This is a genomic window from Pseudomonas sp. BB438 (assembly GCF_057180225.1).
Genome location: NZ_CM170001.1, coordinates 1,049,211 through 1,106,699, shown reverse-complemented (window position 1 = coordinate 1,106,699; position 57,489 = coordinate 1,049,211). Strand labels below are relative to the sequence as shown.

Genomic DNA, 57,489 nt, shown 5'->3' with positions numbered 1-57,489 from the left:
CCGCCGCCCCTTTGGCGGCATCGCATTGCCCGGCTCCGGCCTGCCCCCATCCTCTTTTTTCGTTTCATTCCTCATGGGATTGGACAATGGGCAATTGCATCCAAAATCTGTCCGACGGCATCACGCTGATCGCTGCGGACGACACCTGGATCGAAGGTAAAGCGATCCAGCAACTTGAAACCACCGCCCGGCTGCCGGGCATGCAGCGGGTCGCCGGCATGCCGGACCTGCACCCCGGTCGCGGCTACCCGATCGGCGCGGCGTTCTTCTCCACCGGCCGCCTGTATCCGGCGCTGGTGGGCAACGACATCGGCTGCGGCATGGCGCTGTGGCGCACCGATATCGCCACCGCCAAACTGAACCTGGACAAGCTGGAAAAGCGCCTCGGCAACCTCGATGGTCCGCTGGACGATGACTGGAGCGAGCGCGTCGCACGCTTCGGCCTGCCGCCCTGTGGCCACGAGCATTCGCTGGGCACCATCGGCGGCGGCAATCACTTCGCCGAGCTGCAGCAACTCGATCAGCTCTACGACAAAGCCGCGGTGGAAGCCCTCGGTCTCGACCGTCGCCACCTGCTCCTGCTGGTGCACAGTGGCTCGCGCGGCCTGGGCGAAACCATCCTGCGCGAGCAGGTGGACCGCTTCAGCCACCAAGGCCTGGAAGAAGGCACCGACGACTGTGCGCACTACCTGGCGCGCCACGACGGGGCGCTGCGTTTCGCCGAAGCCAATCGCCAGCTCATCGCCCTGCGCATGCTCGACCGCCTGCGTGCGGACGGCGCGCAGGTGCTGGACGTGAACCACAACCTGGTCAGCCGGGCGCAGGTCGACGGCGTCGACGGCTGGTTGCACCGCAAGGGCGCGACACCGGCGGATCGCGGGGTGATGGTCATCCCCGGCTCGCGCGGCGACTACAGCTACCTGGTGGAGCCGGTGGCCGACTCGCGCAGCCTCTTCTCCCTCGCCCACGGCGCGGGACGCAAGTGGATGCGCAGCGAGTGCAAGGACCGTCTCTCGGCGCGCTACCGCGTCGAGCAACTGGCCCGCACCGCGCTGGGTAGCCGGGTGATCTGCGGCGATCGCGGGTTGCTCTACGAGGAGGCGCCGGAAGCCTACAAGGCCATCGATTCGGTGGTCGGCGCGCTGCGCGAAGCGGGGCTGCTGCGGGTTCTGGCGCGGCTGAAACCGGTGCTGACCTACAAGACCGGCGGGGAGTGCTGCTGATGATCCTGCTGCAACTGTCCGCTGCCCAGGGGCCGGATGAATGCGCGCTGGCCGTGGGCAAGGCCCTGCAGCGGCTGCTACGCGAAGCCGACGCCAACGGGACCGAGGTCCGTGTGATCGAGGAAGAACCCGGCCCGCGCCGAGGCACCCTGCTCTCGGTGCTGCTGGCGCTGGACGGCGTCTCGGCAGCAGCCCTGGCCGACGACTGGAGCGGCACCCTGCAATGGGTCTGCGCCAGCCCTTACCGGCCCAACCACGGGCGCAAGAACTGGTACTTCGGCGGTGCGCGATTCAGCGCACTGCCGGCCAGCCTCGAAGGTGAGGTGCGCTTCGACACCTTGCGCTCCTCCGGTCCCGGCGGGCAGCACGTCAACACCACCGACTCGGCGGTGCGCGCGACCCACGTCGCCAGCGGCCTGAGCGTGAAGGTGCAAAGCGAACGCAGCCAGCACGCCAACAGGCGCCTGGCGCTGCTGCTGATCGCCCGCAAGCTGGAAGAGCGCACGGAGCAGGCAAGCAGCGAACTGCGCGCCGAACGCCGGCTGGTGCATCACCACCTGGAACGCGGCAACCCGCGCCGGGTGTTTCGCGGGGAACGCTTCGAGGGCTGACCTCAGCCGGAGAAGAACCGCAGGAAGGCGCTCAGGTCCGCCTGCGCCTGTTCCACACTCGCCTGGGTGAATCGCACCTCGCTGTGCGCCGGGCATTGCGCCAGGCGGCCGATGTCCAGCGGGTGCAGTACGCCCAGCAGCGGGTAGCCGCCCATGGTCTGCCGGTCGGCCAGCAGGATGATCGGCTGGCCGTCCGGTGGCACCTGGATGGCGCCCTCCACGATCCCCAACGACCATTGCCGACGCGGCGCGCTCAGCGCCGCGCCGCGCAATCTCACGCCCATGCGATCGGACTGCGGGCTGATTCGCCACGTCTGTTCGAAGAAGGGCTGGCGCTGCTCCTCGCTGAACGCATCGGGACCGGGCAGCACACGCAGTGTCGGGGTCTCGCGGTAATCCGGTCGATAAGGCCAGGGCACGCTGGCGCCTCTGGCAAAGCGTTCGCCAAGGCTCGCGCACGCCAGCCGATCACCCGCCACCAGCGGCCGACCATTGCCGGCCAGTCCCCCCAGTTGTTCCCGCACCTGCGTTGCGACGCTGCCCAGTATCGACTTCGCCGGAAAGCCGCCGGCAGCGGCGAGATAGGCACGCTGACCGGCACGGGCGAAGCCCAGTTTAAGGCGCTGCCCAGCCCTCACGGGAAAACGCGACCAGCCCGGCAGCGCCTCGCCATCGAGCGTCGCCGGCACGTCGGCACCGGTCAACGCCAGCCAGGTGTCCGCCTGCACGGCCAACTCCACGCCGCCCAGCGCGATCTCCAACAACGACGCGTCCTGCGCATTGCCGAGCAGGCGCTGGGCCCAGGCCGCCGCGTGCCTATCCACAGGGCCGCCGGGCGAAACCCCCAGGCGCTGCCAGCCCTGCCGGCCACCATCCTGCAGCAGGCACAGCGGGCCACAAGCGATCACCGCCAGGCTCATGGCTCGCCTCCGGCGGCACGATAGGCCGCCTCATCGACGGGCACGAAGCGCACCCGATCGCCCACCGCCAGCGGACACGGCGGCTCCCGATACGGATCGAACAGCCGCTGCGCGGTGCGGCCGAGCAGATGCCAGCCGCCGGGCGAGGCCTGTGGATAAATCGCCGTCTGCCGCTCGGCGATGGCCAGACTGCCAGCGGGCACGTGCGTGCGCGGCGTGTCCCGGCGCGCCAGGGCGAGGCGTGGGTCCAGCTCGCCGAGGTAGGCGAAGCCTGGCGAGAAGCCGATGGCGCCGACGCGGTAGTCGCGGCCAGCGTGCAATTCGATCACTTGCGCGGGCGTGAGCGCGCAGCGATGGGCGACCTCCGCCAGGTCTTCACCGGCGTACCACACGGCGATTTCGTGCAGGTGGCTCGCACTGTCGACGAGGGAATCGCCGGGCCAGTCCGCCAGTACGGCCTGGACGCGGGCCTGCAACTGCGCCAGGTCGATCCGCAGCAGGTCGTAGTGCAGCAGCAGTGTCGTCAAGCCCGGTACGCAGTCGATCAGCAGCGTGCCCAACTCGGCGCGCAACCGGTCGGCCAGGCGGGCGATACGCAACGGCAGTTCGCCGTCGGGCTGCTCGGCAAGGGTGATCAGCAGCGCCGTGGCGCCAAAGGCTTCGACACGGATCATGCCTGGTCCAGCAGGCCACGCAGGCGCCGCAGCACCGCCAGGGATTCGGGGTTGTCGCCGTGCACGCAGAGGCTGTCGGCGCGCAGGCGCAACGGGTTGCCGTCGATGTCTGGGAAGGGTTCGCCGCGGGCGATGGCCAGGGCCTGGTCGAGGATACGCTGCGGCTCATGGTGGACGGCGTTGGGCAGGCGACGTGGAGCGAGCTGGCCGTCAGGCAGGTAGGCACGATCGGCGAAGGCCTCGAACATCAACGGCACATCGGCCGTGTCGGCCAATTGCAGCTCGCGCCTGTTATCGGCCAGGGCCAGCACCATCAACGGCAGACGCTTGCGGTAGGCGGCGCAGGCGTCGAGCACGGCGGACAGCAGCGCGTCATCGCGCACCAGGTCGTTGTAGAGCGCGCCATGGGGCTTCACGTAGGCCACCTGGACACCGGCAGCGCGGCAGAACGCATCCAGCGCACCGATCTGGTAGAGCACCAGGGCGTGGACTTCCTCGGGCGAGCAGCTCATGTGCCGGCGACCGAAACCGGCGAGGTCCGGGTAGGCGGGGTGCGCCCCGATGCTCACGCCCTGCTCCGCGGCCAGGCGCACGGTACGCTGCATGGTCAGCGGGTCACCCGCGTGGTAGCCGCAGGCCAGGTTGGCCTGGTCGATCAGCGGCATGGCGTGGGTGTCATCGCCCATGCGCCAGGCACCGAAGCTTTCGCCCATGTCGCAGTTGAGCAGGATTCGAGGGGTGCGCTCGGTCATCGGTCTGGCCGTCCTTCTGGATTTCCTACAGGGTAAAGCAGGCACTGGCCTTTGGCCTTCGGAGAATACTCAGTCACGTTCAGGAGGAGTACCATTCCCGCTCTATTGACGTGGAATCACCCCCGAATGATCAAAGCCGCCATCCTGGCCGCCTTCGGCCTGAGTATCGTGTATGTCCACCTGCGTGGGCGGGTGCGCCACAAGTTCACGCGCCAGCTGAGCGACCACTCCAGCTTCCTGGCGCCGATCAACTGCATCATGTACCTGTTCTCCAAGGTGCCGAGCCGCCCGTACCTGGCCACCGACGAATTCCCCGAGATGCGCCTGCTCAGCGACAACTGGGAGGCGATCCGCAGCGAAGCCCTGCGCCTGCGCGACGCCGGCAGCATCAAGCGCTCCGACCAGCTCAACGACGTGGGCTTCAACTCCTTCTTCAAGACCGGCTGGAAGCGCTTCTACCTGAAATGGTACGACGACAGCCATCCGTCCGCCGACGCGCTGTGTCCGAAGACCACCGAGTTGCTCCGGCAGATTCCGTCGGTGAAGGCCGCCATGTTCGCCGAGCTGCCGCCGGGCTCGCGCCTGGTGCGCCACCGAGACCCCTACGCCGGCTCGCTGCGCTACCACCTGGGCCTGCTGACGCCGAACGATCCGGGCTGCTTCATCGAGGTGGACGGCGAGCGCTACCACTGGCGCGATGGCGAAGCGGTGGTGTTCGACGAGACCTACATCCACTACGCCGAGAACACCACGGACCACGACCGGGTGATTCTCTTCTGCGACATCGAGCGTCCGCTGAAGTACCGCTGGGCGACGGCGTTCAACCGCTGGTTCAGCCGCAACGTAATGGCCGCGGCCGCCTCGCCCAACGACGCGGGCGACAAGACCGGAGGCATCAATCGCGCCTTCGCCTCGCTGTACAAGATCCGCCTGCAGGGCAAGGCCCTGAAGAAGCGCAACCGCAAGCTGTACTACCTGCAGAAATGGGGCTTCTTTGCGGCGGTGCTCGCCGTGTTCCTTTGGATATGAGCCGCGTCTGAAATCAAAAAGGCCTCCGCATTCGCGGGGGCCTTTTTGTATGCGGAGCGTCCAGGGCGTCGCGGGGTGATCCGCTCGCAGAAGCATCGATGGCCGCGAAATCCCGTGCGGTGGATTTCGGGAGTAACGGCAAGGGCTGTGCGGGGCGCCAATGCCGGCCTTGCCGGCTGATCTCGGGCATGGCCGGCTCCTAACTGGAGCAGACCACGCCCGCGACAGGTAGATCAGTAAACGTCGCGGCGGTAGCGCCCGCTTTCCAGCAGCCGCTCGACCTCGGCATCGCCGAGCAGCTCGCGCAGGGTACGGTCGACGCCTTCGGCCATGCCCTGCAGGCTGCCGCAGACGTAGATTGCCGCGCCACCGTCGAGCCATTGGGCGAGGACGTCGCCGCTGGCGCGCAGACGATCCTGTACGTAGATCTTCTCGGCCTGGTCGCGGGAGAAGGCGACATCCAGGCGCTGCAGTTCGCCGCGCGCCAGCATGCCTTCCAGTTCCTCGCGGCAGTAGAAGTCGTGGGCGATGTTGCGCTCGCCGAACAGCAGCCAGTTGCGCGAGCGGCCCTCGGCCACGCTCGCCTGCAGCAGCGCGCGCAGGCCGGCGATGCCCGTGCCGTTGCCGACCAGGATCAGCGGACGGTCGTCGTCGGTCAGGTGGAAGCTGCGGTTGCGGCGCAGGCGCATCAACAGGCTACCGCCCTCGGGCAGGTACTCGGTCAGCCAGCCGGAGCAGATGCCCAGCGAACCGTCGGCGTGCTGTTCCTGGCGAACGATCAGCTCCATGGCGCCTTCGCTGCGCAACGAGGCGATGGAGTACTGGCGCACCGAGAGCTTGATCAGCGCATCCACCACCGCCTGGCCGTGCTGGCCGACCAGGTGTTCGAGGTTGCCGGGCAGCAGGCAGCCGGCCAGGGCGTCCTGCAGCGGCATCGCCAGGCCGTCCACCTGCACGGTGGTGGCGCCATCCAGACCGAGGCGTTCGAGCCAGCGGTCGACGAGGAACCCCGGTTGGCGCGGGACGATCTCCACCAGGTCGCCGGCAGCCCAATCGATCTGCGAATCATACGGCGCGCTCAGGCGCAGCAGCCAGGTGGATTCGCCCTGGCTGCCAGGGTTGAGGTGTTCACGACCGCTCAGCGTCCAGACCTCGAAGGCCGGTGCGGTGAAGGCCACTTGCGGCGCGGTGCCGGAGAGCTCGGCTAGGCGAACCTGCCAGTCGTGCAGCGCGGCGGCATCGCCGTTATCCACTTCCACGCCGTCGAACAGCGGACGCGCGCCCTGTCCCTGCAGCCAGCCCTGCATGCGCCGGGCGAAGCCACAGAAGTGTTCGTACTGGCGGTCGCCCAGGGCGAGCATGGCGAAGCGCAGGTCGTTCAGGCCGAGGGCCTGGCCGAGCAGTTGGCGTTCGAAACCACGGGCGCTGTCCGGTGCCTCGCCTTCGCCGAAGGTGCTGACCACGAACAGTGCGTTGCGGGTCTGCTCCAGCTGGGCGCGATCCAGCTTGCCCAGCGGCTCGACGCGCACTGGCAGCCCGGCCGCCTGCAGTTGGCCGGCGCTCTGCCAGGCCAGTTGCTCGGCGAAGCCGCTCTGGCTGGCGTAGCCCACCAGCCAGGCGTCGGCGCCGCCTGTGCGGTTATCCAGTTCGCCACGCGCGGCCAGTGCAGCGCGCTTCTTGCGCCGGCGGTCGAGGTAGAGCAGCCAGCCGGTGATGAAGAACAGCGGCATGGCGAGGCTCGCGAGCATCATCAGGATGCGCCCGGTCAGGCCGAAGTAGCTGCCCACGTGCAAGGCGTAGACGCTGGTGAGCAGTTGCTTGCCGGCACTGCTGTCGTTGTAGCGGCGATCCTTGAGCAGCTTGCCGCTGGCCGGATCGATGGTCATCTCGTTGAAGGCGCGCTCGTGGGCGGCGTCATCGAGGAGGTAGAACACGGTGGCCGGCTGGCCCTTCACCGGCGGCAGGCGCAGGTTGTAGGCGGTCATGTTGGGACCACCGGTCTGCGCGATGGTGTTCCAGATGGCCGTGGCATCCACGACCGGCGGCGGGCCTTCAGGTGCCGGGCCGCGTTTGCCGCCGCGCTGGCCGCCCTTGGCCTGACCGGCGGGAGCATCGTCGAGCAGCTTGAACAGGCCGTTGCGGTACCACTCGTAGGACCAGTACAGGCCGGTCAGCGAGGCCAGGAGGTAGAACACCAGGCACCAGGTGCCGGCCACGGCGTGCAGGTCCCAGTTGAAGGCGCGGCCCTTCTTGCGCCAGTCGAAGGTCAGCCAGGTGCGCCAGTTCAGCGCCTTGCGCGGCCAGCGCAGGTACAGGCCGGAGAGGCAGAAGAAGACCAGGATCAGGGTGCAGGCAGCGGTGATTCGCTGGCCGAATTCGCCAGCGGCAAGGAAGCGGTGCAACTGCATGATGAACATGAAGGCGCCCTCACCCACCGGTGCTGGCAGCGCCTCGGCGGTGTAGGGGTCGACATAGCGCGATTCACCGCGGCGCTGACCCGGCGGCGGCGTGAAGAAGATGCGCGCGGACTCCACGCCCTCGGTCTTGAGCCAGAGGAAGGCAACCTTCTTGTCCGGTTCGGCGTTCTCTACCCGGCGGATCAGTTCGTCCATCGGCAGCACGGACTCGGCGCGCTTTTCCACCACCAGGCTCTCGGGGTTGATGGCGCGCAGAATTTCATCCTGGAAGGACAGCATCGCCCCGGTGATACCCATCAGCGCCAGCACGAGACCTGCGCTGATACCGAACAGCCAATGCAACTGGAACAGGACTCTCTTCAACACCGCAGCTTCACCTTCGGATACCCATCACGCCGGGCGGGCATTTTAATGAGAATGGCTCGCAAACGCAGCCGATTTAACAATCTTTACCCTGGGCTTACCTTCGCTAGCCGAAGCCCGGACAAAGAAAAACCCCGGCCGAGGAGCATCGGCCGGGGCAGGTCGCCAGCGGTGCGCGGCCTTAGAAGTGGAAGTTGGTCGACAGCAGCACGGTGCGGCCGGCCGCCTGCGACGCGTAGTGCGCGGCGTAGGCCTTGTCGAAGTACTGCTTGTCGAAGACGTTCTGCACGTTGAGCTGGAAGTCGACGTTCTTGCTCAGCTTGTAGGAAGCCATCGCGTCGTAGCGCCAGTAGTCCGGAACGTACATGGTGTTGGCCACGTCGCCGTAGACCTTGTCGACGTAGAAGGTGCCGCCGCCGATGGTGGCGTTGGGCAGGACGTCGTAGGTGGTCCACAGGCTGAAGCTGTTTTCCGGCGTGTTGGGCATCTTGTTGCCGTTGTTGGACAAGGCGTTGGCCGTGACGTTGCCGCTGCGGCCAGCCTTACCCGCCTTGACCAGCTCGCTGTCGAGGTAGCTGTAGCCGGCGAAGACCTTCCACTTATCGGTAATCTTGCCGCTGGCGGACAGCTCGAGGCCGTCGACGCGCGACTGGCCGGCGTTGTCGTAGGTCTGGTTGGCGACCAGCACGCGGGCGTTGTCCTTGTCGGTGCGGAAGATCGCCGCGGTCAGCTCCAGGCGCTCGTCAAGGAAGTTCCACTTGGTACCGATTTCGTAGTTGGTGGTCTCTTCCGGCTTCAGGTTGTTGTTCACCGCATAGGTGTCGACCGAGTTGGAGGTATCACCGTTGTCCAGCATGCTGCCCGGCGGCGTCGCCGAGGTGGCGTAGGACGCGTAGATGCTGCCGTTGGGCGCCGGCTTGTAGACCACACCGGCCTGCCAGTTCCAGAAGCTGGAGCTGTCGTCGAACTTGGTGTTCTTGGCGTGATCCTTGGCGGTGGTTTCGAAGCTGTCAAAGCGCGCGCCGACGTTGACCTGCCATTGCTCGTTCAGGTCGATGGTGTCGAATCCGTAGATCGCCTTGGTGGTGGCGACGGTATTCAGCGGCGTGTAGTTGCGGACGATGCTGCCGTTCCACGGATCGTGCGGATTCGGGTTCTCCAGGCTGGTGCAGTTGTAACCGCTGGGCGCGCCGACGATGGCCGGGCGGCACTTGTTGGCGCCGGCGCTGGAGCCGGTGTTGGTGTTCACCGTGTAGGCGTCGCGCTTGCTGTCTTCGCGGGTGAACTCCAGGCCGGTAGTGAAGCTGTTCTTGAAGCCGGCCAGGTAGAACTCACCGAACAGGTCGGTCTGGTTGGTCGCGGTGGTGGTGGTGCTGATGCGGTTGTTGTTGCGGCGCCAGACGGTCCCGTTGTTGATGTTGCCCTGGCTGTCGTCGGGCTGGGTCCAGATGTAGTCCTGGTGAGCAGTGCCGTAGCGCGTGGTGTTGCGCAGGCTCAGGGCATCGTTGAAGTCGTGCTCGAAGGTGATGGTGCTGGTGTCGATGCGGCTCTTCTGGAAGTCGCGATCCTCGAGGCCGTAGTAGTTGTCGCGGTCAACGTTCACCGGCTTGTCGGGATTGTGCTTGCTGCGGTCGGCGCTCTTGGCGTACGGGATGCCGGAGTCCGGGGTGTCGTCGCTTTCCAGGTGGTAATGGCTGACGGTGACGCGAGTCGGGCCGTTGAGGCCGAAGGTCACGGACGGCGCGATACCCCAGCGGCTGGCATCCACTGCCTGGCGACCGGCGACGTTCTGATCGTGGGTCATCAGGTTCAGGCGGAACGCGGCGTTGCCGTCGAGGAATTCCTGGTTGGTGTCCAGGGTGTAGCGGCGGGTCTGGTCGGAACCGTAGGTGAAGCTGCCGTCGGTGAAGTTGCCGGCCTTGGCCTGCTTGCTGATCAGGTTCAGGCTGCCGCCGGCCGAGCCACGGCCGCCGAAGGCCGAGTTCGGGCCCTTGCTGACTTCGATCTGCTCGAGGTTGAAGACTTCACGCGATTGCGCGCCGGTATCGCGGACGCCGTCGACGTAGGTGTCGCTCTGTGCGTCGAAGCCACGGATGAACGGTCGATCACCGGTCGGGTTGCCACCCTCGCCAGCGCCGAAGGTGATGCCCGGCACGGTGCGCAGCGCGTCCTGCAGGGTCAGCGCGCCGGTGTCCTTGATCACCTGCTGCGGTACCACGGTCACCGAACGCGGCGTATCCAGCAGCGGCGCGGTGTACTTCTTCGATGCGGACTTCTCGACGTTGTAGGTGGTCGGGTCCTGCTGCTGGCTACCGACGACGGTGTCGGCGTCCAGGGACAGCACGTCCTGGCCGGACTTCTTCTGAGAAGCCTCGTCAGCGTGGGCCAGATGGGAACCGGACATGGCGGTGATCGCCACGCCGACAGCGCTGACTAGAAGGCGCGGCTTGCTGCCGGCGAACTCGGTGGATTGACGCGACATCGAAACTCCCTCCCCAGGGGTTCATGAAGGCCGCGCAATCTATTGCAATTGAGAAGCTGTATCAATTCGCAAGTATTCCCATACGCACATGATTTACAACTTTTACACTTTCCCCCTGTCGGAAGTAGGGGTATGGCGGTTGTACCGATCTGTTGCAAATCATTATCATTGGCAAATTATCGAACCTGATGGAACCGGCCCATGCTGCTGCACATTCCTGGCGTCTTCACCCGTGATGAGGTGACGCGCATCCGCGCCGCCCTGGAGCAGGCCGAATGGGCTGACGGCAAGGTCACCGCCGGTTACCAGTCGTCCCGCGCCAAGCACAACCTGCAATTGCCGCAGGACCACCCGCTGGCCCGCGAAATCGGCGAAGCGATGCTGCAGCGCCTGTGGAGCAACCCGCTGTTCCAGTCCGCTGCGCTGCCGAACAAGGTCTTCCCGCCGCTGTTCAACTGCTACACCGGCGGCGGCTCGTTCGACTTCCACATCGACAATGCCGTGCGTGACATCCAGGGCGGCCGCGAACGGGTACGTACCGACGTGTCCTCGACGCTGTTCTTCAGCGATCCGGAGGATTACGACGGCGGCGAACTGGTGATCCAGGACACCTACGGCACCGAGCAGGTGAAGCTGCCGGCCGGTGACCTGGTGCTCTACCCCGCCACCAGCCTGCACAAGGTCAACCCGGTGACCCGTGGCGCACGCATCGCCTCGTTCTTCTGGACCCAGAGCCTGGTGCGCGAGGACAGCCAGCGCGCCCTGCTGTTCCAGATGGACCAGTCGATCCAGGCGCTGACCCGCGACGTCCCGGACCACCCGGCGCTGATCGAGCTGACCGGCACCTACCACAACCTGCTGCGCCGCTGGGTGGACGTCTGATCTGCCATGAGCTTCGTCCTGCGTCGCACTGAAGAAATCAACGTCGAAGACCTCACCGGCCAACTTGCCGATGACCCGCGACAGACCGCTCGCCTCATCGTGGCGGGTGCCCGCGAGGGCGACCTCGAAGCCCAGGCGCTGCTCGGGCAGATACTCCTCGACGGCCACGGCATCGAGCAGGACGTGAGTCTCGCCCTGACCTGGTTCGGCATCGCCGCCGAGCGCGGCCACGCCATGGCGCGCAACATGTTCGGACGCTGCCTGGAGCACGGCTGGGGCTGCACGAAGGACGAGGCCGGTGCCGCCCGCCATTACGCCATCGCCGCGCAGCAGAGACTCGACTGGGCGATGTACAACCTCGCCAACCTGCTCTCCACCGGCCGTGGCGTGGAACGCGACGACGCCCGGGCGCTGGCGCTTTACCAGAGCGCCGCGGCCCTGGGCCATGCCAAGTCGATGAACCTGGTCGGACGCTTCCACGAGGAAGGCCTGGTCGTGCCGCGCGATCTGGAAGCGGCCCACCAGTGGTACCGGCGGTCAGCCGAGGCCGGCGACTTCCGCGGCCAGTTCAGCCATGCGTCGGTACTCGCGGAACGGGGCGACCTGCCCGCCGCACGCATCTGGCTGGAGCGTGCACTGGACGGTGGCAACCTCAACTTCCTGCGGGTGGCGCGCCACCAACTGGCTGCCTCGATGCCGCCCAGCCTGCGTGAGCTGGCCCTCGCCTACTTCCAGCGCGCCGCCGAGCTCGGCGACGAATCGGATCTCCAGCAACTCGCCCATGAGATGGGCGTTGCCTGACACCTTTGACGTTATTTTCACGCGCTCACTGCTAGCTTCGCCGGCTACCCTGGCTGCCGGAGCGTTCGGCAGCCGCCACGTAACGACGAGGCGCAAGTGTCGAACACCACAACCCCCGCAGCGCGCAAACGCGTGGACTGGGCCGCCCTGGGCTGGCTTCTGCTGTTTTTCTGGTACTTCTCCGGCGTCACCCAGGCGCTGATCCTGTTCAGTGGCATCACCGGCTTCGCCGGCTTCCGTGACGCCTTCTTCCTCAGCAGCCTGTGGCTCGCACCGCCGCTGCTGCTGCCGCGCTTCACCAAGGGCATCGCCGCGATCATCGGCCTGGTGCTCTGGGGCGCCTCGCTGGTGGGCCTGAGCTACTTCGGCATCTACCACCAGGAGTTCTCGCAGAGCGTCATCTTCGTGATGTTCGAGTCGAACACCGCCGAAGCGGGCGAATACTTCAGTCAGTACTTCAGCCTCTGGCTCTGCGTCGCCCTGCTGGTCTACACCGTGGTCGCCGTGCTGCTGTGGAAGCGCATCCGCCCGATCAGCATGCCGGCGTACGCCCGCGTGCCGCTGGCCGTGCTGCTGGTGGTGATGAACCTGTTCTACCCCTTCTACAAGCAGATGGTCACCCAGGAGCGCACCTTCGCCCAAGCGGTGGAAAAGGTGCAGTCGCGCATGGAGCCGGCGGTGCCGTGGCAGTTGGTGGTGGGCTACGTCCAATACCGCCAGCAGTTGGACAACATGCAGAAGCTGCTGCAGCAGAACGCCTCCCTGCCGCCCCTGCAGAACCTCCAGGACAGCAGCGGCGACGCCCCGCGCACCCTGGTCCTGGTGCTGGGCGAGTCCACCACCCGGCAGCACATGCACCTGTACGGCTACGGCCGCGACACCACGCCGAACCTCGACGCCATCGCCGCCAGCGGCCAGGGCCTGACCGTGTTCCAGAACGTGGTCGCGCCGCGCCCGTACACCATCGAGGTGATGCAGCAGATCCTCACCTTCGGCGATGAGCAGAATCCGGACAAGTTCCTCACCGATCCGTCGCTGATCAACCTGATGAAACAGGCGGGCTACAAGACCTTCTGGATCACCAACCAGCAGACGATGACCAAGCGCAACACCATGCTCACCACCTTCTCCCAGCAGACGGACGAGCAGGCGTACCTGAACAACCAGCGCAACCAGAACGCCAGCCAGTACGACGGCGTGGTGCTGGACCCATTCGAGAAGGCCCTGAAGGACCCGGCGCAGAAGAAGTTCATCGTGATCCACCTGCTGGGCACGCACATGGACTACCGCTATCGCTACCCGGAAGAGTTCGCCCACTTCAAGGACCGCCAGGGCGTACCCTCGGCGCTGTCGGATGACCAGGTGGAGACCTACAACTTCTATGACAACGCGGTGCGCTACAACGACTTCGTGGTGTCGAGCCTGATCAAGCGCTACTCGGCCTCCAACGCCAACGGCTTCATGCTCTACCTCTCCGACCACGGTGAGGAGGTCTACAGCTCCGGCAACCACGACCGCCTTGGCCGCAACGAGGCAGACCCGACCCGGCCGATGTACACCATTCCGTTCATGGTCTGGACCTCGCCGAGCTGGCAGGCCGCCCACCCGCGCGACCTGCAGGCGGTGGCCAACCGCTCCTACAGCAGTTCGCACCTGATCCACACGCTGTCGGACCTCGCCGGACTGAGCTACGACCGCTTCGAGCCGGCCAAGAGCCTGGTGAACGATCAGTTCGTCGTCGCCAAGCGCTGGATCGGCGACCCGTACCGGAAGGACGGCCTGCACGAGTTCGACAAGCTGCCGCAGGACCAGGCCGCAGCGAAGCAGGAAGTCGCCAAGGATGCCAAGGCGCCGGCCACGGCCCAGGCTCCTGGGGAGCAGAAACCCAAGGAGGGTTGAGTCTTCCGTAAGGCCATGAAAACGCCCCGCCATTGCGGGGCGTTTTTCATGGTGCCCCAGCAATGGCTGCAACCTGCCGGAGGGCGCTATGACCACGATGGCGACTCTTACAGGTTGACGCCGCTCGCAGCGCGAACCGACCTGAAACGCCGGCCTTGCAGCGGATCGCGAGCATAGCCCTCTCCTACACCAGCGCGCGGCGGATTAAGTCCATCGGCATGGCCCGCGCCAGAAAAGAAAAAGCCCTGCATCAGCGGGGCCTTTTCAGTACAGCAAGACTTACAGGTAGAACGCCTTCAGCGGCGGGAAGCCGTTGAATTCCACCGCGCTGTAGCTGGTGGTGTAGGCGCCGGTGGACAGCCAGTACAGGCGGTCGCCAGCAGCCAGGTTCAGCGGCAGGCCGTACTTGTAGTGCTCGTACATGATGTCCGCGCTGTCGCAGGTCGGACCGGCGATCACCACTTCCTCCAGCTCGCCCGCCTTCTCCACGTGGATCGGGAACTTGATGGACTCGTCCATGGTTTCGATCAGGCCGGAGAACTTGCCCACATCGGTGAAGACCCAGCGCTCGACGGCCGTGCGCGACTTGCGCGCCACCAGCACCACTTCGCTGACCAGGATGCCGGCGTTGGCGATCAGCGAACGGCCCGGCTCGAGGATGATTTCCGGCAGGTCGTCGCCGAAATCTTCCTTGAGGAAGCGGATGATTTCTTCCGCGTAGGTTTCCAGGCTGTTGGTCTTGGCGATGTAGTTGGCCGGGAAGCCGCCGCCCATGTTGATCAACTTCAGCTCGATGCCGTCTTCTTCCTTCAGGCGCTCGAAGATGACCTTCACCTTGGCGATGGCCGCATCCCACACGCCGATATCGCGCTGCTGCGAACCCACGTGGAAGGACACGCCGTAAGGCACCAGGCCCAGGTCGCGGGCCAGTACCAGCAGGTCCATGGCCATGTCCGACTGGCAACCGAACTTGCGCGACAGCGGCCAGTCGGCCGAGGTCGAGCCTTCGGTGAGGATGCGCACGTAGACCTTGGAGCCCGGCGCGGCCTTGGCGATGTTGCGCAGGTCGGCCTCGGAGTCGGTGGCGAACAGGCGCACGCCCTTCTCGTAGAAGTAGCGAATGTCGCGGGCTTTCTTGATGGTGTTGCCGTAGCTGATCTGCTCGGCACGCACGCCGGTCTTCATCACCTTGTCCAGCTCATAGATGGAGGCGATGTCGAAGTTCGAGCCCTTGTCGCGCAGCAGCTCAGTGATCTCGGTGGCGGGGTTGGCCTTCACCGCGTAGTAGATCTTGGCGAACGGGAAGCAATCGGTCAGCTGGTCGTAGGCATCGGCGATGGTCTGCTTGTCGATGACGACGAAGGGGGTCTCCTGCTTGTCGGCAAACGCCTTCATACGCTGGAAGGTTTCGGGGGCGAAGTAATCCTCGACCTTGATGGACATGGTTGGGACTCCAAATGGCAGAACAGGTTATTCGTAGGGGTGAAGCTGAACGTCGAATCCGTTTCCCCACTTTGGTTCGCCTACTTCCCAAGGCATGTCGCCGAGTATCACCGGTACCGGTCAATGGCGCCGGTGCCTCTCGTCGTCAGTACTTGAGCCGGATGGATCGTTTCCAGCATGGACGTTCGGGCGCGAACTTTAGGACCTGAAGTTCGTGAGTTCAACCCTGAATTGCCGCTTTTTCGCATCCCTTTGTCGCACTGCCGGTTGACTGTTTCAGATACTCAACAAAATGCACGGAATACCGCACAGAACGGGGCTTTCGACGCGTTTCTGCATCATCGTCCTACGTCAATTAACGACCGATGACAGAGGGGTGAGTTCAGCGTTTCGGAAGGGGGGTGCGGAGGTTTGTTTGAGGGATGTACGGGGGATCGGCGTTGGGTGTTCCCTCCCCCCTCACCCTCTCCCCGGAGGGTGAGGGGGGAGGGAGAGGGAGCCGCCCGCAGCTGGGTAAGGGAATAGATCCGATCAGGAAGCCTGAGCCACTTCCGCCGGCGACACGATGTTGGTCTTGCGCCCGCGCGAGCGGCCCGAGCTCAGGTAATCGGCGATGGACTCCTGCGTCACCTCGCCGAGGAACTGCCCGTCGGCATCCAGCACCGGCAGCCATGAGCTGTTGAACTCGTACATGCGCGACAACAGGATGCGCAGGTGCTCGTCGTGGCTGGCGGTGACGCGGAACTCGTTGAGGAAGTTGCCGCAGACGCCGTCCTGGCGGCGCATGTCCTTGCGGCGCACGTAGCCCAGGCCCTTGCCGTTGGCGTCGACCACCACCAGGTAGCGGCGATCATCCTCCTCCATCTTTTCCAGCGCCTCGGCGACGCTGGTCTCCGGGTTGGCGGTGACGATGCTGCTGTCGGCGGCATCCTCGGCGCGCACCAGCAGCAGGCGCTTCAAGGTGCTGTCCTGGCCGGTGAAGGCGCTGACGAACTCGTCCGCCGGGTGCGCCAGAAGGGTATCCGGATGGTCGTACTGGAGCAGGCGGCCACTCTTGAACACCGCTACCTTGTCGCCCAGCTTGATCGCCTCGTCGATGTCGTGGCTGACCATGATCACCGTCATGCCCAACTTGCGCTGCAGCTCGAAGAACTCGTTCTGGATCGACTCGCGGTTGATCGGATCCACCGCGCCGAACGGCTCGTCCATCAGCAGCAATGGCGCGTCGGCGGCCAGCGCGCGGATCACACCGATACGCTGCTGCTGTCCGCCGGACAGCTCCCGCGGATAGCGCGACAGGTACTGCTTGGGTTCGAGCTTGACCATGGCCATCAGCTCGCGCGCCTTCTCCTTGCACTTCTGCTTGTCCCAGCCGAGCAGGCGCGGCACGACCATGATGTTTTCCTCGATGGTCATGTTGGGGAACAGGCCGATCTGCTGGATCACGTAGCCGATATGGCGGCGCAGGGTCACTTCGTCCAGCTCGCGGGTGTCCTGGCCATCGATCAGTACACGCCCGGAGGTGGGCTGGATGATGCGGTTGATCATCTTCAGCGTGGTGGTCTTGCCGCAACCGGAAGGGCCGAGGAATACGCAGATCTCGCCCTTCTCCACGGTCAGGCTGACCTTGTCCACGGCGCGGAACTCCTTGCCGTCCTTGAGGGTGAAGGTCTTGGTCAGTTGGTCGAGTTCGATCATGTTCAGTCTCCTGTCTGCGGGCGCAGGCCCTTCGGGGTGAGCGCACGCTGCAGCCACTGCAGCAGCAGGTCGGCGGCGATGGCCAAGAGGCTCACCAGCACGGCGCCGACCACCAGCATGGGCATGTTGGATTGGCTGATGGAATTGAGGATGAGCACGCCCAGGCCACCGGCGCCGATCACGGCGGCAATGGTCATCACGCCGATGTTCATCACCACGGCAGTGCGCACACCGGCGAGGATCACCGGTACGGCGATGGGGATGTCGACCATCCGCAGGCGCTGCCAGAAGGTCATGCCGATGCCCTTGCCGGCTTCGCGGATACCGGGCTCGACGTTGGTCAGCGCGAGGTAGGTGTTGCGCAGGATCGGCAGCAGCGAATAGAGGAACACCGCGGTGATCGCCGGCAGCGGACCGAGGCCCTGGCCGATCTTCGAGTACAGCGGCAGCATCAGGCCGAACAGGGCAATGGACGGGATGGTCAGTACCACGGTAGCCGCGCCCTGCAGCGGCCCGGCGAGCCACTTGAAGCGCGTCATCAGCACGCCCAGCGGAACGCCGACGATAATGGCCAGGCCCACGGCGATGGACACCAGCATCAGGTGCTGCAGCGTCAATTGCCCGACCTGGGTCCAGTCCAGGCGGGAAATCACGGTCATGAAGTCCATGTCAGTTTTCCTCCTGTGCAGGTTGTTCCTCGACAGGCTTGGCCTTGTCGCCCAGCAGGCCGTGCTCGCGCAGGAACTTCTGCGCCACGCGCTGGGGCGGTTCCTGCTCGATGTCGACCTGGGCATTGAGCGCCTGCATGGTCTTGTCGTCGAGCAGATCGGAGATGGGCTCGAACAGGGTCTTCAGTTCCGGATGCCTCTGCAACGCATCGGCGCGCAGGACCGGGGCGGCGTTGTAGAAGGGGAAGAAGTGCTTGTCGTCTTCCAGCACACGCAGCTTGAAGTCCTTCAGGCGGCCGTCAGTGGTGTAGACGAGGCCGACGAACACCTGGCGGTTCTTCAGTGCGGTGTAGACCAGCCCGGCGTCCATCTGCCGCACGTCGTCACGGGTGAAATGGAAGCCATACAGCTCGCTCATCGGCCCGAGGCCATCGGGACGCCCGGCGAACTCCGGGTCCATGGCGAACAGGTGGGCTTTCTTCTCCCCCTGCTCCTTCATCACCCGGGCGAGGTCGCTCAAGGTGCGCACGCCGAGTTTCTCGGCCTGTTCCTCGGGCATCGCCAGGGCATAGGTATTGTTGAACGGCGCAGGCTTGGGCCAGACCAGGCCCTTCTTGCCGTCCAGTTCGCGGACCCTGGCCAGGGACTGCTGGGCATCGAGCTTGTCCTTGACCTTGTTGTAGACGATCAGCGACGAGCCGGTGTACTCCCAGACCAGGTCGAGCTGGCCGCTCTGCTGGGCGCTGCGCGCCAGCGTGCTGCCCAGGCCGTTGGTGACCTTCACGTCGTAGCCCTTGCTCTGCAGGTACTGCGCGGTGATGGCGGTGAGAATGCGCTGCTCGGTGAACGGCTTGCCGCCGATGCGGATCACGTCGGCCGCCTGGGCGACGCCGGTGACCGTGACCAGCAACAGGCCCAGTGCGCCGACCAGGCGGCGTGCCAGGCCGGCTCCCTTCAAATCGATCCCTTTCATTGCGGTCCCTTTCATTGCGTCAGCCCTCGCTCCAGCACGCTGCGGCTGAACAGCACCACCAGGCCATCGAGCACCAGCGCCAGCAGCGCGGTGCACACGGCGCCGAGCAGCAGCTTGGACTGGTCGTCCAGGGCGATGCCGGGGAAGATCAGGCTGCCCAGGCTGTTGGCGCCGATCAGGAAGGCCAGTGGCGCGGAACCGACGTTCAGCGCCAGGGCGATGCGCACACCCCCCATGATCAGCGGAACGGCGTTGGGCAGCTCGACCCGCAGCAGCACCTGGCGCGGTGTCATGCCGATGCCGGTGGCCGCCTCCTTGAGGGAGGCCGGCACGGCGCGCAGGCCTTCATAAGTGTTACGCACGATGGGCAGCAACGAGGCGAGGAACAGGGCGAGAATCGCCGGACCGTTGCCGATCCCGACAATCGCCAGGGCGATGGCCAGCACGGCCAGTGGGGGGATGGTGTTGCCGACGTTGAAGACCTGCATCAGGCGTTCGGCCTGCCCCTGCAGGGCGGGCCGGCTGAGCAGGATGCCAGCGGGAATTCCGACCGCGACGGCGGCCAGCATGGAGGCGAACACCAGGACCAGGTGCGCCTGCAGGTAGAACAGCAGGTCTTCGCGGTACTGCCACAAGGTGGCGGGGGTGATCCAGTGGATCAGCAAAGCCAGAACAACGACTGCAAGGCAGACGCCGAACAGGGCCTTGCCCGTGGTGGTTTTCACCATGGTTGGGGGACTCCCTTCGGGTGCGCGGCGACTGGCATCGCCACGCTCACTTGACGCTCGATCCCGTCCAGAAACCTGATTGGGACCGCGATTAAACGCGACGGGAATCAAGCACTTGCGGATTGCCGTCGCGAAGGGGTGGACCCCGGTCCGTGCCCATCCGTTCAATAAATTTGCCATCCTTCTGCCATCGCGCCACGCCCAGATCGGCGTCAGCCCCCATGGTCCGGGGGCTGCAGCGGTAAACGTTTTTTTCAAAAAAACTCCCATTCAGGTGAACCAACGCACTGCGCCGCTTGCCAAACGCCGAATGCGCCCGGCGATCACGCACGCGGTTTCGCTCAGCGGTTATCATCGGGTCCCTTTCGCGTGCCCCCGACCCATGGATAGGTCACTCGGGGCCGGCGTCTTGCCTACCACGGAGATCCATCACCATGCTTGATCTGGCTGCAGCGTTCATCGCGCTGACCACCCTGCTCACCTACGTCAACTACCGCTTCATCCGCCTGCCGCCGACCATCGGCGTCATGGCCACCGCCCTGGTGTTCTCCTTTATCGCCCAGGGGCTCTCGCTGGCCGGCTACCCCGTCCTGGAAGTCGAGATGCAGGAGATCATCCGCCGCATCGACTTCTCCGAAGTGCTGATGACCTGGTTCCTGCCCGCCCTGCTGTTCGCCGGCGCCCTGCACGTGAACCTGTCCGACCTGCGCAACTACAAGTGGCCCATCGGCCTGCTGGCCACCTTCGGCGTACTGATCGCCACCACGGTGATCGGCTACCTGGCCTACTACACCTTCGCCCTCTTCGGCTGGCACGTGGACTTCATCTACTGCCTGCTGTTCGGCGCCCTGATCTCGCCCACCGACCCCATCGCGGTGCTGGGCATCCTCAAGTCCGCCGGCGCACCCAAGCCGCTGGCCACCACCATCGTCGGCGAGTCCTTGTTCAACGACGGCACGGCCGTGGTGGTCTTCACCATCCTGCTGGGCATCCTGCTGGCCGGCGAGACACCCACCGTGTCCTCCATCGCCTGGCTGTTCGTGCAGGAAGCCATCGGCGGCGTGCTGTTCGGCGCGGCGCTGGGCTACGGGGTATTCCTGATGATGCGCGGCATCGACCAGTACCAGGTGGAAGTCATGCTGACCCTGGCCCTGGTGATCGGCGGCGCGGCGCTGGCGGCCCGGCTGCACGTATCGGCGCCGATCGCCATGGTGGTGGCCGGCCTGATCATCGGTAACCAGGCGCGGCAGTACGCCATGTCCGACGAGACGCGGCGCTACATCGACAAGTTCTGGGAGCTGATCGACGAGATCCTCAACGCCCTGCTGTTCGCCCTGATCGGCCTGGAACTGCTCCTGCTGCCGTTCAACTGGCTGCACGTCGTGGCCGCCTTTACCCTCGGCGGCGCGGTGCTGATCTCCCGCCTGCTCACCGTGGCACCGGCCATCGTCGTGCTGCGCCAGCGGGAAAACGGCCGCCGCCAGGTGCCCGCCGGCACCATCCGCATCCTCGTCTGGGGCGGACTGCGCGGTGGCGTCTCGGTCGCCCTGGCGCTGTCCCTGCCACTGGGCGAGCAGCGCGATCTGATCCTCAGCCTGACCTACGTGGTGGTGCTGGTGTCGATCCTGCTCCAGGGCCTCTCGATCGGCCCGCTGGTGCGGCGCATCTACAAGGGCGCCGAGCCGGTCGCCGACAGCGACCACTGAAGGCCCTCCGAGGGCCCGACGCCTTGCGTCGCCGGGTCTGCCGGCGACGCTGCTGTTTACGCTATAATCCCGCGCTTTTCGGGCCGCTTGCCGCCCGTCTTCACCGAATCGACCAGGCACCCATCCATGAGCATCCAAGCCGCCGAAGTCGCGAAGCGTCGTACGTTCGCGATCATTTCCCACCCCGACGCCGGTAAGACCACCATTACCGAGAAGCTCCTGCTGATGGGCAAGGCAATTGCCGTCGCCGGTACCGTGAAGTCGCGCAAGTCCGACCGCCACGCCACCTCCGACTGGATGGAGATGGAGAAGCAGCGCGGCATCTCCATCACCACCTCGGTGATGCAGTTCCCCTACCGCGAGCACATGATCAACCTGCTCGACACCCCCGGCCACGAAGACTTCTCCGAAGACACCTACCGCACCCTGACCGCGGTGGACTCGGCGCTGATGGTCCTCGACGGCGGCAAGGGCGTCGAGCCGCGCACCATCGCCCTGATGGAAGTCTGCCGCCTACGCGACACGCCCATCGTCAGCTTCATCAACAAACTCGACCGCGACATCCGCGACCCGATCGAGCTGCTCGACGAGATCGAAGCGGTACTGAAGATCAAGGCCGCACCGATCACCTGGCCGATCGGCTGCTATCGCGACTTCAAGGGCGTGTATCACCTCGCCCAGGACAAGATCATCGTCTACGTGCCGGGCCACGGCCACGAGCGCATCGAGACCAGGGTCATCGACAAGCTCGACTCGGACGAGGCGCGCGCACACCTGGGCGACCTCTACGGCAACTTCCTCGAAGAGCTGGAACTGGTGCAGGGCGCCTGCCACGAGTTCGACAAGGACGCCTTCCTCAAGGGCGAGATGACCCCGGTGTTCTTCGGTACCGCGCTGGGCAACTTCGGTGTCGACCAGGTGCTCGACTGCATTGTCGACTGGGCTCCGCAACCGCTGGAGCGTGGTGCCCACGAGCGTACCGTGGCGCCGACCGAGGAGAAGTTCTCCGGCTTCGTGTTCAAGATCCAGGCGAACATGGACCCGAAACACCGCGACCGTATCGCCTTCATGCGCATCTGCTCGGGCAAGTACGAGAAGGGCATGAAGATGCGCCACGTGCGCCTGGGCAAGGACGTGAAGATCGCCGACGCGCTGACCTTCTTCTCCAGCGAGCGTGAGCAGCTGGAAGAGGCCTTCGCCGGCGACATCATCGGCCTGCACAACCACGGCACCATCCAGATCGGCGACACCTTCACCGAAGGCGAGGCGCTGGGCTTCACCGGCATCCCGCACTTCGCCCCGGAACTGTTCCGCCGCGTGCGCCTGAAGGACCCGCTGAAGTCCAAGCAGCTGCGCCAGGGCCTGCAGGAACTGGCCGAGGAAGGTGCGACCCAGGTGTTCTTCCCCGAGCGCAACAACGACATCATCCTCGGCGCCGTCGGTGTGCTGCAGTTCGACGTCGTCGCCAGCCGCCTGAAGGAGGAATACAAGGTCGAGTGCGCCTACGAGCAGATCAACGTCTGGTCCGCGCGCTGGATCGAGTGCAAGGACGAGAAGAAGCTCAAGGAGTTCAAGGACAAGGCCTTCGAGAACCTGTCCGTGGACGGCGGCGGCCACCTCACCTACCTGGCCCCGACCCGCGTCAACCTGAGCCTGATGGAAGAGCGCTGGCCGGACATCACCTTCCGCGCCACCCGCGAACACCACTGAGTTCGCCGCTCACGAAAACGCCCGCCTTGCGCGGGCGTTTTCATGTGCACCAACCTGCTTTCGTAGGAGCGGGCATTCCTTATGGATCGAGCGCCCCGGAGCTCCAGGTGCTCGACGGCGCCGTACCGGTGAACTTGCCCGCGATGGCGCCCTGGGGAATCAGTCGGTCACGGTAGCGGGTGGCGAACAATCCACTCTGCGGCGCCCGCAGGATGTGTTCGCTGCTGGCGTCGCCAGGGCGAGCGATGATGCGCGCGAAGCGCTCACCCGCCTCGATGTGCTCGCCCAGCTCCCGCTCGAAAACCAGGACCCCCGACGCCGGGGCGCACACGGTTTCCATGAAGCCCATGGGCGTGGCGGCACCTGTCCACTCCGGCAACGGCCCGGCATCGTCGACCACACCACGCGCACCGAGGAACCGATAGAGCCCATCGGCATCCTGCTGCGCCAGCGCATCGCTGACGTCACCCTGGCCACGCAGTTCGACCGTCGCCACCAGGCGCCCAGCGAAGCGGCGCTCGGCCAGCCAGGGGGCGATCACCACTTCTTCGAACGCCCCATCGCCGTCGCCTTCCCAGATGATCGCCAACTCTGCGCGTAACGCGGCAGCGAGGTCTTGCGCGGCAGGCCAGAAGCACTCGTGGATGTAGACGTACTGCAGCGCTTCGTCGTCAGTGTGCAGGTCCAGCACAATGTCCGCCGACGCGGCCAGTTCGGCCAGGCGCCTCTGCCACTGCGTGAGGTTATCCAGGGTGCCGCTGGCGGCTGCGGAGGCGATGAAGCCGCGGTTGAAATTGCGCGCGGTCGCGTCGTGGTGGCGTCCGAGAATCCGTCCCTGGCGGAACTGCCCGATGCCGATCGGATTGGCCTGCGGCACCACCGTCACGCTGCCATTGAGTACGCCGCGCTCGGCGGCATCGCGCAGGCGCGGCAGCAGTTCGTGCAGTACCAGCATCCCGGCGATTTCATCGGCGTGCACACCGGCCTGCAAATGCACCTTCGGACCCGGTCTGCCGCCGTCGATACGCCAGGCGCGCACACGCAACTCGGCGCCGGAATCGCCGGGTACGCTGAAGGATACGTCCTCGATCATCTGCACTCCCTCCTCTGTCCTGTCTCTGTCCGAATCGCCCATGGAAATCTTTTTCGGCGCCTCCTAGTATCGAAACCGTTCGCCGCAGAGCGGCACCACGCAACACAGGACGCCCGCCCTTGGATATCCCCCGTCAGAAAGCCCAGCGCGCCACACCCGAGGAACGCCGCGACCACCTCGTGCGCGCCTGCCTCAAGTGTCTGGTCGCCGATGGCCACGCGGGCATTTCGGTGCGCCGCATCGCCAAGGAAGCCGACGTCGCCGTAGGCCTGGTGAACCACCACTTCGGCAGCATCGACGCGCTGGTCGCCCAGGCCTACGAGACCCTCGCCAGCGAGGTTACCCAGGCGCTCTACCAGCAGGTCGACGCGGTTGGCGACGACCCGGCGGCGCGGATGGAAGCCTTCCTCACCGGTTCCTTTTCACCCCAGGTACTGGACCCCGACCTGCTCAGTCCTTGGGTAGTGTTCTGGAGCCTGATCCGCCACTCGCCGCCGGTGAACGAAGCACACGAGCGTGGCTACCACAGCTACCTCGCCATTCTCGAAAAACTCATCAGCGAACTCGCCCGCGCCGAAGGATTCAGCGTGGCCCGCCCGCGCCTTGCCGCCATCGGCCTCTCCGCCATGCTCGACGGGCTCTGGCTGGAGTGGTGCCTGAACCCGACCAACTTCAGCGCCGCCGACGGTCTCGAACTCAGCCGCTGCTGGGTAGAGGGACTTCGCCGCGGCGCCTACGCCTGATCCAGCGCTAGCTCGCCAGATCGTGAGGCGAGCCATGACCTCTCAAACCGCCGTCCTTGCACGACGCTTACCCAGCCAGGAGCGTTGCACCGGTTTCTGCGTCTCACGGCGAACCGGCGTGGCGCGCTCCAGCACCGCGAACAGTGCCTCGATGATGAAGGTCAGGCAGATGTAGATCGCCGCTACCAGCAGCAGCGGCTGGTACACCTGGAAGGTCTGCGCACGCACCACGTTGGCCGCACCGAGCAGGTCGACCACGGCAATGGTGGACGCCAGGGCCGTGGACTTGAGCAGCATCACGCTCTCGCCCGCCAGCGTCGGCAGCAACAGGCGGATGGCCCGTGGCAGCCATACGCGGTAGAGCACCAGCGTGCGGTGCATGCCGAATGCCGACGCGGCCTCCAGCTCACCGCGCGGCACGGCCTTCAGGCCGCCGCGCACCACCTCGCCGACATAGGCACCGACCGAAAGGATCAGCGCGATGACGATGTACCAGAAGCCATCGCGCAGGTAGGGCCAGAGGAAGCTGCCGCGGATCAGCGGGAACTGCGCGAAGAGGCTGCCCAGGCCGTAGTAGAAGATGTAGATCTGCACCAGCAGCGGGGTGCCGCGGATCACGCTGGTGTACGCCAGCGCCAGGCGCGAGACCAGGAAGTTGCGCGACATCCGCGCCAGCGCCACGCCCAGCGCCAGCACGAAGCCCAGCGTGGCGGAAATCAGCAGGATCACCAGGGTGGTGCCCAGCCCCTTGAGCAACAGGGCACCGTAGACGAAAAGCCAGTGTTCGTTCATCGCCGCGCCTCGTTCAGACCGCCGGAATCCAGCGGCGGAAGCGCCGCTCCAGGTAGCCCGCGAACAGGTTGGAAAGCACGGTGAGCACGTAATACAGCGCCGCCGCAGTGAGGTAGAAGGTCAGGTAGTGACGGGTCGAACCGGCAGCCTGCTTGGCCGTGTAGAGCAGCTCGTTGGTGCCCACCACGCTGATCAGCGCGCTGTCCTTGATCAGGTTGACCCACAGGTTGGCCATGCCGGCCAGCGCGTTGGGCGCCATCATCGGCAGGGTCACCCGGCGGAACAGGCCGAAGCCGTGCATGCCGTAGGCGCGCGCCGCCTCGATCTGGCCATAGGGAATCGACTGGATGGCGCCACGGAAGATTTCCGAGGCGTAGGCGCCCTGCACCAGGCCGAGCACAACGATGGCGACCATCATCCCGTTGAGCTTCACCTGGCCGTAGCCGAGCCATTCGAAGAACTGGTTCAGGCCCATGGAGCCGACGTAGAACAGCAGCAGGATCAACAGCAGTTCCGGCACCGCCCGGCACAGCGTGGTGTAACCGCGCGCGAGCATCGCCAGCGGGCGTGGTCCGCCGATCTTGGCGCTGGCCGCGGCCAGTCCGATCAGCAGGCCGACGAGGAAGGCGCCGACGGAAATCTGCAGGGTGACCAGAAGCCCCTTGAGCAGGGCCGGGCCCCAGCCGGAGGGACCGAAGCCAATCAGGTCGAAGATGCTTTGCATGGCCGTCTCCAGAATGGGAGGCTCGGGTTCGTGCCCGCGCGCCGGGTGAGCGCGCGGGCGCGGCTCGCGCCGGGGTCACTGCTTGGGTGCGACGCTCATGCCGAAGTACTTGTCCGACAGCGCCTTGTAGTCGTCGCTGGCGAGCAGCTTGCCGATGGCCTCGTCCATCTTCGCCTTCAGCTCGGTATCGCCCTTGCGCAGGCCGGCGCCGACGCCACGGCCGAACAGCGGGTCGTACTTCACTTCACCCTTGTTGACGATGCCGGCTGCCTGGGCGTCCGGCGACTTGACGAAGGACGCCACGGCGATGCCGTCGGCCATCATCAGGTCGATGCGCCCGGCCACCAGGTCCGCGTTCACCGAATCCTGGGTGTCGTAGTAGCGCACGTCGGCGATCTTCTCGTAGTACTGCTTGAGGTAGTTGGAGCTGACCGTGGAGATCTGCACGCCGATGGTCTTGCCCTTCAGGCCTTCGGGAGTGATCTGCACGTCCACCGCCTGGGGCGCGGCGACGGCGACGGGTGTGTCGTAGTAGGGGCGGCTGAAGGCGATCTGCTTCTCGCGCTCCTCGGTGATGGACAGGGAGTTGAAGATCACATCGATCTTCTTCGCCAGCAGCGCCGGGATGATGCCGTCCCAGGCCACTTCGTCGATCTCGCAGGTCGCCTTCATCTCGGCGCAGACCTTGTGGATCAGGTCCGGCTCGAAGCCGACCCAGCTGCCATCGGGCTGCTTCTGCGAGAACGGCGGATAGGGTTCGGCGGCCAGGGCGAAGCGGATCGTCTCGGCCTGGGCGCTTGCCACGCCGGCCACCAGCATCGCCGCACCCACCATCAGATTGCACAGACCTTTCTTGTTCATCGTGATCCCCTGCATTGTTTTACTTAGTGTTGGGTCACGCTCATCGATGCGCCGACAGCGCGGCATCGGTCAGCGATTCTGGTGCGCGTTGACGAACTGCCGGCAGCGCTCGCTGCGCGGCCGCGAAAAGACCTCCTCGGCGGTGCCCTCTTCTTCGATCAGCCCCTTGTGGAGGAACGCCACGTGGCTGGACACATCGCGGGCAAAGGCCATCTCGTGGGTGACCAGGATCATGGTCCGCCCCTCCTCCGCCAGCGAGCGGATGACCTTCAGCACCTCGCCCACCAATTCCGGATCCAGCGCCGAGGTGGGCTCATCGAACAGCATCACTTTCGGCCGCACGGCCAGCGCGCGGGCGATGGCCACGCGCTGCTGCTGGCCGCCGGAGAGGAACGCCGGGTATTCGTGGCGCTTCTCGGCCAGGCCGACGCGTTCGAGCAGCGCCTCGGCACGCTCGCGGGCCTCGGCCTTGCTTTCGTGGAGGACGAAGGTCGGCGCCTCGATCAGGTTCTCCAGCACGGTGCGGTGCGGCCACAGGTTGAAGCTCTGGAACACCATGCCCAGCTGCGAGCGGATGCGGGTCAGCTGCTTCTGGTCGGCCACCATCGGTTCGCCATGGCGGTTCTGGGTCAGGCCGATGGTCTCGCCGTTGACGGTGACCGAGCCCTGGCTGGGAATTTCCAGCATGTTGATACAGCGCAGCAGGGTGCTCTTGCCCGAACCGCTGGCGCCGATCAGCGAAATCACCTCGCCTTCGCGGGCCGACAGCGATACGCCCTTGAGCACCTCGAAATCGCCGAAGCGCTTGTGGATATCGCGCACCTCGATGACCGGTTTGGACGGCGCTTGCGGCTCCTCTAGGAGCGGCCCGTGCCCGCGACCCGCCTCGGCACGGGGCACAGCACGGACGGAGTCCGCTCCTACGGAATTGGCCTTTGCCGGAAGGGATTCGACGAAGCGGATGATCCGCGCGCAAGCCTCCGCCATGCTCTCGTCGCTCAGCCCGAAGGAGAGCCGCACAAAGCCCTCGGCCTGCGGGCCGAAGGCCGCCGCGTCGAGCACCGAGACGCCAGTGGCATGGAACAGCTGCCAGGAAAAGTCCAGCGAGCTCAGGCCCGTGCCGCGTACATCCACCATGACGAACATGCCCGCCTCGGGCGACAACACCGTCACCCGCGGACAGTCGCTCAGCGCCGCAACGATCAGGTCACGGCGACGGCGGTAGATCTCGCGCATCGACGAGACCACCTCGTCGTGGCGCTGCACCGCTGCGAGCGCGGCTTCCTGCACAAAGCCCGGCAGGCCGTAGAACATGTTCAGTGCGAGGTTTTCCAGGTGCTCGACCAGCGTCTTGTTGGCCACGATCCAGCCGGCGCGCCAGCCCGTCATGGCGTGGGATTTCGACAGGCTGCCGATGCTCAGGGTGCGTTCGGCCATGCCGGGTAACGCGGCAATGCTCTGGTGTTCGCGCTCGAAGGTCAGGCCCTCGTAGACCTCATCCACCACCACCCAGAGGTCGTGCACCTGGGCCAGCTCGGCGATGGCCAGCAATTCGTCGCGGCTGAGCACGACGCCGGTGGGATTGTTCGGGTTGGCGAGGAAGATCGCTCGCGTGCGCGGGGTGATCGCGGCAGCGATATCGGCGGCCTGCGGGCGGAAGCCGTTTTCCGGCCGGGTCGGCACGCCGACCAGCTCGGCCCCGGTGGCCTTCAGGGTGGCCTCGTAGGTGACGTAGACCGGGTCGAACGTAATGACCTCGTCACCCTTCTCCAGCAGGCACATCGCTGCCGCGAACAGGCCATTCTGCGCGCCTGCAACGACGATGACATTTTCGGCACCTACCTTTTGGCCGAAACGCCGCTGATGTAATGCGGCGATGGCCTGGCGAAGTGCCGGTTTGCCAGCTACATCACTGTAGTGGGTGTCGCCGTCGCGCAACGCGGACACGGCGGCCTCGGAGATGAAGTCCGGAGTGGCGAAATCGGGATCGCCGACGCTGAGCACTATCACGTCGCGACCGGATCGCTGGGCAGCGATGGCGGCGTAGTGAATATCCCAGGCGGCGACGCCGGGTCCGACCATCCTGTCCACAAGCGACGAATAACGCATGCAAGGGCCTCATCCGAATGACGGAATGTCCTGCAGGAGGGACCGCAGGAGCGTTGGGCCACCATAGCCAAGGATGAACGAGTGTTCAACAGTGTTTTCCGACATCAAACATGTCGTTTTCAGATCGTTCTCTCACCGACTTCCGCCGATCGGGTGCTGCATGTCGCAAGTCCGACCGACGAACGGAATAACGACATCCACTTAACGGCTTCTTAACGAACACCCCCGTAGCGTTCTCTCACCCCCTGACAGAGCCGGCACGGCCTTTGGAACACCACATGGAAATGCCCTTCCTCCCATTCTCCCGCCCCAGCATTGGCGAGGAGGAGATCCAGGCAGTCAATGAAGTCCTGCGCTCGGGCTGGATCACCACCGGGCCGAAAAACTCGGAACTGGAACAACGCTTCGCCCAGTCGATCGGCTGCCGCCATGCCGTGGCGCTGTCCTCCGCGACCGGCGGCATGCACCTGGCGCTGCTGGCGCTGGGCATCGGCCCGGGCGACGAGGTGATCACCCCGTCGCAGACCTGGGTGTCCACCGCCAACATGATCAGCCTGCTGGGCGCCACGCCGGTGTTCGTCGACGTCGACCGCGACACGCTGATGACCGACGCCGCGCGCATCGAGGCCGCGATCACCCCGCGGACCCGCGCCATCGTTCCAGTGCACTACGCCGGCGCCGCCTGCGACATGGATCCGATCGACGAACTCGCCCTGCGCCATGGCATCGCCGTGATCGAGGACGCCGCCCACGCCGCCGGGACCTTCTACCGCGGCCGCCCGGTCGGCCAGCGCGGCACCGCGATCTTCTCGTTCCACGCGATCAAGAACCTCACCTGCGCCGAAGGCGCCATGTTCGTCACCGATGACGAAGCCCTGGCCAACCGCGTGCGCACCCTGAAATTCCACGGCCTGGGCGTCGACGCCTACGACCGTCTCACCCACGGCCGCAAGCCGCAGGCACAGGTGGTGGAGCCGGGCTTCAAGTACAACCTCACCGACATCAACGCCGCCATCGCGCTGGTCCAGCTGCCCAAGCTCGAGGCCATCAACGCCCGCCGCGCCGAACTGGCCGCCGGCTACGCCTCGCGCCTGGCGCACCTGCCGGTGCAACCGCTGGCGGTGCCGGACTACCCGCAACACCACGCCTGGCATCTGTACGTCCTGCGCATCGACGAAGAGCGCTGCGGCATCGACCGCGAAGCCTTCATGCAGGGCCTGCAGCAGCGAGGCATCGGTACCGGCATCCACTTCATCGGCAGCCACCTGCACAGCTACTACCGCCAGCGCTACCCGCGCGTGCAACTGCCCAACACCGAGTGGAACTCCTCGCGGATCGTCTCCATCCCGCTGTTCCCCGACATGACCCAGGCCGACCAGGACCGTGTGGTCGACGCCATCGAAACCCTGATTCGGTAACGCCACCGTGAAACCCTATCCGATCAATCGTGTGTCCATCGTCATCCCGGTGTACAACGAAGAGGCCAGCCTGCCCGAGCTGCTGCGCCGCACCACCGCCGCCTGCGAGAAGCTGGGCCGCGACTATGAAATCGTGCTGATCGACGACGGCAGCCGCGACAGCTCCGCCGACCTGCTGCAGGAAGCCGCCGAGGCGCCGGGCAGCCACGTGGTGGCGGTGATCCTCAACCGCAACTACGGCCAGCACGCCGCGATCATGGCTGGCTTCGAGCAGTGCCAGGGCGACCTGGTGATCACCCTCGATGCCGACCTGCAGAACCCGCCGGAAGAGATTCCGCGTTTGGTGGAAGAAGCCGCCAAGGGCTACGACGTGGTCGGCAGCGTGCGCCAGCAACGCCAGGACTCCGCCCTGCGCCGTTGGCCGTCGAAGCTGATCAACCTCGCCGTGCAGCGCTCCACCGGCGTCGCGATGAGTGACTACGGCTGCATGCTGCGCGCCTACCGCGCGAGCATCGTCAAGGCGATGCTGGCCTGCCGCGAACGCAGCACCTTCATCCCGATCCTGGCCAACAGCTTCGCCCGCCACACCAGCGAGATCCTCGTCGCCCACGCCGAGCGCGAGCATGGTCAGTCGAAGTACGACTTCCTGCGCCTGATCAACCTGATGTTCGACCTGGTCACCTGCATGACCACCTCGCCACTGCGCCTGCTGTCCTTCGTCGGCGGCGGCATGGCGGTGGCCGGCTTCGCCTTCGCCCTGCTGCTCGTGGTGCTGCGCCTGCTGTTCGGCGCCGCCTGGGCCGGCCACGGGGTGTTCGTGCTGTTCGCCGTGCTGTTCATGTTCACCGGTGTGCAACTGGTCGGCATGGGCCTGCTCGGCGAGTACCTGGGCCGCATGTACAACGACGTACGCGCCCGCCCCCGCTTCTTCATCGAGCGCATCGTCCGCACCGAGACGTCGCGCGCACCGCTTTCCACTTCTTCTCCTTCTTTCGAGTCCATTCAGCCATGACCCAGCAGACCATCGTCTTCGCCTACCACGACTTCGGCTGCGCCGGCATCGAGGCCCTTCTCGCCGCCGGTTACCAGATCGACGCCGTCTTCACCCACGCCGACGATCCCAAGGAAAACCGCTTCTATGGCTCGGTTGCGCAGCTCTGCGCACGCCTGGGCATCCCGGTGCACGCTCCGGAAGACGTCAACCACCCGCTGTGGGTCGCGCGTATCCGTGAACTGCAGCCGCAGTACATCTTCTCCTTCTACTACCGTCACCTGCTCAGCGAAGAACTGCTGGCCTGTGCCGCGAAGGGCGCCTACAACCTGCATGGCTCGCTGCTGCCGCGCTACCGTGGCCGCGCCCCGGCCAACTGGGTGCTGGTCAACGGCGAGACCGAGACCGGCGTAACCCTGCACCGCATGGTCAAGCGCGCCGATGCCGGCGGCATCCTCGCCCAGCAGAGCGTCGCCATTGGCGCCGACGACACCGCCCTGGTGCTGCACGGCAAGCTGCGCGAAGCCACCCGCGAGCTGCTCGCCTCCGCCCTGCCGCGCCTGGCGCGCGGTGAGCTGCAGGAAGTCGCCCAGGACGAATCCCGCGCCAGCTACTTCGGTCGCCGCACCCCGGCAGACGGCCAGCTCGACTGGAAACGCCCGGCCAACGAACTGCACAACCTGGTCCGCGCCGTGACCCAGCCCTACCCAGGCGCTTTCGCCCCGGTGGGCGATCGCAAGCTGATCGTCTGGAGCTCGCGCATCGCTGCTGGCAACAACGGCATGGCGCCGGGCTCGGTACTGTCAGTCGATCCCCTGCGTATCGCCTGCGGTGAAGACTCGCTGGAAATCCTCTCCGGCCAGCAGGGCGACAGCGGCCTGTTCCTCGCCGGCCCGCAGCTCGCCCGCGAAATGGGCCTGGTCGACGGCTCGCGCCTGCACGGCGCGACCGGCAAGCCCAAGCGCAAGACCCGCGTCCTGATCCTCGGCGTCAACGGTTTCATCGGCAACCACCTCTCCGAGCGCCTGCTGCGCGACGGCAACTACGAGGTCTACGGCCTGGACATCGGCTCCGATGCCATCGAGCGCCTGAAGGGCAACCCGGACTTCCACTTCGTCGAAGGCGACATCAGCATTCACACCGAGTGGATCGAGTACCACATCAAGAAGTGCGACGTGGTCCTGCCGCTGGTGGCGATCGCCACGCCGATCGAATACACCCGCAACCCGCTGCGCGTGTTCGAGCTGGACTTCGAGGAAAACCTCAAGCTGGTCCGCTACTGCGTGAAGTACAACAAGCGCGTGATCTTCCCGTCCACCTCCGAGGTGTACGGCATGTGCTCCGACGCCAGCTTCGACGAGGACAAGTCCAACCTCATCGTCGGCCCGATCAACAAGCAGCGCTGGATCTACTCGGTCTCCAAGCAACTGCTCGACCGCGTCATCTGGGCCTATGGCCAGAAAGGCCTGAAGTTCACCCTGTTCCGTCCGTTCAACTGGATGGGTCCACGCCTGGACCGCCTGGACTCCGCCCGTATCGGCAGCTCCCGCGCGATCACCCAGCTGATCCTGCACCTCGTGGAAGGCACCCCGATCCGCCTGGTCGACGGCGGCGAGCAGAAGCGCTGCTTCACCGACGTGGACGACGGTATCGAGGCACTGGCGCGCATCATCGACAACGACGGCAACCGCTGCGACGGGCAGATCGTCAACATCGGCAACCCGGACAACGAGGCCAGCATCCGCCAGCTCGGCGAAGAACTGCTGCGTCAGTTCGAGGCCCACCCGCTGCGCGACCAGTTCCCGCCGTTCGCCGGCTTCCGCGAAGTGGAAAGCCGCAGCTTCTACGGCGACGGCTACCAGGACGTGTCGCACCGCAAGCCGAGCATCGAGAACGCCCGTCGCCTGTTGAACTGGCAACCGAGCGTGGAGCTGTCCGCGACCATCGGCAAGACCCTGGACTTCTTCCTCCGTGAAGCCCTGGCCGAACGCGCCGGTGGTGCGCCCCATGCCATCCCGCTGAAGAAAAGCATCGCCTGATGAGAGCGGGACTACGCATCGACGTCGACACCTACCGCGGCACCCGTGACGGTGTGCCGCGACTGCTGGACATGCTCGAGGAAGCGGGCGTCAAGGCGACATTCTTCTTCAGCGTCGGACCGGACAACATGGGCCGACACCTGTGGCGCCTGATCCGCCCGCAGTTCCTGTGGAAGATGCTGCGCTCGAACGCCGCCGGTCTCTACGGCTGGGATATTCTCCTGGCCGGTACCGCCTGGCCGGGCAAACCGATCGGCCGCGACCTCGGTCACCTGATGCGGCGCGCCCAGGAGGCCGGCCACGAGGTCGGCCTGCACGCCTGGGACCACCACGGCTGGCAGGCCAACGCCGGTCGCTGGAACACACAGCAACTGGAGCAGCAGATCCGCCGTGGTGTGGACACCCTCGCCGACATCCTCGGCAACCCGGTGGAATGCTCGGCGGTGGCCGGCTGGCGTGCCGACGAGCGCACGGTGGAGGCCAAGGAGCGCTTCGGCTTCCGCTACAACAGCGACTGCCGCGGCCGCTCGATGTTCCGTCCGCGCCTGGCCGATGGCCGCGCGGGTACTCCGCAGATTCCGGTAGACATGCCGACCTTCGACGAAGTCGTGGGCCCGCAGACACCGCCTCCGGCCTTCAACGACTACATTCTTTCCCGTTTCGACATGGACGCCTTGAACGTGTACACCATTCACGCCGAGGTCGAGGGCATTCTCATGGCCCACGACTTCCGACGCTTGCTGGCCCAGGCACGGGCCAGCGGCATCCGCTTCGTTCCGCTGGGCCGGCTGCTGCCGGACGACCCGACCACCCTGCCCGTCGCCAGCCTGGTGCGCGGCGAACTGGCCGGCCGCGAAGGCTGGCTGGGGGTGCAACACGCATGAAGCGCCTGGCCTACCCGACGCTGCTCGCCGCCTTCGTCCTGTGCATCCTGCTGCCGATGGCCTTCCACGGCCTGTGGATTCCCGACGAATCGCGCAATGCGCAGATCTCCCAGGCCATGCTGCAGAGCGGCGACTGGGTTTCCCCGCACCTGCTCGGCCTGCGCTACTTCGAGAAGCCTACCGGCGGCTACTGGCTGACAGCGGCCAGCCAGGCGGTGTTCGGGCAGAACCTGTTCGGCGTGCGCTTCGCCTCGGCCCTGGTCACCGCGCTGAGTACCCTGCTGGTGATCCTGGTTGCTCGCCGGCTGTGGAACGACCCGCGCCGTACCTGGGCTGCGGGCCTGCTGTACATGAGCTTCGGGCTGATCGCCGGGCAAGCCGGCTACGCCAACCTCGACCCGCAGTTCACCCTGTGCGTGAACCTCAGCCTCGGTGCCCTCTGGTTCGCCTTCGACGCCACCACCACGCGCGGGCGCCTCGCCGCCTGGAGCCTGCTGGGCGCCGCCTGCGCCTTCGGCTTCATGACCAAGGGCTTCCTCGCCTTCCTGCTGCCGGTGATCGTCGGCCTGCCCTACGCCGTGCTGCAGAAGCGCTTCGGCGAGCTACTGCGCCATGGGCCGCTGGCGGTGCTGGTGGCTGCGCTGGTCGCCGCGCCCTGGGTGCTGCTGATCCATGCCCGCGAGCCGGACTTCTGGGACTTCTTCTTCTGGCACGAGCACATCCGCCGCTTCGCCGGTGACGACGCCCAGCACGGCCGCCCATTCTGGTTCTTCGTGCCGTTGCTGTTCGCCAGCGCACTGCCCTGGGCAGTGCTGATCATCCCGGCACTGCGCAACGCCCTTAACGGGTGGCGCGAGTCGAAACTGCTGTTCCTGCTCCTGTGGTTCGCCATGCCCTTCCTGTTCTTCAGCCTGGCCAAGGGCAAGCTGCCGACCTACATCATGCCCTGCTTCGCCCCGCTGGCCCTGCTGATGGCCGATGCCATCGGCCGTGCGCTGCAGCAACGCAAGCTGGTCGCCCTGAAGCTCAACGGCGCGCTCAACCTGATCCTGGGCAGCAGCGCCCTGGCTGGCCTGGTCTTCATGCAGGCGCGCCACCCGCAGTACCACGACGAACTGCCCAGCGTCCTGATGATCGCCCTGGTCTGCATCGTCTGGCTGCTCGCCGGGCTGTTGCAGGTGCTACGCCCGAATCGCTTCTGGGCGGTGCCCGCCTTCGCCGCCTGGCTCCTGGTGGCGCTGGTGCCCAACGCCATGCCGAACAACCTGGTCAACAGCAAGATGCCCGACCAGTTCATCGCCGAGCACCTGGACCAGCTCAAGGGCGCCCACAGTCTCCTGAGCAACGACCTGGGTACCGCCACCGCACTGGCCTGGCGTACCCAGCGCAGCGACATCACGCTGTTCAACACCGAAGGCGAACTGAAGTTCGGCCTGAGCTATCCCGAGGGCCAGGGCCGCAGCGTCGCCCCGGCCGATATCCACGCCTGGGTCGACCGCGCCCGCGCCGAAGGCACTCTCGGCGTGGTCATGCGGGTCAACAGCGCCAACGACGAAGCGGAACTGGCGATGCTGCCCAGCGACGCCATCAGCTACCGGCAGAACCACCTGGTGGTCCTGCTGATTCCGCAGGCCACGCCGTGACCGCCCTGTTGCTGGCCGGCGTCTGCCTGCTCACCTGCCTGGGCCAGCTGGCGCAGAAGTTCGCGGTGGAAAGCTGGCGCACGGCGCCTTCGAGCCTGACGGCGAAACTCTTCTCGCCCTGGCTGATACTGGCCGTCGCCTGCCTGGGCGGTGGCCTGCTGCTCTGGCTGCTGGTCCTGCAACGCCTGGAAGTCGGCGTCGCGTATCCCATGCTGAGCCTGAACTTCGTGCTGGTGACGCTGCTGGCAAGCCGCCTGTTCGGCGAGCATATCGACGCCCGCCACTGGTTCGGCGTGGCGCTGATCGTCGGCGGCGTCGCCCTGCTGGGGATGCACGCGTGAAGCGCGGTATCGCTTTCGCCCTCGGCAGCGTGCTGCTGGTGAGCGGCGCACAACTGGGCATGCGCTGGAGCATGACGCACCTGCCCTCGCACTGGCCGTTCGACCTGGTGCAGCTCGACATCGCCGCCCTGCTGACGCTGGCCGGCGCAGTATTGGCCTATGCGCTGTCGATGCTCTGCTGGCTGCTCGCCCTGAATCATCTTCCCCTCAGCCGCGCTTACTCGTGGCTGAGCCTCAGCTACGCCCTCGTCTACCTCGGCGCCGCCGTCCTGCCGGGACTCGGCGAACCCCTGAGCCTGCCGCGCACCCTGGGTGTCGGCCTGGTCATCGCCGGGGTCATCGCGATCAACGCGCCGCGCCGCCAGGACCGAACAACCGCCACTCCATCCGGTGACGCTCGCGCCGAGCACGCACGGTTCGAGTGACCCTCTTTTCGTTTCAAGTCCCTTTTGGGGAGAGTCCAAGCATGAAAATCAGCGTATTCGGAATCGGTTATGTCGGCCTGGTGCAGGCCGCGGTCATGGCCGAAGTGGGTCATGACGTCCTCTGCATGGACATCGACGAAGACAAGATCGCCAAGCTCAAGCGCGGCCAGATCAGTATCTTCGAGCCAGGCCTGGCCGAACTGGTGAAGGACAGCCTGGAAACCGGGCGCCTGCACTTCACCAGTGATGTCGCCGAGGCGGCCGCCCATGGCCGCGTGCAGTTCATCGCCGTGGGCACGCCCCCGCAGGCCGACGGTTCCGCCGACCTGCGCGCGGTGCTGGCTGTCGCGGAAGGCATCGCCCGCCACCGCACCCAGCCGGTGGTCCTCGTCGAGAAATCCACTGTGCCCGTGGGTACCGGCGATCGCGTGCGCGCGCGGGTACAACAGGTGCTCGCCGAGGAAGGCCGCGACCTCGACTTCGATATCGTCTCCAACCCCGAATTCCTCAAGGAGGGCTCGGCCCTGGCCGACTGCCGCAAGCCCGACCGTATCGTCATCGGCTGCGAGCGCCCGGACACCATGGCGCTGATGCGCGAGATCTACGAGCCGTTCAACCGCAACCATGACCGCATCATCGCGATGAACCTGCGCAGCGCCGAGCTGACCAAGTACGCCGCCAACTGCATGCTCGCCACCAAGATCAGCTTCATCAACCAGATCGCCGAGCTGGCCGAGCATCTGGGCGCCGACATCGAGGCCGTACGCCAGGGCATGGGCGCCGACCCGCGCATCGGCTACCACTTCATCTACCCGGGCTGCGGCTACGGCGGCTCATGCTTCCCCAAGGACGTCCAGGCGCTGATCCAGAGTGCCGAGGAAGCACATTGCTCGAACGACCTGCTGCGCGCCGTGGAAGCGGTCAACCAGCGGCAGAAGAACAAACTGTTCGAGCGCATCCACAGCTACTACGGCGGCAACCTCAAGGGTCGCACCTTCGCGCTCTGGGGGCTCTCGTTCAAACCCAACACCGACGACATGCGCGATGCGCCCAGCCGCACGCTGATGGAAGCGCTGTGGGCGGCCGGCGCGCAGGTGCGGGCCTTCGACCCCGAAGCCATGCCCGAGGCGCAGCGCCTGTATGGCCACGATGAACGCCTGACCCTGATGGGCACGCCGGAAGCCACCCTGGGCGGCTCGGACGCGTTGGTCATCTGCACCGAATGGCGTCAGTTCAAGGCACCGGACTTCGAACTGCTGGCCAGCCGCCTGAAGGGCCCGGTGATCTTCGACGGGCGCAACCTGTTCGATCCGGAACGCGTCGCGCGCTACGGCTTCGAGTACTTCCCCATGGGCCGTGGCGACTCGCACCGCCTGCCGGTGCCGGCGCAAGCCGCCGAAGAACATCACCGACGCAGCGCCTGACGTCACCTGAACCTGCAGCAGCGCGCCAGGCGCGCTGCGGCAAAAGTCCGAGCATCTAGCCCCGCCCCGGCGCCTGCTCGCCCATCACCATCATCGGCGCCGCCTCGCCCCGCTTGAGCAGCGCATACAGCACACCGGTCACCACACTGCCGGCAGCAATCGCCAGCAGATAGAGCAGCGCGTGGTTCATCGCATTGGGGATCAGCAGCACGAACAACCCGCCGTGGGGCGCCAGCAGCTTGCAGCCGAACAGCATCGACAGCGCACCGGTCAGCGCGCCACCCGCGATGCTTGCCGGAATCACCCGCAGTGGATCCTTGGCAGCGAAGGGAATCGCGCCCTCCGAAATGAAGCACAGCCCCAGCACCAACGCCGCCTTGCCGGCTTCACGCTCGCTCTGGGCGAACTTGCGTCGCGCCAGCAGCGTAGCGATGCCCATGCCGATCGGCGGGACCATGCCGCCGGCCATCACCGCCGCCATCGGCGCATAACTCTGCGACGCGAGCAGTCCCACCGAGAACGCGTAGGCCGCCTTGTTGATCGGCCCGCCCAGGTCCACGCACATCATCCCGCCCAGCAACAGGCCGAGCAGAATGGCATTGGTGGTGCCCATGCCGGCAAGGAAATCGGTGAGTGAACGCATCATCGCCGCCACCGGCGACCCCACCACGTAGATCATCACCAGCCCGGTGAACAGGCTGGCCAGGAGCGGAATGATCAGGATTGGCTTGAGCGCCGCGACGCTCGTCGGCAGCGGCAGCCACTGGGCAATCGCCCGCGCCGAATAGCCGGCGAGCAGGCCGGCGACTATGCCGCCGAGGAACCCGGCGCCCAGCGTGCTCGCCAGCAGGCCGCCGATCATCCCCGGCGCCAGGCCCGGGCGGTCGGCGATGGACCAGGCGATGTAGCCAGCGAGCATCGGCACCATCAGTTTGAACGCGGCATCGCCGCCGATCTGCATCAGTGCCGCCGCCAGCGTACCTTGCTGCTTGAAGGCCTCGATGCCGAAGACGAAGGACAGCGCGATCAGCAGGCCGCCCGCCACCACCATCGGCAGCATGAAGGACACCCCGGTGAGCAGGTGCTTGTAGACGCCACGCGCTTCGTTCTTCGCCGGCGCCGTGCTGCTGGCGGACGAAGCAGTCTCCTCCGTCGCCTCCTTCAGCGCCCGTTCGATGGTCGCCTGCGGCTGTTTCAGCGCCACGCCGGTGCCGCATCGGAAAATGCGCTTGCCGGCGAAGCGCTCGGGATTGACCTCGATATCCGCCGCCAGCAGGACCACGTCGGCGCCGGCGATCTCCTCCTCGCTCAGCGGGGTGCGCGCCCCTACCGAACCCTGGGTTTCCACCCGCAGCTCGACGCCCATCTGCCGCGCCGCCTGCTGCAGCGCTTCGGCCGCCATGAAGGTGTGCGCCACGCCGGTCGGGCAGGCCGTCACCGCGACGATCTTCGCCACACGCGCCCTTTCTGCCAGCCCACTCGACGCCTCTCCCGGCTGCCAGACTTGCGCCTCTTCGGCCGCGCGCTGCAGAAAAACGGCGGGCTCCGCCAGCGCTTCGGCCGGTCGCGCCCGCACCAGGCGCTTGCCGGCGAAGCGCGAGAGATCCAGCGGCTGCACGCTGACCACCAGCACCCAGTCCGCCGCGGCAATCTGTCCCTCGCTCAACTGGCGCTCGGGGTGCTGCGGATTGCATTGTTCGACACACACCGACCAGCCCAGGCGCTCGGCCGCCGCGCGCAGCAGGCGGGCGCTGAGCACGCTGGAAATCTGGCCGTTGGGGCAGGCCGTGATCAGGGCAAGGTTCATCGTCATACCTCGTGTTGTTCTAGTGCTCAGGCCAGGGCCCGAACCTGCACCGCGTCTTCGATGCGCTTGAGTCGCTGCGCATCGCCGATGCCGAACTGGAATTGAGTGACCGCCAGCGCCGCCACGGCCGTGGCCTGGCGCAACACGTGCTCGGCCGGCCAACCAGCCAGCAGGCCGTGGACCATACCGGCAAGGAGCGAGTCGCCGGCACCTACCGTGCTGGCGACCTCCACCGTCGGCGGCACGGCCTGCCAGGCGCCCTGCGGGCCGAACCAGCGCACACCCTCGGCGCCCTGGGAAAGCACCACCTGCTCGATACCGCGCGCGCGCAACGAATCAACCTGCGCGGCCAGCTCCTCAGCGCTGCCGGCAAGTTGTCCACAGGCCTCGCCCAGCTCCTGGTCATTGGGCTTGATCAGCCAGGGAGCGGCCTCGATGCCGGCGCGCAACGCCGCGCCACTGCAATCGAAGGCGACCTTCAGGCCGTGGCCCTGCAGGCGCAGCAGCAAGTCGCGCAACCACTGGGGATCGATGCCGCGCGGCAGGCTGCCGGCGACCACGGCGATCTCGAAATCGGCAGCAATCAGGTCAAGGCGATCCAGCAATGCATCCTGCTGCGCTTCACCGACCTGCGGGCCGGGGCCGTTGATATCGGTGATACGCCCGGAGCCTTCGGCCAGCTTGATGTTGCTGCGGGTTTCTCCCGGAACGCGGACGAAGGCATCGATGAAGCCTCGGCGGCGGAACAGCGCCTCGAACGGCTGTGCATTGTCCGCACCAAGGAAGCCGGCAACGGTCAGGGAATGCCCAAGGTCGGCCAGTACCTGGGCGACGTTCACGCCCTTGCCGGCGGCCTGGCTGAGCACCGACTCGCTGCGGTTCACCTCGCCGGGTTCCAGCTGCGGCAGGCGCACGGTGAGGTCCAGCGCGGGGTTCAGGGTCAGGGTCAGGATACGGGCCATCAGTGCACCTCCGGCAGCGCGAGGGCAACGCTCTGGCGCACGTCCGCCGCCGAGCACAGGGTCAGGGCGGCTCGCGCCAGCTCGCGGGAAGTCGGCAGGTCCAGTTCACGGACCCGCGCCTTCACCAGGGGAATGCTGCGCGCCGAGACGCTCAACTCGTCAACGCCCAGCCCCACCAGCAAGGGCACCGCCAGCGGATCGGCCGCCAGTTCGCCGCACACGCCGACCCACTTGCCATGGGCATGGGCGGCGCGCACGGTCATGTCGATCAGTTGCAGCACCGCCGGATGCAGGCCGTCGGCCTGGGCGGACAGGCTCGGATGGCCACGGTCGATGGCCAGGGCGTATTGGGTCAGGTCGTTGGTGCCGACGCTGAAGAAATCCACCTCGCGCGCCAGCACCGGCGCCAGCAAGGCGGCCGACGGCACCTCGACCATGATGCCAAGCTGCAGGTCATGCTCGCCGCCCAGCTCCGCGCAGAGCTCAAGCGTCAGGTCGCGGGCCTGCCGCCACTCCTCCACCTGGCCCACCATGGGGAACATGATGCGCAGCGGGCGGCCCGCAGCGGCGGTCAGCAACGCGCGCAACTGGGTACGAAAAATCTGTGGGCGTTGCAGCGTGAGGCGCACGCCGCGGATGCCCAGGTAGGGGTTGGTTTCCTCAGGGATCGGCCAGTACGGCAGCGGCTTGTCACCGCCCACGTCGAGGGTGCGCGCCACCAGCGGGCGCCCTTCGAGGGCATCGAGCACGCGGCGGTATTCGGCTTCCTGGGTCGCCTGGTCCGGCGCCTGGGGGTTGTCCATGAAGACGAACTCGGTGCGCAGCAGGCCAACACCTTCCGCGCCCAGCTCCACGGCCTTCGCCGCCCCGGCGGTGTCGCCGAGGTTGGCGCAGACTTCCACGGCATGGCCGTCGCGGGTGACTGCCGGCTCGTGACGACGCGCCTCGGCCTGCTCCGCACGGCGCTGGCGCTGGTCACGCTGGCGCTCGGCAGCGCGCAGCGTCTGCGCATCCGGCGCGACCGTCAGCTCGCCCTTCTCGCCATCCAGCAGCAAGGCGGTGCCGGACTCCAGCGCCAGCACGCTTTCCCCGGCGCCCACCAGCGCGGGGATGCCCAGCGCTCGGGCGATGATCGCGCTGTGGGAGGTCGCGCCACCGCGCGCGGTAACGATGCCCGCCACGCGCTCCGGGTCGAGACGCGCCACGTCCGACGGACCAACCTCATCCATCACCAGGATGTAGGGCTCACCTGGCTCGACCGCACTCTCGACACCGCACAAGCGCGCCAGCACCCGCCGGCCGACGTCACGCAGGTCGGCCGCACGCTCGGCCAGCAGTGCGTCGCGCAAGGCCTCCTGCTCGCCAGCCACGCGCTCGATTACCTGGCCCCAGGCGGCTTCGGCGCTGGCACCTTCGGCCAGGCGCGCCTGCACCTCGTCGAGCAACTCGGGATCGTCCAGCAGGGCCTGGTGAGTGACGAAGATGTCGCGGATCGCCTTGACCTGGCTGCGCGCCACCAGGCTTTCGATCTCTCCGCTGATGGCCGTGCGTGCGTCATCCAGGCGCTGGCGCTCGGCGTCCGGTGATTCGCCGCGCGCGGCGAACTCGAAGGCCCGGGTGACCTGCACGTAGGCCGGCCCATGAGCAATGCCCGGCGATGCAGCGATGGCCTGGAGCTGCGTTCCCGCGTCGGGCGCTCGCACGATGTGCAACGCCGGCTCATCCGGCTGAACGCTCTCGACGATCAGTTCGATGGCTTCAGGCAGTGGCTCGACCTCTTCCCCCAGGCCCTGCTCCACCGCTGCGCGAACGGCAGCCAGCGCGGCCTCGGCAATATCCGGTTCGGCGAAGAACTCCAGTATCTGCCCACGTCGCGCCCCGAGGCTGAGCAGCTTGCTCAGGCTGCGAATGGACACGGGAGCGCTGTCGCCTTCGGCGACGCGCACGCGGATTTCCCCGCTGAAATCACGCGCCAGCAGCATCAGTACCTGCGCCGGGCGAGCGTGCAGGCCATGGGCGTTGGCTAGCGGCACACGGATGCTCGGCCAGTCCACCGGCAACTCGCCGCCCAGGGCTTCCAGCACGGCACGAACGGAGGTGGCGCTCGCCAGTTCGCCGGCACGGCCGTCCACCAGCAGGTCGCAGAGGCGCGCGAACACCGCCTCGTGCGCATCGCCCTGGCGAGCCAGGCAGAACAGGCCGCGCACCGGCTGGCCGGCGTGGCTCAGCTCACGCGTGGGGGTGACGAAGACGAGGCCGGGACGCGTGACGCATTGCTCGCTGTCCTGCCACCAGAGTCCTGCGCCCAGCGGCAGCGCTTCCTGGTCGTGCAGCGCGGCGGCGAAGCCGGGGACGACGCAGCCGGCCCTCTTCAGGCGGCGCGCGCCGACCAGGGCCAGTTCGTCGAAATCCTCGGCAGCGACGCCAAGACCTACCACGTGCTCATCGAACAGCAGGGGCTGCGGTGTGCCGCCTTGCAGCAAGTGCAGGAGATCCTCGGGCCTCTGGGCAGCACGCAGCGCGGCGCCTACGTCGCCGTCGCCCAGCGCACGGGTCAGCAGTTGCAGCAGACGCAGGTGTTCGTCGGACTTGGCCGCGATGGCGATGGCCAGGTGAACCGTCTGCCCGTCCCCCCAGTGCACGCCGTCGGGGAAGTGCATCAGGCGCACGCCGGTGCGCTGCACCAGGTGGCGCGTCTGGGGCGTGCCGTGGGGGATGGCGATGCCCTGCCCGAGGTACGTGGAGCCCTGCGCCTCGCGGGCCTGCAGGCCTTCGAGATAGCCGGCGGCGACCAGGCCGTCGTCTTCGAGGGCGGAGCCGAGCAGGGCCAGGGCGGCCTGCTTGTCGGCAGCGCGCTGGCCCATGCGGACCTGCTGCGCGTTGAATTCGAGCATCGCGTTCTCCTCACCGGCATTCGCGCGCGCCGGCGCTGGGGCGGTTATCCGCTTGTACGGTGATCAGCTTAGAGGTTGCGCTGCAGGAACAGGGTTCAGGCAATACTGCATGCGCAATGCTGAATCGATTCACCTATTGAGACTGGCACGTTACTCGATAATGCGTGATCCTTGAAGCCCCCAATTGTCGGCAGCATCCCGCGTTGAAACTCAGTGATATCGCCCGCCTGGCCGGTGTTTCGGTCACCACCGCCAGCTACGTGATCAATGGCAAGGCCGTCCAGCGCCGCATCAGCGCCGCCACGGTGGAACGCGTGCGCGCGGTGATCGAGGAACACGGCTACCACCCGGACCAGCAGGCGGCCAGCCTGCGTCGCGGGCAGACCCGCACCCTGGGCTTCGTCCTGCCGGACCTGGAGAACCCCAGCTACGCCAAGCTCGCCAAGCTGCTCGAGCAAGGTGCCCGGGCGCGCGGCTACCAGTTGCTGATCGCCTGCTCCGACGACGAGCCCGACACCGAGCGCCAGGTACTCAGCCTGTTCCGCGCGCGTCGCTGCGACGCGCTGATCGTCGCCAGCTGCCTGCCCGCAGGCGACGAGAGCCACGCCCGCCTGCAGGCCGACGGCGTGCCGATCATCGCCGTGGACCGCCAGCTCGACCCACAGCGCTTCTGCTCGGTGGTCAGTGACGACCGCGACGCCAGCCAGCGCCTGACCAGCAGCCTGCTGAAACCGGCGCCGCGCAGTATCGCCCTGCTGGGTGCGCGACCGGAGCTGATCATTTCCCAGGAGCGCGCCGCGGGCTTCCGCAGCGCCCTGCGTGACTACCAGGGCCAGGTGCTGATCGAGCATGGCGAGACGTTCAGCCGCCCCTGCGGCCGCCGTCTGATGGAAGCACTGCTGGCCAGCCAGGGCCAGTTGCCCGAGGCACTGATCACCACGTCCTACGTCCTGCTCGAAGGCGTGTTCGACGTGCTCCAGGCCCTGCCCAGCGGCTGGCCGGCGGACCTGCGCATCGCCACCTTCGGCGATACCCAGTTACTGGACTTCGTACCGCTGAAGGTCAACGCCATTTCCCAGCAGCACGCGCTGATCGCCGAGCGCGCACTGGACCTGGCGCTGGCTGCCATCGAACAGAACAGCTACACCCCCGGCGTGCACCCGATCCCGCGCAACCTCAAGCTGCGCACGGAGTGAGCCGATGCGCCTGATCGACACCCACAACCACCTCGACTGCCCGGACTTCGAGCAGGACCGCGCCGCCGTGCTGCAGCGCAGCCGCGAGCTAGGAGTGGAGCGACAGGTGCTGCTGGGCGTGTTCCGCGAGAACTGGGAGGACGTCTGGGCGCTGGTGGAACAGGAGCCGGACCTGTACGCCGCCCTGGGCCTGCATCCGATCTACCTGGCGCGGCACAGGCCGGAACATCTCACCGCGCTGCGCGAGTGGCTGCAGCGCCTCGCCGGGCACCCGAAGCTCTGCGCGGTGGGCGAGATCGGCCTGGACTATTACCTGGAAGACCTCGACCGCGATGGCCAGCAGGCGATCTTCGAGGAACAGCTGCGCATCGCCATCGATTTCGAGTTGCCGGTACTGCTGCACGTGCGCCGTGCCCATGCGGCGATGATCGCCACGCTCAAGCGCTACAAGCCCCAGCGCCAGGGCATCATCCACGCCTTCGCCGGCAGCCGCGAAGAAGCCCGCGAATACCTCAAGCTGGGTTTCCGCCTGGGCCTGGGCGGCGCGCCGACCTGGCCGCAGGCCAACCGCCTGCGCAAGGTAGTGCCGGAAATACCGCTGGAATCCATCGTGCTGGAGACCGACTCGCCGGACATGGCGCCGTCGATGTACCCCGGCGTGCGCAACAGCCCGGAGCATCTGCCGGACATCTGCGCGGCGCTGGCGGAGTTGAAGGGCATCAGCGCGGAAGAGTTGGCCAGCGCCAGCACGCGCAATGCGATGGAGTTGTTTGGCTGGAGCTGAAGCTCAGCTTTTCGTGGAAGCGGACTTCAGGCTGGCCCCTCATCGCGGATGAATCCGCTCCTACGAAAAACCACTCCATGCCGCTTTGGCTTTGGCTTTGGCTTTGGCTTTGGCTCAGAAATGCTTCCAGAGAAACACCAGCGCACTCCGACTGCCCCGTTCAGGAGGCCTCGTTGAAGCGGAGTTTCAGGGGTTGAGCGACATGGATGTCGCGAGAGCTGCGACGGGCCAGGGACGGCCCTTCGCGGCGTGCCCCTGAAACTCCAATTCAACGAGGGAATTTTTCGCCCCAAGCGAAAAACCGGATGTCCGGGGCAAGACTTTTTGGTTCCTTTTGTGGCGTTTGACAAAAGGGACTCGCCGAGAGGCGAAACCAAATCTATAAGCGCACGCCGAAGCGGCGCAGAACTCCCACCCCGAAGCAAAAACATCGCGGACAGAGTCCTGAGTTCACCGACAAACCGATGCCCGTGAGATGGGGTGCTTCCATGCGACCCACGGACATCGGCCTGCTGGCGAAAACCTGGTAACGGGGCGGATCACAGCATCCGCCCCGGAGTCAGTGACGATCAGACGCGGAACGCGCCAATCAGTCGTTTCAGTTCCACCACCTGCCCGGCCAGTTCGCGGCTGGCGCGCTCGGTTTCGCTGGCGCCTTCGGAGGTGCGCTCGCCGGCCTGGTTAATCTCGACGATGTTCTGGTCGATGTCATGGGCCACGGCGGTCTGCTGCTCGGCAGCGGCGGCGATCTGCTGGTTCTGGTCGACGATGGCGCCTACCGCCTGGAGGATGTTCTCCAGCGCCTGTTGCACCCGCGCCGACTGGCTGACGGTGCCGTCGGCGGTCTGGTGGCTGCTGCCCATGGCCTTCACCGCCGCGCCCACGCCGTTCTGCAGGCGGGCGATCATCTGCTCGATCTCTTCGGTGGACTGCTGGGTGCGCTTGGCCAGGGTCCGCACCTCGTCGGCGACCACGGCAAAGCCCCTGCCCTGCTCACCGGCACGCGCGGCCTCGATGGCAGCGTTGAGCGCCAGCAGGTTGGTCTGCTCGGCGATACCCTTGATCACATCCAGCACACGACTGATGGAGGCGCTGTCGGCGGCCAGCTGGTTGATCACCGCCACCGACTCGTCGATCTCCCCGGCCAGGCGCTGGATGCTGCCCACCTGGGACGCCACCAGGGCGCGGCCGCTGGTGGTTTCCTGGTTCACATTGTGGGCGCTGCCCACCGCCACGGCGGCGCTGCGCGCGACTTCCTGAGCGGTTGCGGCCATCTGGTTCATCGCGGTGGCGACCTGCTCGATCTGGTTGCGCTGGCCGGCCACCGCCTGGTTGCTCTCGGCGGACACCGATTCCACGCGCACGGTCTGCCGCTCCACCTCGCCGACGGTACGGCCGACCTGCTCGATCAGGTCATGGATCTTCGACACGGTCTGGTTGAAGGCATCGCCCAACTCGCCCAGCTCGTCGCGGCTCTGGGCTTGGAAGTTGACGGTCATGTCGCCGGAAGCGACGCGCTCCATCATCCTGCCCAGACTCTTCAGGGTGGTGCGGGTGGAGACGTAGAAGCCGCCGTAGAGGTAGACGATCGATACGAACACCACCAGCAGTGCGACGACCAGCAGGACCATCTGCCGCTGCTTGCTGGCCAGGCGCTCCTGCAACGCGCCGTCGACGAACTGCAGCACCCGGTCGTCGAGGCGGTAGGTCTGCTCCATCGCCTTGCTGACCTGATCAAAGAACTCTGCCCAGGGCATGTCGAGGGTGTCGGCCATCACGACCTTGTCCTCGAACAGCTTGCCCATGCTCTTGATCGTTTCGCGGCTCGCCTGGGCATCGGCGGACAGCGCGCTCTGCGCCGCCGGGCTGGCGCCCAGGGCATCCTGCAGCTTGAGGCCGTATTCGGCGTGCAGCTTTTCCAGGTCTTGCAGCAGCTCATCCAGCTTGCTGCTGGTGGAGGAATTGAGGAACCCCTGGCCGAGTGCGCCGGCTCCCATGGTGCGGCCCTGGCTGAGGGTCTCGGTGACGTGCGGGGTACCGGAAGTGATCAGTTCGGCCAACTGGCGCAGGTCGCGGGCGTCGTCCTGGCTCAGGCCCGCCTGGGACACCAGCAGCTTGTTGAAGACCTGCACTTCGCTGAGCAGGCGCGCGGCCATGGCCGACTTGCTCTGCAGCGAGCCCTCGGCGTCGACCGCCTTGAGACCGGCCAGCAGCTCATCGCGCTTGGCGTTGAACTCGGTGATCTGCTCGGCATCCTGGGACACCGGCTGCAGCGCGCCGATCTGCGCCTGCAGGTCCTTGTGCAACTGACCGATGCGCGCATCGAGGCCGGCGGCCTTGTTCGACTGGCCGAGAATCCCGTTGATCTGCAGCAGATCGTTGTAGGACTCGAGATGGCGGCGCACCTGCAGCCCGTTGCCGATCAGCTGGAGGCTTTCCAGTTCGGCGCGGGTACTGACGAACTGCCCGTAGGAGTCGCGCACCAGGTAGAAGTTGGTGATCAGCATCGGCAGAAAGAACAGCACGCTGATCAGGCTGAACTTCATGCCGAAGCTCAGACGGTTCATCAGCGCGATGGCCGGATAGAGCACGGTCCTCACAAAGACGTCTCCTGTTCCCGTTATTGTTATGTCGCTTGTCGGGGATGGTGCGGCGCGCCCCTGGACGGGTCGGCGCCATGAGCGCTCATCGGCGCGGCCACTGTCGTGCAGCAGCCGTCATCTCGCGCTTCGGAATCGATGTGTACCTGATATCGGCGGGGAGTTCTGTAACTTAAGGTTAAAATGCCATCATCGGACCGGCGGCCGCCGGCCCGATTCGCGGGATCAGAGCAGCAGTGTCCAGACGGCGAAGACCGCATACCAGAGTACCGCGGAGCGCACCAGCAACTGCCACAGGGCATCCAGGCTGGCGACGCCCTTGACGCCCAGGCCACCTTCGTTGAAGTCCTCGGCCACGTAGCCGGCGCGAGCCAGCAGACGAGCGGCAGGCACGTCCCAGGCCAGCAGGTCGTGCAGCAGGGTGCGCGTGACCGCGACGAAGTTGCCGACCAGGGCAAAGCTCAGCACCAGCGCGCGCGACGGCAGCCAGTCGAAGGCATGCCGCAATTGTGCGGCGCGCTCGCGCAGCACAGGCTGGCGCCCTTGCTCGGCAGCGATGGCGAGCAGCCGGTAGGCCAGCGCGGCCACCGGGCCGAGCAGTGCGTACCAGAAGATCACCGCGAAGAAGGCCTGGTAGGCCTCCCACACCAATGTGCCCTGCACCACGGCGAGCAGGTCGTCGTCGCCATCGGCCTGTACCTGCACACCCAAGTCACGTTCGGCAACGTGGTAGGCGGCCTGTGCGTCTTCGCGGCGCCAGGCATCGCGGAACGGCCCGATGGCGCGCAACACATCGCCGCGCCCCAGGCTCCACACCACCACCAGCAATTGCACCGGCAGCGCCAACAGGCCATAGGCCACCGGTTCAAGAATGGTCAGCAGCAGCGCCAGCAACAGCAGTGGCGGCAGGATCGCCACCATCACGCCGAGCCAGGGCTGCGCCAGCAGCGACTTCACACCGCCCACGGTGTCCAGCCAGCCGAGCCACCAGCCGTCCCGTTGCACCTTGGAGCGCCAGCCGGAGAACTTCTCGACCAGCAGGACCAGCAACAACACCAGAAAACTCATGTCGGCTCCTTCTTCAGGTCGGCGCCAATATCGGCAAAGTAGCGCACCCAGTCGAACGCCTCGCCGGGGTCGGTCTTGCGCTCCGGCGCGATATCGCAGTGACCCTGGATGCGCGCGGGGGTAATGGCCGGGTACACCTTACGCAACTGTCGTGTCAGCTGTGCCAGTACCTCGTACTGCCGCTCGCTGTAAGGTTCGGTATCGGTGCCTTCCAGCTCAATGCCGATGGAGAAATCATTGCAGTTCTCGCGCCCGTCGAAGCGCGACACACCGGCATGCCAGGCGCGCGCGTTGCAAGAGACGAACTGGAACAGCGAGCCGTCGCGCTCAATCAGGAAATGCGCGGACACCGTCAGGCTGCAGATGCTCGCGAAATACGGGTGCTCGTCGGCATCCAGGCGGTTCTGGAAGAACGCCTGCACCTTGCAGGTGCCGAACTGGCCGGGCGGCAGACTGATGTTGTGGATGACCAGCAGCGAGACTTCCTCGCCGTCCGGTCGGGCGTTGAAGTTCGGCGAAGGGCAGCGCTGGGCCTCGAGGCACCAGCCGGATTCGGGGTCGATCTGCATGGAGACTCCTTGGCAGAGCCCCACTCTAAAGCAGGCGACGGGGGAAATGAACTCGCTGGCACGCGGCCAGCGCGCTCAGAATCTGCTCACGATTTCGCGAGCTGGAGCAGAACAACGCGAAATCGGATGAGGGAGCGGAGTTTACACGCAGTAAATGAGCATGACTCGCTCCGCTCGCCCCTTCGGGGCCGCACCGAAGTACGTTAGCTGCAAGCGGCTGCCGGAACCGATTTCAACGCAGTGGTGCCGACGCGCGGCAGATCGTAAGCAGGTTCTCAGGCGTTCTTCAGGCGTCTCAGGTTGCCGATCACCGACTCCAGGGCGCGGTCGAACAGCAGGGCATCGTCGAGCAGGCGCACGGCATTGCGGCGGAACTCGACGGCCAGGCTCATGCGGGTCTTTTCCAGCACCTTCATGCCGGTGCGGTTGACGAAGATGTAGCGGCCACTCGGACGAATCACCGCGGCCAGCTTGCAACGCAGCTTGTGCTCTTCGTCTTCCTGGATTTCCACCCAGCTGCCGACACGCAGCTCATCGACCTTGCGCAGGGACTCGTCGTCATCGGCGAAGGCCTCCTCTGGCTCCACCGCCCGGGCCGGCTCCGGCGAGGCGAGGACGATCTCCTCGACCACCGCGACCATGGCCGGCTGGGCCACGGCAGGCGTGACGGCCGCCGCAGCGTCCAGCGGTTCGTCGAGCAGCGGCAGATCGTCTTCCAGGTCGAGCAAGGGCGCTTCCTCGACCTGCTTGTAGCGCTGGAAGGCCTGCACGTGCAGCCCTTCCAGGCGGCTGAAGAACTCACCGGTGGAGAACGGATCGAAGGCAGCCGAAGCCAAGCCCTCGCGCAGCGACTTGAGCAGTTGCGGCACCATTTCCAGCAGGCGCAGGCGGGAGTCCGGGTCCTCGTGGGGTTCGACGCTCCAGATCAGGTCATCCATGGTCGCCAGGGCGGCTTCCCACTCGCTGGAATGGGTGCCGTGCTTCAGGCAGGTCAGCAGCAGGACCTGGCTCCAGGCTTCCTGCAGCAGGCGCACCACCACTTCGGGAAGCGTGCGGCCGAGCAGGCGCTCATTGAGCACGCCTTCCACATCCTGGCGGGCCAGTTCAGCGCGGGCACGGCCTTCCTCGGCATCACGGGTGCGCTGCTCCAGCAGATCGCTGCGGCGGCGTTCGTCCCCGGTAAAGGCAATGAACTCATCGAGCAACTCGGAGAAGATCGCCGGATCGTCGACGAAGTCGTTCAGCAGGCGCATCACCACCTGCTCGATCTTCTGGTACAGCTGGTCGCGCTGGCCGTCGGACTGCTCGGCCCAGCCCAGGGCCGCCGAGGCGATCTCGTTGAGCAGGCGGCGCGCCGGGTGGCTGCCGCGGCTGAAGAAGGTCTTGTCGAGGACCGCGACCTTGAGCATCGGGATCTGCATGCGGCCGATCAGGGCCTTCAGCGAGTCCGGCAGGGTGCGGTCGTCGAGGATGAATTCGAAGAGCATGGAGACAAGGTTGATGACGTCCTCGTCCACCTGCCCCACCACGCGGGAGCGGCCGCTCTTGCTGCTGACGCGAGTCAGCAGGTGGTCCAGGTGCTGACGCACGTCGATCTCGTCGATGCTCTGCGCCGGCAGGTGCGACTGCAGGTGAGACAGCAGGCGCATCAGGTCGTTACTGGTAATCGGTACGGCATCCGCCGGCATCGGGCGGGCGGGTGCGGCGCTGCCGCGGACCTGCGAAAGCAGATCGCGCAACGCGGCGAAGGCCGCCTGGCTGTCGGCATCCATGTACTGGCCGACAGCAGCCTGCTCGCCCCCTTCCGCGGCAGCAGCGGCCGGCGCAGCGCCCTGGCTGCCGGGCACGGTGCGTTGCGGAGGGCGGCGCAGCGGAACGGACTTGAGCTCCGGAAGCACCCCCAGCGCGATCAGCGTCTGGTTGGCTTCCGCGTACAGATGCTCGGCATCGGCCAGCACGTACTTCTCGAAGAGTTTGAGGATGATCAGCTTGACCTTGATCTCCACGCCCAGCCCACGGCAGGCCTCGAGGAAGGCTTCGCAGAGCTGGCGCGGACCGAGCGGGTTGCTCTTGTCCTCGACCTTCTTGCTGACTAGGGTGTTGATGCGGGTGGTGAGGTGAGTCAGGGCGACGCCGTCGCGGCTCATCACCTTGGCGACCATGGCGTCCAGCGCGACGGATTCTTCCAGCTCGTCGTTCTGCACCAGGGTCAGATTCTCGTAGGACACCGTGTCCAGTACCGGGGCGCGGCCGATTTCGTACTGGTTCAGGTTGGCGAAGCTCTCGAAGACCTTCTGCAGGAAGCCGCGCTCGATGCCCTTGCGCTTGAGGCGAAGGTCGCGCATCGCTTCGAAGTAGGCGCTCTGCTCGGCGTTGTTGGCCGCGCGATCGGCCATCTCGAACAGGGTGTCGTCGGCATTGTCGAACAGGGCCTGCATGGCATGACGCAGTTGGACGGCGACCTTATCGCGGACAGCGACGAGCCCCGCCGGAACGCGTCCAGCGAACGAAGTCTGCGAGGTTTCCGTGGCCGGCTTGGTCAGCGGCACTACGTTCGCGTCGTTCTGCATCGCAAGTCTCCTGCCGTCAGACACATCTGGCGGCACCAACAGTCATCGAGGCGTCATCCGTAACGTCAATTTAGTGGCGTCAAAAAGCGGAAATCTTCAACGTCATTATAGGGAAGCTTCTTACACAACCAAGAGACATTTCACGCATTCTTGAAGAAATTCACACGGAAGCACCCGCCGTCCGTCCGACAGATGACACGACAGTCCGAAAAGCACCCTGCCCTGCACGCCGCGCGCTGCCGACCGTATAATCGCGCCACTGCGAACAGGAGCCTTCCATGCCGAACCTCACCCTCGCCGAGCTTTCCGGGGAAATCCAGGCCAACGTCCGCGCCGCACTGGCCGAAGACGTCGGCAGCGGCGACATCACCGCCCAGTTGATCCCTGCCGAGCGCGACGCCAACGCCCGCATCATCACCCGGGAAAACGCCACCATCGCCGGCACCGCCTGGGTCGACGAGGTGTTCCGCCAGGTCGACCCGCGCGTGCAGGTCAACTGGCAGGTTCGCGATGGCGAGCGCGTCAGCGCCGACCAGACACTGTTCACCCTCGATGGTCCGGCTCGCGCCCTGCTGACCGGCGAACGCAGCGCGCTGAACTTCCTCCAGCTGCTCTCCGGCACCGCCAGCCGCGCCCGTCACTACGCCGACCTGGTGGACGGCACCGGCGTGAAGCTCCTCGACACCCGCAAGACCCTGCCCGGCCTGCGCCTGGCGCAGAAGTACGCCATTACCTGTGGCGGCTGCCATAACCACCGTATCGGCCTCTACGATGCGTTCCTGATCAAGGAAAACCATATCGCTGCCTGCGGCGGCATTGCCCAGGCCATCGCAGCCGCCCAGCAGATCGCCCCCGGCAAGCCGGTGGAGATCGAGGTGGAGGATCTGGACGAGCTGCGCCAGGCCCTGGACGCCGGCGCCGATATCGTCATGCTCGACGAGCTGAGCCTGGATGACATGCGCACCGCCGTCGCCCTCACCGCAGGCCGCGCCAAGCTGGAAGCCTCGGGCGGCATTACCGAAAGCACCTTGCGCACCATCGCCGAAACCGGGGTCGACTACATCTCCATCGGCACCCTGACCAAGGACGTCAAGGCGCTGGACCTGTCGATGCGCCTGGGCCTGTAAGCCGGCGTACGGCTCTTCGGCCCTGCCGACACGGTCAAGCCGCCCCTGATAGTGCCGATTCGTGCGCCTCTGACATACTCAGACGCTCACGAATCGGCAAACAGCGAAGGGAAAGGCGCGATCATGACGAAAAGGATTCTGCTGACTGGTGGCTGTGGCTACATCGGTTCCCATATCTGCCTGGAACTGATCGAGCAGGGCTTTCACCCCGTCGTCCTCGACAATCTCAGCAACAGCTCGCCTATCCCACTGCAACGCATCGAGCAACTCACCGGGCAGGCGATCCCCTTCGTGCAAGGCGACGTTCGCGACGAAACCGCTCTCGATCGCCTGTTCGGCGAATACGAGATCAATGCCACCATTCACCTCGCCGGCCTGAAGTCCGTCGCCGAATCGGTCGCCGATCCCATCGCCTACTACCAGACCAACTTCGCCGGCACCGTCACGCTCTGCCAGGTCATGCAACGCCATGGCGTGAAGCGCTTCATCTATAGCTCCTCGGCGACCGTCTACGGCCTGGCGGCGCAGAGCCCGATCCGCGAAGACGCGCCCACCGGGCCGGCCAGCCCCTACGGCCAGTCCAAGCTGATGGCAGAAATCGCCCTGCGTGACATCGCACAGGCCGATCCGCAGTGGACCATGGCCATCCTGCGCTATTTCAATCCCGTGGGCGCCCACGCCAGCGGCCGCATCGGCGAAGACCCCAACGGCATCCCCAACAACCTGATGCCCTATGTCTCCCAGGTCGCCACCGGCAAGCAGCCGTTCATCCGCGTCTTCGGCAACGACTACCCCACCCCGGACGGCACCGGCGTGCGCGATTACCTGCATGTGGTCGACCTGGCCACCGCCCACCTCAGCGCCCTGCGCTGGCTGGACGGCGCCAGCGGCGCGAAGACCTTCAACATCGGCACCGGCCGCGGCTACAGCGTGCTGGAGATCATCCGTGGCTATGAAAAGGCCTGCGGTCGCGAACTGCCCTTCCAATTCCTGCCCCGCCGCGACGGCGACATCGCCAGCTACCACGCCGACCCGACCCTGGCCGGCCAGGAACTACACTGGACAGCCACCCGCGACATCGACGACATGTGCCGCGACGCCTGGAACTGGCAGAGCCAGAATCCCAACGGCTACGCCTGATTTTTCGTCTAGTCGGAAAACAAAAAGCCCCGCTCGAAAGCGGGGCTTTTTGTTGGAGCTGGTGCCGGTAAGAGGAATCGAACCCCCGACCTTCTCATTACGAATGAGCTGCTCTACCGACTGAGCTACACCGGCGGCGGCGCAAGCGTAGCATCCCATTTTAGAAAAATAAACACGCCAACCAAGACTATTGAAGAATGCCTCGCCCATACTTGTACTCGGTAATCATATTATCATCCGTAACGACTTCAGCGGGTCTATCCATCTTGATTGATCCCTTAAACTCATCCCAATCAAGAAAGCCTTGATCCGAGTACCCCCTAACAACTCGAATGACGTTCGGATCTCCACAGTCTGGAACCCCGAGGCGTCGAAGATCAATCTCGCAGAATGAACCTATAAAGCCTCTCTCCCTCCCTCGAAAATCCGCCTTACCCACATAAATGAAATTCGAATACTTGTATGCATAGGGGAAAACACGGGAAGCCGTGTAGAAAACATCCGCCGAGCCAGTGGAGTTGAAGGCCGCAACCCCTTCAGGAGAAAGCGCCCTGAATATGACCCCCATAAACTCCTTGGACAGTAGCGCACCAGAATACGCACGCCAATGCCAAGTAGTATTCATGACAATAAGATCGTACTGCTGCCCCTGCTCAACCTTTCTCTCTAGCCATTGGCGCCCATCTTCAATAGACAAAGAAACCCTACTATCGGAAAGATAGTCAGAATATCCAGGATAGCGCTTTGCCAACTCTACATATCCATCATTTATTTCAACAACATCAACACTTTCAACCCCTGGAAACTCAGAGACAACCTTCAGCCAAGCGCCACTACTCAAACCAATAACCGCCACCCTTTTCGGGCGTTTCACCAGAGAGGAAAGCAAATAAACTCGCTCTATACCATTAACATTATGGGAAATATCAACATTAAAAGCACCATCATACACATTCCCACCAAAGACGCGATCCGGGCTTAATCCATCTGAGACCGTATAGATAACCCCGTGCCGATTCTCGATAATATTCCCCACATCGGCAACCGGCTCAAAATCCTGCCGCAGCAACTCTCCAAGCACCTTAGAAGACCACGGATAAACAATTAAAACCAAAGGGGCGACTGCCAAAACCAGCGCAGCACGCCAAATCCTCAATGATGTCAAGCAAAGAAAACCAAGCGCAAGACTGAGTAGAGCAAATATACATATAGCACTATACATTGAAACATATTCAATCAGCACAAAACCCACAAACAAGGGTCCCATTGCCGAGCCTAGTACGTTCGCCGAATACACTCGAGACAGAGTCCCCCCCAAATTCTTACCTAGCACACTAAAGCAATGGTGAAGAAGAGGAAAAACCGCCCCCTTGAAGAAAGCACCAGCAGCGATCAGAACACCAAGAAGTAGATTCCAAAGAGGCCAATCATTTCGTTTATACATGAGCATCGGCACAAGGAACAGTATCAAAGACGAGGAAACTAGCAAGCACCCGACCTTATCCAGATCCGGCGCCCCCCATGCAACGACCCGCCTAGAGAACCAAGCCCCCAAGGATATTCCCAATATAAAAAAGAACAATACAAAAGAAAATGACTGAGGCACAGAATGAAAACTAAAGGAAACAATCCTTACCCAGACAATCTCCTCACCCAAACTCAGAAACCCGACAAGAAAAGAAAGCCAGACAAAGATAACACTCCCAGATTTACTCATCGCCCCCTCCACAGCAACCCTCCCATTGCAGCCACCAAGAAATTCAATATTACCGCGGTCAATATGACGGCTCTCAGCCCAAAAAAATCAAACACCCAAAAACCCAGAAAATAGCAAGAAAAGGCAGCCCCAAGAGTGTTGTAGAAGTACAGCCATCCAACAGCACCACCGACACTCTCTCCTCGCTCGACAAGTGACACTGCCAGGAGCGGAAGGCTAGCCCCCATCAAGGTAGTCGGCACAATCAAAACAAAAAAAGCCCCCACCCACGCTATCCAATTTCCGCCGGCGATACCCAGACTTGAGAAGAAGCCTAAACTCAACAAACCCGCTATACCAACCAGAAACTCAAACAGCGCGAATAGCAGTACACACTTATCACGATATCGATCAGAAAGCACGCCTCCCAACCGCCCCCCGAGTCCTAGCCCCAGCATAAAAACTGAAACTATTATGGTCACCGAACGAATATCGACACCTAAAGCCAAAAACAGCAATCTCTGCCAAACCACCTGGTAAAAAAGTCCGGCCACTCCCGAAAAAAAGAAAGCCCCCCCCACCACCAGCAGAACAGTTTTCTGGTTATAGC

General features: G+C 65.5%; 46 protein-coding genes and 1 tRNA gene (2 of these 47 running past the window's edge). 21 read left to right on the top strand and 26 right to left on the bottom strand.

Features of this window, described 5'->3' with window-relative positions; genetic code table 11:
- The first annotated feature begins 86 nt into the window (after nt 1–86).
- Nucleotides 87–1,223, top strand: coding sequence for an RNA ligase RtcB family protein (locus AC1ZV1_RS05310; RefSeq protein WP_484295820.1), 1,137 nt, complete (start codon nt 87–89; stop codon nt 1,221–1,223).
- Nucleotides 1,223–1,834, top strand: coding sequence for a peptide chain release factor H (gene prfH, locus AC1ZV1_RS05305; protein ID WP_484295819.1), 612 nt, complete (start codon nt 1,223–1,225; stop codon nt 1,832–1,834). Before AC1ZV1_RS05310 ends, prfH begins: the two co-directional genes overlap by 1 nt.
- Nucleotides 1,835–1,836: 2 nt before the next feature.
- Here prfH and AC1ZV1_RS05300 read toward each other — a convergent pair whose 3' ends face one another.
- The 3 genes from AC1ZV1_RS05300 to AC1ZV1_RS05290 are packed head-to-tail and all read right to left on the bottom strand — an operon-like array spanning nt 1,837 to nt 4,180.
- Nucleotides 1,837–2,754, bottom strand: a complete 918-nt coding sequence (locus tag AC1ZV1_RS05300; RefSeq protein ID WP_484295818.1) for a 5-oxoprolinase subunit C family protein — start codon at nt 2,752–2,754, stop codon at nt 1,837–1,839.
- A complete protein-coding gene (gene pxpB / locus AC1ZV1_RS05295; RefSeq protein ID WP_484295817.1) occupies nt 2,751–3,428 on the bottom strand; it encodes a 5-oxoprolinase subunit PxpB in 678 nt (225 codons plus the stop codon). Before pxpB ends, AC1ZV1_RS05300 begins: the two co-directional genes overlap by 4 nt.
- The gene (locus AC1ZV1_RS05290; protein ID WP_484295816.1) at nt 3,425–4,180 is read right to left on the bottom strand and encodes a 5-oxoprolinase subunit PxpA; all 756 of its coding nucleotides are present in this window, start codon (nt 4,178–4,180) and stop codon (nt 3,425–3,427) included. The genes pxpB and AC1ZV1_RS05290 overlap by 4 nt, the downstream gene beginning before the upstream one ends.
- Before the next feature lie 129 nt (nt 4,181–4,309).
- Here AC1ZV1_RS05290 and lpxO point away from each other — a divergent pair, with 129 nt between their 5' ends.
- Nucleotides 4,310–5,209: a lipid A hydroxylase LpxO gene (lpxO, locus tag AC1ZV1_RS05285; RefSeq protein WP_484297508.1), complete on the top strand. Its 900-nt coding sequence runs from the start codon at nt 4,310–4,312 to the stop codon at nt 5,207–5,209.
- Between the two features lie 233 nt (nt 5,210–5,442).
- Here lpxO and AC1ZV1_RS05280 read toward each other — a convergent pair whose 3' ends face one another.
- Together AC1ZV1_RS05280 and AC1ZV1_RS05275 are read right to left on the bottom strand one after the other, a co-directional pair.
- Nucleotides 5,443–7,989, bottom strand: a complete 2,547-nt coding sequence (locus tag AC1ZV1_RS05280; protein WP_484297507.1) for a PepSY domain-containing protein — start codon at nt 7,987–7,989, stop codon at nt 5,443–5,445.
- A gap of 181 nt (nt 7,990–8,170) precedes the next feature.
- Nucleotides 8,171–10,471, bottom strand: coding sequence for a TonB-dependent receptor (locus tag AC1ZV1_RS05275; RefSeq protein ID WP_484295815.1), 2,301 nt, complete (start codon nt 10,469–10,471; stop codon nt 8,171–8,173).
- Between the two features lie 201 nt (nt 10,472–10,672).
- Between AC1ZV1_RS05275 and AC1ZV1_RS05270 the strand changes: the two genes are divergently transcribed.
- The 3 genes from AC1ZV1_RS05270 (at nt 10,673) to AC1ZV1_RS05260 (ending at nt 14,053) form a co-directional block, all read left to right on the top strand.
- On the top strand, nt 10,673–11,353 hold the full coding sequence (locus AC1ZV1_RS05270) for a Fe2+-dependent dioxygenase (protein WP_484295814.1): 681 nt from the start codon (nt 10,673–10,675) through the stop codon (nt 11,351–11,353).
- A gap of 6 nt (nt 11,354–11,359) precedes the next feature.
- On the top strand, nt 11,360–12,154 hold the full coding sequence (locus tag AC1ZV1_RS05265; RefSeq protein ID WP_484295813.1) for a tetratricopeptide repeat protein: 795 nt from the start codon (nt 11,360–11,362) through the stop codon (nt 12,152–12,154).
- A 96-nt stretch (nt 12,155–12,250) separates the two neighbouring features.
- Nucleotides 12,251–14,053, top strand: a complete 1,803-nt coding sequence (locus AC1ZV1_RS05260; RefSeq protein WP_484295812.1) for a phosphoethanolamine transferase CptA — start codon at nt 12,251–12,253, stop codon at nt 14,051–14,053.
- Between the two features lie 279 nt (nt 14,054–14,332).
- On the opposite strand, the gene AC1ZV1_RS05255 is transcribed toward AC1ZV1_RS05260, so the two are convergent.
- From AC1ZV1_RS05255 to AC1ZV1_RS05235, 5 genes are all read right to left on the bottom strand, one after another.
- A complete protein-coding gene (locus AC1ZV1_RS05255) occupies nt 14,333–15,496 on the bottom strand; it encodes a type III PLP-dependent enzyme (protein WP_088421176.1) in 1,164 nt (387 codons plus the stop codon).
- 531 nt (nt 15,497–16,027) lie between these two features.
- Entirely contained in the window at nt 16,028–17,194 is a 1,167-nt protein-coding gene (locus tag AC1ZV1_RS05250; RefSeq protein WP_484295811.1) for an osmoprotectant ABC transporter ATP-binding protein OsmV, read from the bottom strand.
- Between the two features lie 2 nt (nt 17,195–17,196).
- On the bottom strand, nt 17,197–17,862 hold the full coding sequence (locus AC1ZV1_RS05245; RefSeq protein ID WP_484295810.1) for an ABC transporter permease: 666 nt from the start codon (nt 17,860–17,862) through the stop codon (nt 17,197–17,199).
- Between the two features lies 1 nt (nt 17,863).
- Nucleotides 17,864–18,835, bottom strand: coding sequence for a glycine betaine ABC transporter substrate-binding protein (locus tag AC1ZV1_RS05240; protein WP_484295809.1), 972 nt, complete (start codon nt 18,833–18,835; stop codon nt 17,864–17,866).
- A gap of 11 nt (nt 18,836–18,846) precedes the next feature.
- The gene (locus AC1ZV1_RS05235; protein WP_484295808.1) at nt 18,847–19,563 is read right to left on the bottom strand and encodes an ABC transporter permease; all 717 of its coding nucleotides are present in this window, start codon (nt 19,561–19,563) and stop codon (nt 18,847–18,849) included.
- A gap of 434 nt (nt 19,564–19,997) precedes the next feature.
- On the opposite strand from AC1ZV1_RS05235, the gene AC1ZV1_RS05230 reads away from it, so the two are divergent.
- Both AC1ZV1_RS05230 and AC1ZV1_RS05225 read left to right on the top strand, forming a co-directional pair.
- Nucleotides 19,998–21,269, top strand: a complete 1,272-nt coding sequence (locus AC1ZV1_RS05230; protein ID WP_484295807.1) for a cation:proton antiporter — start codon at nt 19,998–20,000, stop codon at nt 21,267–21,269.
- Between the two features lie 126 nt (nt 21,270–21,395).
- The gene (locus tag AC1ZV1_RS05225) at nt 21,396–22,979 is read left to right on the top strand and encodes a peptide chain release factor 3 (protein ID WP_484295806.1); all 1,584 of its coding nucleotides are present in this window, start codon (nt 21,396–21,398) and stop codon (nt 22,977–22,979) included.
- Nucleotides 22,980–23,058: 79 nt separating this feature from the next.
- Here AC1ZV1_RS05225 and AC1ZV1_RS05220 read toward each other — a convergent pair whose 3' ends face one another.
- Nucleotides 23,059–24,072: a M14 family metallopeptidase gene (locus AC1ZV1_RS05220; RefSeq protein WP_484295805.1), complete on the bottom strand. Its 1,014-nt coding sequence runs from the start codon at nt 24,070–24,072 to the stop codon at nt 23,059–23,061.
- A gap of 119 nt (nt 24,073–24,191) precedes the next feature.
- Between AC1ZV1_RS05220 and AC1ZV1_RS05215 the strand changes: the two genes are divergently transcribed.
- Nucleotides 24,192–24,815 carry a TetR/AcrR family transcriptional regulator gene (locus AC1ZV1_RS05215; protein WP_484295804.1) on the top strand — a complete coding sequence of 208 codons (624 nt, stop codon included), beginning with the start codon at nt 24,192–24,194 and terminating at the stop codon, nt 24,813–24,815.
- A 42-nt stretch (nt 24,816–24,857) separates the two neighbouring features.
- On the opposite strand, the gene AC1ZV1_RS05210 is transcribed toward AC1ZV1_RS05215, so the two are convergent.
- The 4 genes from AC1ZV1_RS05210 to AC1ZV1_RS05195 all read right to left on the bottom strand — a co-directional run bounded on the left by AC1ZV1_RS05210 (nt 24,858) and on the right by AC1ZV1_RS05195 (nt 29,301).
- Nucleotides 24,858–25,607, bottom strand: a complete 750-nt coding sequence (locus tag AC1ZV1_RS05210; RefSeq protein ID WP_484295803.1) for an ABC transporter permease — start codon at nt 25,605–25,607, stop codon at nt 24,858–24,860.
- 13 nt (nt 25,608–25,620) lie between these two features.
- The gene (locus tag AC1ZV1_RS05205; RefSeq protein ID WP_484295802.1) at nt 25,621–26,331 is read right to left on the bottom strand and encodes an ABC transporter permease; all 711 of its coding nucleotides are present in this window, start codon (nt 26,329–26,331) and stop codon (nt 25,621–25,623) included.
- A 75-nt stretch (nt 26,332–26,406) separates the two neighbouring features.
- The gene (locus tag AC1ZV1_RS05200; protein ID WP_484295801.1) at nt 26,407–27,192 is read right to left on the bottom strand and encodes a transporter substrate-binding domain-containing protein; all 786 of its coding nucleotides are present in this window, start codon (nt 27,190–27,192) and stop codon (nt 26,407–26,409) included.
- A gap of 69 nt (nt 27,193–27,261) precedes the next feature.
- Nucleotides 27,262–29,301, bottom strand: a complete 2,040-nt coding sequence (locus AC1ZV1_RS05195) for an aminotransferase class I/II-fold pyridoxal phosphate-dependent enzyme (protein ID WP_484295800.1) — start codon at nt 29,299–29,301, stop codon at nt 27,262–27,264.
- A 278-nt stretch (nt 29,302–29,579) separates the two neighbouring features.
- Between AC1ZV1_RS05195 and arnB the strand changes: the two genes are divergently transcribed.
- From arnB to AC1ZV1_RS05155, 8 genes are read left to right on the top strand one after another with little or no spacing between them, the layout of a single operon-like run.
- Nucleotides 29,580–30,719, top strand: coding sequence for a UDP-4-amino-4-deoxy-L-arabinose aminotransferase (arnB, locus tag AC1ZV1_RS05190; protein WP_484295799.1), 1,140 nt, complete (start codon nt 29,580–29,582; stop codon nt 30,717–30,719).
- 7 nt (nt 30,720–30,726) lie between these two features.
- A complete protein-coding gene (gene arnC, locus AC1ZV1_RS05185; protein ID WP_484295798.1) occupies nt 30,727–31,731 on the top strand; it encodes an undecaprenyl-phosphate 4-deoxy-4-formamido-L-arabinose transferase in 1,005 nt (334 codons plus the stop codon).
- Complete coding sequence (gene arnA / locus AC1ZV1_RS05180; protein ID WP_484295797.1) at nt 31,728–33,749, top strand: bifunctional UDP-4-amino-4-deoxy-L-arabinose formyltransferase/UDP-glucuronic acid oxidase ArnA; 2,022 nt, start codon at nt 31,728–31,730, stop codon at nt 33,747–33,749. Before arnC ends, arnA begins: the two co-directional genes overlap by 4 nt.
- Nucleotides 33,746–34,633, top strand: a complete 888-nt coding sequence (gene arnD, locus AC1ZV1_RS05175; RefSeq protein WP_484297506.1) for a 4-deoxy-4-formamido-L-arabinose-phosphoundecaprenol deformylase — start codon at nt 33,746–33,748, stop codon at nt 34,631–34,633. Before arnA ends, arnD begins: the two co-directional genes overlap by 4 nt.
- On the top strand, nt 34,630–36,276 hold the full coding sequence (arnT, locus tag AC1ZV1_RS05170) for a lipid IV(A) 4-amino-4-deoxy-L-arabinosyltransferase (RefSeq protein WP_484295796.1): 1,647 nt from the start codon (nt 34,630–34,632) through the stop codon (nt 36,274–36,276). Before arnD ends, arnT begins: the two co-directional genes overlap by 4 nt.
- The gene (gene arnE, locus AC1ZV1_RS05165; RefSeq protein WP_484295795.1) at nt 36,273–36,617 is read left to right on the top strand and encodes a 4-amino-4-deoxy-L-arabinose-phosphoundecaprenol flippase subunit ArnE; all 345 of its coding nucleotides are present in this window, start codon (nt 36,273–36,275) and stop codon (nt 36,615–36,617) included. Before arnT ends, arnE begins: the two co-directional genes overlap by 4 nt.
- A gap of 59 nt (nt 36,618–36,676) precedes the next feature.
- On the top strand, nt 36,677–37,042 hold the full coding sequence (gene arnF / locus AC1ZV1_RS05160; protein ID WP_484297505.1) for a 4-amino-4-deoxy-L-arabinose-phosphoundecaprenol flippase subunit ArnF: 366 nt from the start codon (nt 36,677–36,679) through the stop codon (nt 37,040–37,042).
- Nucleotides 37,043–37,083: 41 nt separating this feature from the next.
- Nucleotides 37,084–38,466: a UDP-glucose dehydrogenase family protein gene (locus AC1ZV1_RS05155; RefSeq protein ID WP_484295794.1), complete on the top strand. Its 1,383-nt coding sequence runs from the start codon at nt 37,084–37,086 to the stop codon at nt 38,464–38,466.
- Between the two features lie 55 nt (nt 38,467–38,521).
- Here AC1ZV1_RS05155 and AC1ZV1_RS05150 read toward each other — a convergent pair whose 3' ends face one another.
- The 3 genes from AC1ZV1_RS05150 to ptsP are packed head-to-tail and all read right to left on the bottom strand — an operon-like array spanning nt 38,522 to nt 44,129.
- Nucleotides 38,522–40,273: a PTS fructose-like transporter subunit IIB gene (locus tag AC1ZV1_RS05150; RefSeq protein ID WP_484295793.1), complete on the bottom strand. Its 1,752-nt coding sequence runs from the start codon at nt 40,271–40,273 to the stop codon at nt 38,522–38,524.
- Nucleotides 40,274–40,299: 26 nt separating this feature from the next.
- Entirely contained in the window at nt 40,300–41,235 is a 936-nt protein-coding gene (pfkB, locus tag AC1ZV1_RS05145) for a 1-phosphofructokinase (protein WP_484295792.1), read from the bottom strand.
- Nucleotides 41,235–44,129 carry a phosphoenolpyruvate--protein phosphotransferase gene (gene ptsP / locus AC1ZV1_RS05140; RefSeq protein WP_484295791.1) on the bottom strand — a complete coding sequence of 965 codons (2,895 nt, stop codon included), beginning with the start codon at nt 44,127–44,129 and terminating at the stop codon, nt 41,235–41,237. Before ptsP ends, pfkB begins: the two co-directional genes overlap by 1 nt.
- Before the next feature lie 203 nt (nt 44,130–44,332).
- On the opposite strand from ptsP, the gene cra reads away from it, so the two are divergent.
- Nucleotides 44,333–45,325, top strand: a complete 993-nt coding sequence (cra, locus tag AC1ZV1_RS05135) for a catabolite repressor/activator (RefSeq protein ID WP_484295790.1) — start codon at nt 44,333–44,335, stop codon at nt 45,323–45,325.
- A 4-nt stretch (nt 45,326–45,329) separates the two neighbouring features.
- Nucleotides 45,330–46,109, top strand: coding sequence for a TatD family hydrolase (locus tag AC1ZV1_RS05130; RefSeq protein ID WP_484295789.1), 780 nt, complete (start codon nt 45,330–45,332; stop codon nt 46,107–46,109).
- Nucleotides 46,110–46,678: 569 nt separating this feature from the next.
- Here AC1ZV1_RS05130 and AC1ZV1_RS05125 read toward each other — a convergent pair.
- From AC1ZV1_RS05125 to AC1ZV1_RS05110, 4 genes are all read right to left on the bottom strand, one after another.
- Nucleotides 46,679–47,383, bottom strand: a complete 705-nt coding sequence (locus AC1ZV1_RS05125; protein WP_484297504.1) for a methyl-accepting chemotaxis protein — start codon at nt 47,381–47,383, stop codon at nt 46,679–46,681.
- A gap of 1,551 nt (nt 47,384–48,934) precedes the next feature.
- Entirely contained in the window at nt 48,935–49,777 is an 843-nt protein-coding gene (ampE, locus tag AC1ZV1_RS05120; protein WP_484295788.1) for a regulatory signaling modulator protein AmpE, read from the bottom strand.
- Nucleotides 49,774–50,346, bottom strand: coding sequence for a 1,6-anhydro-N-acetylmuramyl-L-alanine amidase AmpD (ampD, locus tag AC1ZV1_RS05115; RefSeq protein ID WP_484295787.1), 573 nt, complete (start codon nt 50,344–50,346; stop codon nt 49,774–49,776). Before ampD ends, ampE begins: the two co-directional genes overlap by 4 nt.
- 275 nt (nt 50,347–50,621) lie before the next feature.
- Nucleotides 50,622–52,916 (bottom strand): DUF1631 domain-containing protein, encoded by a 2,295-nt coding sequence (locus tag AC1ZV1_RS05110; RefSeq protein ID WP_484295786.1) that lies wholly within the window; start codon nt 52,914–52,916, stop codon nt 50,622–50,624.
- Between the two features lie 278 nt (nt 52,917–53,194).
- On the opposite strand from AC1ZV1_RS05110, the gene nadC reads away from it, so the two are divergent.
- Nucleotides 53,195–54,043 (top strand): carboxylating nicotinate-nucleotide diphosphorylase, encoded by an 849-nt coding sequence (gene nadC / locus AC1ZV1_RS05105; protein ID WP_484295785.1) that lies wholly within the window; start codon nt 53,195–53,197, stop codon nt 54,041–54,043.
- A gap of 123 nt (nt 54,044–54,166) precedes the next feature.
- Nucleotides 54,167–55,183 carry a UDP-glucose 4-epimerase GalE gene (gene galE / locus AC1ZV1_RS05100; protein ID WP_484295784.1) on the top strand — a complete coding sequence of 339 codons (1,017 nt, stop codon included), beginning with the start codon at nt 54,167–54,169 and terminating at the stop codon, nt 55,181–55,183.
- Nucleotides 55,184–55,242: 59 nt separating this feature from the next.
- Here galE and AC1ZV1_RS05095 read toward each other — a convergent pair.
- Nucleotides 55,243–55,318: transfer RNA gene (locus AC1ZV1_RS05095), tRNA-Thr, on the bottom strand.
- Nucleotides 55,319–55,370: 52 nt separating this feature from the next.
- Nucleotides 55,371–56,900, bottom strand: a complete 1,530-nt coding sequence (locus tag AC1ZV1_RS05090) for a spermidine synthase (RefSeq protein WP_484295783.1) — start codon at nt 56,898–56,900, stop codon at nt 55,371–55,373.
- Nucleotides 56,897–57,489 carry the 3' portion of a spermidine synthase family protein gene (locus tag AC1ZV1_RS05085; RefSeq protein WP_484295782.1) on the bottom strand. The gene runs 13 nt beyond the window's last position, so the window shows 593 of its 606 coding nt (coding positions 14–606); its start codon lies off the right edge, out of view; the stop codon is at nt 56,897–56,899. The genes AC1ZV1_RS05090 and AC1ZV1_RS05085 overlap by 4 nt, the downstream gene beginning before the upstream one ends.
- Nucleotides 57,483–57,489, bottom strand: the end of a protein-coding gene (locus AC1ZV1_RS05080) for a phosphoethanolamine transferase (protein WP_484295781.1). It continues 1,760 nt past the right edge of the window; 7 of the gene's 1,767 nt are visible here — the last part of the coding sequence; the start codon falls outside the window, past its right edge — the gene reads right to left on this strand; its stop codon occupies nt 57,483–57,485. Before AC1ZV1_RS05080 ends, AC1ZV1_RS05085 begins: the two co-directional genes overlap by 20 nt.

Bases quoted from the DNA above. Each gene is read 5' to 3' on its own strand.
- AC1ZV1_RS05220 (WP_484295805.1), bottom strand. From the start codon at position 24,072: ATGATCGAGGACGTATCCTTCAGCGTACCCGGCGATTCCGGCGCCGAG.
- AC1ZV1_RS05310 (WP_484295820.1), top strand. From the start codon at position 87: ATGGGCAATTGCATCCAAAATCTGTCCGACGGCATCACGCTGATCGCT.
- arnT (WP_484295796.1), top strand. From the start codon at position 34,630: ATGAAGCGCCTGGCCTACCCGACGCTGCTCGCCGCCTTCGTCCTGTGC.
- arnF (WP_484297505.1), top strand. From the start codon at position 36,677: ATGCGCTGGAGCATGACGCACCTGCCCTCGCACTGGCCGTTCGACCTG.
- AC1ZV1_RS05155 (WP_484295794.1), top strand. From the start codon at position 37,084: ATGAAAATCAGCGTATTCGGAATCGGTTATGTCGGCCTGGTGCAGGCC.
- arnA (WP_484295797.1), top strand. From the start codon at position 31,728: ATGACCCAGCAGACCATCGTCTTCGCCTACCACGACTTCGGCTGCGCC.
- nadC (WP_484295785.1), top strand. From the start codon at position 53,195: ATGCCGAACCTCACCCTCGCCGAGCTTTCCGGGGAAATCCAGGCCAAC.
- AC1ZV1_RS05240 (WP_484295809.1), bottom strand. From the start codon at position 18,835: ATGAAAGGGATCGATTTGAAGGGAGCCGGCCTGGCACGCCGCCTGGTC.
- AC1ZV1_RS05230 (WP_484295807.1), top strand. From the start codon at position 19,998: ATGCTTGATCTGGCTGCAGCGTTCATCGCGCTGACCACCCTGCTCACC.
- AC1ZV1_RS05255 (WP_088421176.1), bottom strand. From the start codon at position 15,496: ATGTCCATCAAGGTCGAGGATTACTTCGCCCCCGAAACCTTCCAGCGT.
- AC1ZV1_RS05200 (WP_484295801.1), bottom strand. From the start codon at position 27,192: ATGAACAAGAAAGGTCTGTGCAATCTGATGGTGGGTGCGGCGATGCTG.
- AC1ZV1_RS05110 (WP_484295786.1), bottom strand. From the start codon at position 52,916: ATGCAGAACGACGCGAACGTAGTGCCGCTGACCAAGCCGGCCACGGAA.
- galE (WP_484295784.1), top strand. From the start codon at position 54,167: ATGACGAAAAGGATTCTGCTGACTGGTGGCTGTGGCTACATCGGTTCC.
- AC1ZV1_RS05125 (WP_484297504.1), bottom strand. From the start codon at position 47,383: ATGGCCGCAACCGCTCAGGAAGTCGCGCGCAGCGCCGCCGTGGCGGTG.
- AC1ZV1_RS05275 (WP_484295815.1), bottom strand. From the start codon at position 10,471: ATGTCGCGTCAATCCACCGAGTTCGCCGGCAGCAAGCCGCGCCTTCTA.
- AC1ZV1_RS05300 (WP_484295818.1), bottom strand. From the start codon at position 2,754: ATGAGCCTGGCGGTGATCGCTTGTGGCCCGCTGTGCCTGCTGCAGGAT.
- AC1ZV1_RS05290 (WP_484295816.1), bottom strand. From the start codon at position 4,180: ATGACCGAGCGCACCCCTCGAATCCTGCTCAACTGCGACATGGGCGAA.
- AC1ZV1_RS05130 (WP_484295789.1), top strand. From the start codon at position 45,330: ATGCGCCTGATCGACACCCACAACCACCTCGACTGCCCGGACTTCGAG.
- ampE (WP_484295788.1), bottom strand. From the start codon at position 49,777: ATGAGTTTTCTGGTGTTGTTGCTGGTCCTGCTGGTCGAGAAGTTCTCC.
- ptsP (WP_484295791.1), bottom strand. From the start codon at position 44,129: ATGCTCGAATTCAACGCGCAGCAGGTCCGCATGGGCCAGCGCGCTGCC.
- pxpB (WP_484295817.1), bottom strand. From the start codon at position 3,428: ATGATCCGTGTCGAAGCCTTTGGCGCCACGGCGCTGCTGATCACCCTT.
- AC1ZV1_RS05210 (WP_484295803.1), bottom strand. From the start codon at position 25,607: ATGAACGAACACTGGCTTTTCGTCTACGGTGCCCTGTTGCTCAAGGGG.
- ampD (WP_484295787.1), bottom strand. From the start codon at position 50,346: ATGCAGATCGACCCCGAATCCGGCTGGTGCCTCGAGGCCCAGCGCTGC.
- pfkB (WP_484295792.1), bottom strand. From the start codon at position 41,235: ATGGCCCGTATCCTGACCCTGACCCTGAACCCCGCGCTGGACCTCACC.
- AC1ZV1_RS05270 (WP_484295814.1), top strand. From the start codon at position 10,673: ATGCTGCTGCACATTCCTGGCGTCTTCACCCGTGATGAGGTGACGCGC.
- AC1ZV1_RS05250 (WP_484295811.1), bottom strand. From the start codon at position 17,194: ATGATCGAACTCGACCAACTGACCAAGACCTTCACCCTCAAGGACGGC.
- AC1ZV1_RS05205 (WP_484295802.1), bottom strand. From the start codon at position 26,331: ATGCAAAGCATCTTCGACCTGATTGGCTTCGGTCCCTCCGGCTGGGGC.
- arnB (WP_484295799.1), top strand. From the start codon at position 29,580: ATGGAAATGCCCTTCCTCCCATTCTCCCGCCCCAGCATTGGCGAGGAG.
- prfH (WP_484295819.1), top strand. From the start codon at position 1,223: ATGATCCTGCTGCAACTGTCCGCTGCCCAGGGGCCGGATGAATGCGCG.
- AC1ZV1_RS05150 (WP_484295793.1), bottom strand. From the start codon at position 40,273: ATGAACCTTGCCCTGATCACGGCCTGCCCCAACGGCCAGATTTCCAGC.
- AC1ZV1_RS05225 (WP_484295806.1), top strand. From the start codon at position 21,396: ATGAGCATCCAAGCCGCCGAAGTCGCGAAGCGTCGTACGTTCGCGATC.
- AC1ZV1_RS05265 (WP_484295813.1), top strand. From the start codon at position 11,360: ATGAGCTTCGTCCTGCGTCGCACTGAAGAAATCAACGTCGAAGACCTC.
- AC1ZV1_RS05235 (WP_484295808.1), bottom strand. From the start codon at position 19,563: ATGGTGAAAACCACCACGGGCAAGGCCCTGTTCGGCGTCTGCCTTGCA.
- AC1ZV1_RS05090 (WP_484295783.1), bottom strand. From the start codon at position 56,900: ATGAGTAAATCTGGGAGTGTTATCTTTGTCTGGCTTTCTTTTCTTGTC.
- AC1ZV1_RS05245 (WP_484295810.1), bottom strand. From the start codon at position 17,862: ATGGACTTCATGACCGTGATTTCCCGCCTGGACTGGACCCAGGTCGGG.
- AC1ZV1_RS05195 (WP_484295800.1), bottom strand. From the start codon at position 29,301: ATGCGTTATTCGTCGCTTGTGGACAGGATGGTCGGACCCGGCGTCGCC.